The sequence below is a fragment of the Streptococcus sp. ST16 genome (assembly GCF_046098135.1).
GTDB lineage: Bacteria > Bacillota > Bacilli > Lactobacillales > Streptococcaceae > Streptococcus.
On record NZ_JBJUSE010000013.1, the window covers coordinates 1 to 49164 of the forward strand.

The following is a 49164-nucleotide window of genomic DNA, read 5'->3' on the forward strand; positions in this document are numbered from 1 at the left end:
TATCTTCATAACTCAATTTCATAATAAAACACCCCAAAAGTTAGATTTTTTCTGTCTAACTTTTGGGGTGCAGTTCAGAATTCTAGGCTTTTTTGTTTATTGATTATTTCCCAAGGTAGTATTCTTTTACAACGTTCAATTTTTCGTCGAATTCGAATACCAATGGTGGGAAATTAGGGATTTCTACTCCCATGATTTCGTCATCTGACAAGTGTTTGATGTGTTTTACAAGGGCACGGATTGAGTTACCGTGAGCTCCTACGAATACGTTTTTACCATCTTTAAGTGCTGGAGCGATTTTGTCTTCCCAGAATGGAAGGGCACGTTCCAAAGTCACTTTCAAGTTTTCAGCATCTGGAATGACTGAGTCGTCAAGTGAAGCGTAACGACGGTCAGTATGTGCTGAGTATTCGTCATCATGAGGCATTGCAGGAGGCAATACATCGTATGAACGACGCCAGATGTGAACTTGCTCATCACCAAATTGTTCCGCAGCTTCAGCTTTGTTTTTACCAGTCAAACCACCGTAGTGACGTTCGTTCAAGCGCCATGATTTTTCAACTGGAACCCACAATTGGTCAGCAGCTTCAAGAGCCAAGTTTGTTGTTTTGATTGCACGTTTCAACACTGAAGTGTAAGCTTGGTCAAATTCGATACCAGCTTCCTTGATCAATTTACCAGCGTCAATCGCTTGTTGTGTTCCTTTATCAGACAAATCAACATCAGCCCAACCAGTGAAAAGGTTAGCTTTGTTCCATTCAGACTCACCGTGGCGAGCAAAAACCAATTTTACCATTAGATGGATTCTCCTTTTATTTTTCGAGGTTTCCCTCGTTTATCTATTCTATTTTACACAATTTTTCACAAAAAAGCTAGTTAAAATCAACTAAAAAGAGAAGAGCTTATCAGTCTTCTCTTTATCGCACTATCATAATTGTTCTCGATAGAGGATGAAATAGTCCCGTCCAAATAATTGGAAAACTACTACTCTTCAATTACAAATTTTTTCAATGTTCCAAAGTAAAGTGAACCACCAATAATGGTTAGAATTCCACCTACCCATCCTAAAAATGGAATCAAGCCGACTGCACCACCTACAATGAGCAAAACAGAAGGTGCATTCGTAACACGTTCATCATCTTTATAATAAACAATAGCCACAATTCCCAATACTAAAACAGCAATTTTAACCAATGACAAAATAATTGAGAGCCCTGTCAATGTCCCAACCGTTACATCTGCGTCTTCAGTTGCCGCAGCAGCTCCAATAGCCATGATAAACATGATGACTGGCGCTAAAAGCAATACAATTCCTGAAATAAGACCAAAAATAGCGTTAACACGAGCAAGTGTATTTGTTTTCATAATAATCTCCTTAAAATTTTTATAGGTATTATTCTATCATAATTTATCTAAAAATTAAACAATCTTATAAAATTTTATAATAAATATTGATTTTCAAAAAATAATTTTAAGTTCTATAGTCTCTTTATAATTAGTAGAAATATAAAATTATGAGAAAACTGAATAGTTGATTATCTTAATTATCTACACGGACAGGCTAAGAAAAACTTCATTTGAAGAAATGGACTAGTAAATTTTCCCATGATAAAACGCATAATATCAGAGCACTTGAACTCTTGATATTATGCGTTTTTTATGATTTTAGCGACCTTTCTCAGTCTATTCTGATTATTTCGCTTCAAATCCTTCTGCGACTGCATCTGCAAAGTTTTCTTCTACGATGCTTGCACAGTGATCACAGATGACTGCATGGTAGCTGCGTTCTGCTGTTGTTGGGTCGATACGACGGCAACGGTCACAAACTTCACCTGCAGCACGTTTTACTGTAAAGGCTACATCTTCGAAGCTAACGGCACCTTCTGGAGCTGTATCTTCAGCGATGGTCAATTCTGACACGATCAAAAGTTGGGCTACATTGCTATCCACTGCTTCGAGCAGAGTTTTCACCACTTCATTTGGATAAACTGATAGATGTGCTTCGAGTGATTTACCAATAACTTTTGCATTACGTGCTTCTTCCAAGGCTTTTTGAGCTTGTCCACGGAAATCCATGAAGGCTGACCATGTATCCAAGATTTCTTCTTGGTTGGCAAAAGTTTCCGCTTCTGGTAATTCTGACAATTGAACGAAGTCTTCCGCTTCAAACTCTAAATATGACCAGATTTCTTCCGCAGTGTGAGGAAGGATAGGTGTCAAGAGTTTCGTGATTTTGACAAGGATGTCATAGAAAACAGTCTGCATTTGACGGCGTTCGAGTGATTTAGCACCTTCGATGTAGACAACATCTTTGGCAAAATCAAGGTAGAAGGCCGACAAGTCAACGTTGATAAAGTTCACCAAGGCCTTGTAGATTGTCAAAAATTCAAAGTTAGCATAAGCATCACGAATGGTCTTGACAAGCTGGTTAAAGCGGATGGTCATGTACTTATCAACGGAACGAAGCTCATCGTAAGCCACTGCGTCTTGAGCTGGGTTAAAGTCAGATGTGTTAGCAATCAAGAAGCGAAGAGTGTTACGGATCTTACGGTAAGTTTCAGAGACTTGGCTCAAGATATCCATAGAGATACGCACGTCGTTGCTTGAGTCAACACTTGTTACCCAGAGACGCAAGATTTCCGCACCAAATTGTTTTTCAACATCACTTGGAGCAATGGTATTTCCAAGAGATTTAGACATCTTCTCACCTTTACCATCAAGGGCAAAACCTTGTGACAAGATTTGTTTGTAAGGAGCAACGCCATGGTTAGCAACAGATGTGATAAGTGATGAGTTGAACCAACCACGGTACTGGTCAGAACCTTCAAGGTAAAGATCTGCTGGATATTTGAGTTCTGGACGGTTGACAACCACTCCATTCCATGACGAACCTGAGTCAAACCATACGTCCATGATGTCTGTTTCTTTTTTGAACTCGCCATTTGGTGAACCTGGATGGGTGAATCCTTCTGGCAAGAGATCCTTAGCATCACGTTCCCACCAGATGATAGAACCGTGTTCCTCAAAGAGTTGAGCCACGTACTCAATCGTTTCAGCTGTCATGATTGGCGTTCCGTCTTCAGCATAGAAGATAGGAAGGGGAACTCCCCAAGCACGTTGACGAGAGATAACCCAGTCGCCACGGTCACGAATCATATTGTAAAGACGAACTTTACCCCATTCTGAGTGGAACTTCACTTTTTCAATTTCATCCAAGATTTCTTGGCGGAATTTAGATACAGAGGCAAACCATTGTGGTACTGCACGCCAGATGATTGGTTTTTTCGTACGCCAGTCAAATGGGTAAGAGTGGGAGATTTCTTCTTGAGCAAGGAGCAAATCACCTAGTTTTTCGATAACAGTTGGTACAACTTTGTCATAGAATTGACCTTCAAAGTCAGAGCCAGCATTGGCCATCATAATACCGCGTTCGTTAACTGTTACAGCAACTTCAAGACCGTTAGCAACACCGACATTGTAGTCATCTTCACCAAAACCAGGGGCTGTATGGACGATACCAGTACCAGAGTCAGTCGTAACGTGGTCACCAAGGATTACCAACTCATCTACAGCCGTATCCCATGGGTGGACTGTCACAATGTGGTTCAATTCTTGACCACGGTAGGTTGCCAAGACCTGAACATCAGCCCAACCAAATTTCTCAGACAAGCTATTCAACAATTCTGAAGCAACTACAAACTTACGAGATTCACCAGCTGGTTGTACCAATACATAATCAATATCTGCTCCAACTGTCAAACCACGAGATGCTGTGATAGTAAATGGTGTAGTGGTCCATACGACAATATAAGTATCCGTATCTAGAACACCTTTTCCGTCTTTGACGCGGTTAGCATAGTAAAGGGAAGTTGAAAGCAAGTCATGGTACTCAATTTCCGCTTCAGCAAGAGCTGACTCAGATGACCATGACCAGTAAACCGGCTTGGCACCACGGTAGATGTAGCCTTTCTTAGCCATTTCACCAAAGACACGGATTTGAGCTGCTTCATAGTCTGGAGTCAAGGTCACATAAGGATTTTCCCAGTCACCAGAAACACCCAAACGTTTAAAGTCTTCTCGTTGTTTATCTACTTGAGAAAGAGCATACTCACGGCAAAGTTTCAAGTACTCAACCAAGTCTATTTCTTTACGTTTCACGCCTTGTTTTGCCAAGACTTGCTCGATTGGCAAACCATGTGTATCCCAACCAGGAATATAAGGAGCGTAAAATCCTGACATAGACTTAGAACGAACAATAATATCTTTGGAAATCTTGTTCATGGCATGTCCAACGTGGATATTTCCGTTTGCATATGGAGGTCCATCATGCAAGGTGAAATGCGGTTTTCCTTGGTTCAATTCTTGACGACGTTGGTAAAGTTTTGCATCTTCCCATTCCTTTTGCCAAAGTGGCTCTTTGGTAGGAAGTCCTGCACGCATTGGGAAAGCTGTTTTCCCAAGGTTAAGGGTATCTTTGAGTTTCATGGTATCTCCTTTATAAATATTAACAAATTAAAAACCACGACTTCCAAAAAGGACGAAAATCGTGGTACCACCTTTGTTCGAAAAAAGACAGTGTCTCTTTTCCTCTTTTCCCGTAACGTGGGGAACGTCCAGTCTTACTGTTTTCAGACTGGATTCATTGAGAGGATAATCTAACGACTAGGGATTGCAGGGCTCACACCATCTCCCGCTCGCTGAAAATATAGTTGGTTAGATTTTGTTCTCACATTTACTTTTATAGGATAAGAACAGACTCTTTATTTGCATCTTCCTCAGTTGCTGCAGTAGTTTCTACGTCAACTGACTCTTTATGTTGTTCACTTTCATCTGTCTGTTGATTTTGTTGAGCTTCAAACTCAGCCAATTCTTTATTTCCAGCCTCGATACGAGCTTGCAACTCAGCAACCTCTTCTGGTGTGAATTGACGAGTCATATCAATTGGCTCTTCCTCTGGTTGAGAAGGAATAGTTTCACCAAGAACTTCACCCACCACTTCTTTAAAGGCTTCATCGCTTGTTTGAAGATACGTTGCTGTTGGGCGAAGAATGTCTTCCCAATCTGATGACTCAACAATAGCCAATTGACTTTCAATCGTAGACTTGAGGCGTTGATGGAATACACGACTCTTGTTCTTCAACTCTTCTGTCTCAACAGCCACTTTCTTAGCATTATCTGTTGCCTGACGGAGAATTTCATTTGCCTTGTATTTTGCTTCTTCTAGCAAACGCTGAGCGTCTTGTTCAGCTTGTTGAATAATATTGTTCGAACGTTCTTGAGCAGCCTGTTTGACGCGCTCCGCAGTATCTTGAGCAATCAAAACTGACTGACTCAAGGAATCTTTCATCTCATCAAAGTAAGACAAACGTTCTTCCAAACTCTTGATGTGTGTCTCTTTGTCGTGATTACTACGAACCAAATCTTCATAGTCACGAACAACGATATCAAGAAATTCATCTACTTCTTCTGGGTCAAAACCTCTAAATCTTGTACCAAAGGTTTTATCTTTAATTTCTAACGATGTAATTGGCATACTTTTCCTCACTTACTTAATAATAATTGAATGCTTAATTTTATCTTGTCTTTTTTTGTCTGCCCATTGTCTTTGACAACTTTTAGACGACCAAACTTTCTCACACTGATCAAATCCCCAACGGCAACCTGGTAATCAGATTTTTCAACCAGATGATAGTTTACTTGGACAGATTTTTTCTCAATCAGTTGACTGGTTTGATTTCTAGATAATTTCAAGGCACTTGATAAGAGGGCATCCAATCGAAAACTCGAAACTAAAATTTCTCGTTCTCTAAAGTCAATTTTAGATATAATCCTATCGGTAAAAGGACGTTCCTCCAGCGATACAGGAAGTCTGCCAATCTTTCTTATTCCATCCTGAAAAAGAGGAATAAAATCACGATTGACAAAAATCTGTGCTCTCTTTTCATCTACCAAGATATCACCAAATAATTTACGGTCAATTCCTAGCTGGTTGATGATTGTTCCCAATATTTTTCCATGACTCAGTTGTTCAAACTTACTCGGATAGCAAATTTCTAACAAGGTCATTTCAAAGTCTGATATCTCCGGTTCAAAGTAATCTGGATACAGAAGAACACGAACCGACTCCGTCGGAAGAAAATCACCACTACTTTGGCAACCCAGTCCATATGTCCCAGCTAGCACCCTTAAAATCTGTTCTTGATGGGGATTGATAAAAGGAGTAAGCACCGGTACATATGTATCTTCTACCCGCCTTATCCACTCTAATCCCTTATCAATAAAGGGAATATCATCTTGGAAAAAATGCTGATAAATGGATCGATTTACTGTCATAGTAATAGTACTAGTCGTGTTAAGATATTTCCAAGAAACTGGATTAGAATCAGCGCGACCCAAACCGTGAAATCAAGACCAGCAAATTGTAAATTGAGCTTACGAAGTGGCTCAATAACTGGACGAGCAAGTCTGATGACTAAGCGACCTAGTTGACTTTCATAGGCATTTGGAAACCATGAAAGAAGAGCAAATGCAACGAGAATGATGGAGTAAATGCTAACTGCATTTTGAATTAAACGGATTAAGAAAATCATTATCTTGCTCTATTTCGTTTAATATCAAAGCCGAACTCGGCACCTTGTGATTCGTCTGGAAGTTTGATATCCTCAATATTCACAATAACGTTGACAGGCGTCAATAGATACATCGTGCTTGCAACTTTTTTCATATTTCCAGCCAAGACGTGACGGGCTCCGTCCAAGTAATCAAGGCAACGGCGCGCTTGTACTTCTGTCATGTATTGGAAATCAATCAAGATGCTTTCATTTCCAGTTAACAAATCAACAATCTCAGTTGCATCCTCATACTTTCTTGGATAACGAACATCAATCGTCACTTTCTCATCTGAGTGATGGTTTTGCTTTGCCAACTCTTGTTGACGAGCATGGAGGCGAGTAATATTCGCATCTTTTACTGATTCCGGCTGAGCAGATGCTGGTAATCCTTTAGAAGATGAGATAGCTGGGCTAACTGTTTCCTCTTGTTGAGTCTGGTAGTTAGTCGTTTCTTCCCCATCTTCTGTAAAATAATCTATAAATTTATCGAATCTATCTTTTAAAGACATAGCTCTCTCCTATTTAAAAAATGCTGTACCGATTCGAACAAAGGTTGAGCCGAACTGAATCGCTTCTTTAAAATCACGACTCATTCCCATACTTAGCTCTGTCATCGGCATATTAGGGATTTGTTTTTCTCTAATTTCTGCTTGCAGAGCCTGCGTATCCTTGAAAATTTCTTTCAATTCATCACTGTCTGCCTCAAAAGGAGCCATGGTCATTAAACCAACATACTCAATCTGATCTAACTTAGCCAATTCTGGCAAAAGTTCTAGCAATTCTTCTTTTGAAAACCCATGCTTGCTTTCTTCCCCAGAAATATTGACCTGCAAGAAACACTTGATAACATGATCTGTTCTCTTTTGAATTTCCTGTGCTAACTTTAGGGAGTCTAAAGCATGAAAGTAATCCACATATGGGATTACTTCTTTTACTTTCCGTCTCTGTAGTGTTCCTATTAAATGCCAAGTGACTGGGTAATCTTTCAAGGCCTGATATTTTTCTAAAAATTTATCAACTCGATTTTCACCGATATGATGGATGCCAAGCGGAAGCAAGGCTTCCGCTGTTTGTACATCTACATATTTTGTCACTGCGATTACTGAAACAGCATCTAGATTACGGTTGGCTTTTTGACTAGCATCAGCAATTTGCTGAAAAACTAATTCAGTATTTTTTTTCAAATTCATTGATTAACGATTTTTGAAGAATGGAGGTGTATCCAATTCATCCTCATCTTGTGAAACTGGTGTTTCAAAGCGTTCAACTGGTGAAACAACGGGATCTGTTTGGCGAACAATTGACTCACGGCGCAAGTCCCAATCTCCAAAAGCAGATGCTTGGTTGGTTTCAAAGCGACGTGGACTTGATTTAGGCAGTTCTGCTGTCTCTTCCAAGTCGAATTGACGGTCAAATGTGTGTGCTTGTGGAGTTTTAGTTGATGGTCGACCAACTGGTTGGTTGGTAGCAGACCCGACTACTTTTTCTAGTCGTTCTTGACGAACACCTGTCGCTACAACAGTCACACGGATTTCATCCTTCATGCTTTCGTCGATAGATGTTCCAAGCCAGATGTTTACACCTTTGCCAGCTGCTTGATTGACGATTTCTGAAGCTTCTTCTGCTTCAATCAAAGCTAAATCAAGACCACCAGTAACGTTGACAATCACATCTTCGGCGCCATCGATAGTTGTTTCAAGAAGTGGAGAGTAAATTGCTTTACGAGCTGCTTCAACAACGCGCTCTTCACCACTACCAATACCGATACCCATAAGGGCATTCCCTTTGTTTGCCATTACAGTCTTCACGTCAGCAAAGTCAAGGTTAATCAATCCTGGGTTCGTGATCAAGTCAGTAATCCCTTGAACACCTTGGCGAAGAACGTTATCTGCTTCACTAAGAGCTTCAAGAAGCGGTGTTTTCTTGTCAACAATTTCAAGCAAGTTGTTGTTAGAGATAATCAACAAAGTATCAACATGCTCGCGAAGTTCATTGATTCCTTCTACAGCGTACTGACCACGTTTGCTTCCTTCAAATCCGAAAGGACGTGTCACGACACCAACTGTAAGAGCACCAAGATCTTTAGCGATACGTGCAATAACAGGGGCAGCACCTGTACCAGATCCACCACCCATACCAGCAGTGATGAAGACCATGTCTGCACCGCTGATTGCTTCCGTCAAAGCTTCTTCGCTTTCTTCTGCAGCTTTGCGTCCAACTTCTGGACGTCCTCCAGCACCCAAACCACGAGTCAATTTTGGACCAAGTTGGATAACGGTTTCTGCTTTCGTACTGCTAAGGGCTTGTACATCAGTGTTGGCTGCGATAAATTCTACACCAGCAACACCTTCGTCAACCATGCGGTTGATGGCGTTACCACCACCACCACCGACACCAATTACCTTAATAACTGCGCCTTGAGCTGCTGCTGTATCAAATGAAAATGTCATAATTTCTTATCCTCTTTTATTCATCAAACATGCTTCCGATTAAACCACGGAAACGTTCTGTTAGCTTCGGTTTACTTTGAGAACTTGCTTGGAATTCTTCCTTGGGAGCAACCGGAGCTTCCTGTACAGTTTCAACTGGAGTTGTCTGTGTTGGGCTTGGTTGCGCCACAGGATTCAAACGTTGATTTGGAATGCCAAAGTTGATTGGTTTTTGACGAAGGAATTCATCTCCTTTAACTGCTTTTTGAGCAAGAAGATTGACTTCGGTCAATTTACCAGCAAACTCAGATAAACTAATTACGTGAGCAAATGCAGGGTTGCGAATTCCAACCTGATTTGGTACATAGAGTTTTACACGAACACCAAATACTTCTTGAGCTAATTCAACAACACCCGGCAAAATTGCATTTCCACCGATAAGGACGATACCTCCTGGCAAATCTAACAAGTGTCTTCTTTCCAACTCTTGTTTGATTTGGTCAAAGATATGTTTGATGCGTGCTGAGATAATTTCTGCTAAGTAGCTCTCTGTCACTTCAACAGGCTCTACTTCACCAATTACTTCAACTTGGAAAGTTTCGTTACTTGCTAGTGGAACATAAGCTTCACCATAGTTCAGTTTCAAACTTTCTGCAATCTTTTGAGATGTTTTCAAGACTTTAGAAATGTCTTTTGTAACGTAATCTCCACCTTCTTGGTAGATGTTGGTGAATTGCAGTTCTTGGTTTCGGATAGTCGCTACAGTAGTCTGACCTCCACCCATGTCAATGACAGTTGCACCAAATTCACGTTCGCCTTCATTGAGAACTGAGTTTACAATCGCCAAAGGTGAAATAATCACATTATCAACCTGGATACCTACACGTTCGACCGTCTTGCGAAGATTGTGTAGAATCGTACGAGGACCTGTGTAAAGCAGACCACGCATTTCCAAACGGACACCCATCATACCACGAGGATCACGGATTCCTTGGAAACCATCCACGATAAACTCTTCAGGAATGAAGGTAATCACTTCACGATCAGGAGTCATGCTCTTTGTCAAAGCTGATTTAACAACATCTTCAACATCCTGATCTGTGATTTCTTTTGTATCTGATGTTACAGGAATCATTCCTTGTGTTGGTTCGACCTGCAGAAGATTTGCTGGAAGACCAACGTTGACAGACTTGATAGAAATGCCTGCTTTCTCTTCTGCCTGTGTGATCGCGGATTTGATTGCTGAAGCAGCCGCTTCAATATCAACAATAATTCCGTCTTTTACACCTTTACTTTTGGCATTACTAACACCAATTACATTTACTTCGCCATCTCTATGCTCAGCAACTAACACCTTAATGGAGCTAGTTCCGATATCTAAGCCTGTAAAAAAACCATCTCTAGTCATTACATCGCATCCTCTCTATCTTCCAAGTTTCTCACTTCTATTTAATAACTATGTTTGGGCATAGCTATTCAAAGAATATTATAACACAAAAAAACTAATCATGCTTAGTTTTTCGTAAATTTCCTGCATGTTTTTTGAGAAAATAGTAGAGAATTTTTCTTCTGGAAAAAGTTTTTGATGTTCTTGTCAACAATTCGATAATATTTATAACCCATCAAAAAAAGAAGGTCTTTTTAGACCTTCTCTTGAATAAATTCTTCCGATTTTTGCTGTAAAAAAATCTCTAGCAATTTTGCTGTTACGCAAATTGCTATCACGATAACGCTCGAAACAATGAGGTAATTCAAAAGTTGTCCGTGATTTCCAACAAGTGGCGGTCTCATTAAGAAACCATAATCCCCACTGACAACTAAATTAACAACCCATATCAAAGCGTTCAAGGTGAAGGTAATCACCGCTACATTTTTGAAGTTGAGCAGGGAAGCTTCATAGTTTTTAAACAAGTATAAGAGTGCATTTCCCAAAAGTGCCACATGTCCGATAATGAAGGACAGGATGGTCACGTGTGGAAACGGATAAGGATCAAATAGTGGATAAGTCAGAGCCGCTGTTGCCCCAAAGGTTCCTAGAAGGGCAAAGTATTGCTTGTACTTAGAGGTTCCCGGGATCAGGAGCAAGACAAACATGGCTACACGGCAATGATAGAAGGGTAAACTTTCTGACAGGGGCAGATGGTTTCCCCAATACCAGCTATACAGAATAATCAGTTGAACAGATTGAAGAATCTGAATAAATCGTTGGTAAGCCACTTTGTCACGAAAACGATAAGAAGCGTAGAAAGTAAAGGCCAGTATACATAACAAACCAATATACCAGTGGAGTTCAAACTGGGGCGGTTCTGATATCTGCGTGGTAAATAATTGATCCCACAAATTCATATTCTCTTCCTCATTCATCTAGCTAAGTGAAAATAGAGGATCCACTCCCTCCTAGCTTTCTTTATTCTCATTTTTATCAGATTTGATTCAAGAGCATGTCTTAGAATCTTAAGGTGTTCATTTCGCAACCTATTATATCATTTGTATTGCAGAAATGCACTTTACAGACACCCTTTTTTGATTTGTCTACTTCTCTAGCATAAACTAATCGACATATTGGTCTCTTGTCCTTTATAAACCTGCCAAAGAATCTCCATTCGCTCCTTGGTGATGCGTTTTTCAGATAAGGCTGTCAGTTGGTTAATGGCAAAAAATTGAAGCTCAGCAATTTCTTGATTCTCTTGAAATTGTCCATCAAGAAGCTTACATTCAAAGACAAACTTTGCATATTATTTGCTCTGTAGTTGGAAACGATTGGTGTCAAAAACTGCAAGTAACCTTTCAGCTTTTGCTGTAAAACGGTTTCTTCTTCAATTTCCTTAAGAATATTTTCGGTTGGAGAATAGCCGACTTCACCAAAACCACCTGGCAAAGCCCAACTATCCTCTCCTTTTCCTCTAACTAAACAGACTTTTTCATCCCCAACAATCCAAGCACGGACGTCCATCAGAGGAGTTGCATAAGCGGAAGTTGGTTTCAAGACTTCTGCCACTTCTTCTGCATCGAGGTCTGATACCTGATTCAACATTTCAGATAACAGGCTTCGCAAGTCCTCGTAACGCTCGCGGTCAAAAGGATCTTTTGTAAAGGTTAATCCAGTATCTGTAATGGCAATCATTCTTTGAAGATACTTGGCAAAATCACTTGCATTCATTTTCTAAACTTTCGACCAACTTAGCTAAATTCATAGAGTTAGAGCCTTTGATCAAAATTTGGTCATTGGCACCGAGACTTTCCTTGACTTGCTTTACTAGGTCTTCAAATTGGTCCTCGTCGGCTGTTTTTTTGAAGTAATAAACGTGGCCGATTGGGAACATTTGGCTAGCCAGTTGTGCCAATTCGGCAATGTCTTCTCCGTAGAAAATAACTGTATCCAACACATCTGGCGAGAGGCTCAAAATCATCTGGTTATGAAGTTGAACAGACTGGCTACCTAATTCCTTCATATCCGCCAAAACTGCTATTTTCTTGCCTCCTTCGTTGGCTGGGATGGCAGAGAATGTCTCCAAAATCAACTTCATAGCAGTGGGATTGGCATTGTATACGTCAGACAGAATATCTGATCCATTGGCTGCTTTCTTCCACTCGGTGCGGTTACGCGTCAATTCTAGGTTCTGGAAAGCCTGACGAATTTGCTCCTCTGAAACTCCTTCTTGCAGGGCAATATAGGATGCAATCATGGCATTGGTAGCGTTGTACTTGCCAGTTACTGGCAAATCAAGGGTTTGCTCCAAGAAATTGGCCTTGAAGGTCAGACTATCTTTGCGCTCAACCAAGTCGGTAATTTCCAGCTCTGCTCCTTGACCAAAACGAACCACCTTTTTATCAGTTGGCAAATAGTCCTCTACGATAGGGTCTGCTGGTGCCAAGAGCAAGGAACCAGGTGCCATACCATCTGCAATTTGCATTTTTCCTTTAGCAATCTCTGAGCGATCCTTAAAGAAGGCCAAATGAGCTTCTCCAACCAAGGTCACAATGGCTTTCTTTGGGTGTGCCAATTCAGACAAGAGATGGATATCTCCCAAGTGATCCTGCCCCATCTCCAAGACCAACTTTTCTGTCCCTTCAGGCATGTGGAGAACTGTGTAAGGAAGGCCAATCTCGTTATTGTAATTGCCTTGAGTTTTGTAGGTCTTGTAGGTTGTTGACAGTAAATGCGCCAACATATCCTTGGTCGTTGTCTTGCCATTTGAACCCGTAACAGCAAAGACATCAACTGCCGTTTTTTCAAGATAGTAGGCTGCGAGGGTTTGAAAGGCAGTCAAAACGTCGTCTACTAGAATGTAGGGATGATTTGCAACCTCTTTCTCAGACAGGGTTACTGTTGCACCATTTTCAAAAGCTGTTTCGATAAAATCGTGGCCATCACGCGCACCTTTGAGGGGCACAAATAAGTCCCCTGCAGCAATCAAACGACTGTCAAACTCAGCTTTTTCTAACTGAGCATCCGCAAAAAGACTAACATCATTTTTAGCTCCAACAGCTTGGGCGACTTCATGGATTGTTAATTTCATTTCTACTCCTTTAAAAAGGGTTGAAGTCCGAGAACTCTAGTCACCATGCAGTGATAGTTCTGACTTCTACCCCTTCTTTCATTTTATAGCAAATGCGCTTCGTGCTTGTTAAAGCTCTCCTTAGCAAGGTCAACCAAACGCTCGATTAGCTCTGGGTAGCTGATTCCCATATTGTCCCAAAGTAGTGGGTACATAGACCACTGGGTAAAACCTGGCATGGTATTAAGCTCATTTAGGAAAATCTCGCCCTTATCTGTATAGAAGAAATCACAACGAGACAGACCGAGACCACCGATCGCACGGAAGGCAGTTTCTGCATTTTGACGCATGACAGCTACCACATCATCACTGATTCTAGCCGGGATATCCATAGTAATCTTGTTATCAATATATTTGGCATCATAATCATAGAAGGCAACATCCTTGACCACTTCACCTGGCAAAGTACTCTTAACATCGTAGTTGCCCAAGAGACCAATCTCGATTTCACGCGCATTCACCCCTTGCTCTACCAAGACACGACTGTCATATTGGAAGGCAAGCTCTAATGCTTGATGGAGTTCTTCTTGGTTTTCAGACTTAGAAATACCGACACTTGACCCCATGTTTGATGGTTTTGTGAAGACTGGATAAGTTAATTTTTCTTCAACTTCAGCGATTTTAGCAATCACATCATCACCTTCGACGATGGCCACATAAGGAACTTGGGCAATCCCGACAGATTCTAACACACGCTTGGTCGTAATTTTATCCATGGCAAGACTAGATGACAAGATATTGCAACCTACATAAGGCATTTTTAAAACTTCAAGAAATCCTTGAACAGAGCCATCCTCTCCCATTGGGCCATGAAGAACTGGAAAAACCACTGCACCTTCTTCGTAGATGGCACTTGGTGCAACTTTCTTGTCCCAGTCAATAGTCGCATTGGTCATGAGACGATCCTCTTGACCTGGAGTCTGGCTAAATTCTTGCGTTTTGATAAAGTCACCTGACTGGCTGATAAAGAAAGTCTTGACTGTGAAACGGTCGTAGTTGACCGCACGCATGACACTTTCAGCTGACAATACAGACACTTCACGTTCTGCACTGCGTCCGCCGTATAAAAGAATAATCGTTTGTTTCATATTGCTTGTCCTAATTCTAATAGAATACTCGTTCTTTAGTATATCATATTTACTTTTTTTTTAAAACTTGAAGCTAATACTGATCTTCAAAAAACATAAAAAGAGACCGATAAAAACAAAGTCGGCCTCCTTGATTTTTTGTATAGATGAATGGAGTTAGTAAATTGGTCTACACTTACAACTCTGTCCGATTTTCAATGGCTCGTAAGAGTGTGACCTCATCCGCATATTCGATATCTGCTCCCACGGCTAGTCCTCGTGCTAGACGAGTGACTTTGATACCAGCTGGTTTGAGCAAACGAGAGAGATACATAGATGTCGCTTCCCCATCAGCCGTCGCATTGGTTGCCACGATCACCTCTGAAACCTCACTATCCATGAGACGGGTCATGAGACTCTTGAGATTGATATCGTCTGGGCTGATGCCATTCATAGGAGAAATGAGGCCATGCAAGACATGATAGAGTCCGTGGTATTCTTGGATATTTTCCATAGCAGCCACATCGCGACTATCCTCTAGCACCAAGATCGTTGTCTGGTCTCGAGTCGGATCTGTGCAGATAGAGCAGGGATCATCATCTGTCAAGCGACCACAGATGGAACAATAGGTCAATTCCCGCTTGGCAGATAGGAGATTTTTTGCAAATTCATTGACATCGTCATCAGACATTCCAATGGTATAGAAGGCGAGACGAGTAGCCGTTTTGATTCCGATACCTGGAAGCTTCGAATAGCTATCAATTAACTTGGCAATAGGTGTTGGATACAGCATAAGTTCCTTTCTAATTCATTGGATGTTGTTGGTTATAAAGATTGATGATATCACGCGCAATTGAAGGTCCGACACCATTTGTTAGGTTGGTGTTATGAGGAAAGACGACTGCGACCGCGATTTGAGGATTATCGGACGGAGCATAAGCAACTGCGTTGGTATTATTGGCCTTTTGACCGCCATTAACATAACTTTCGGCCGTCCCCGTTTTCCCGCTGATGGAAACGGCTGCGCCATTTGAAAAGGCACGACCAGTTGTCAGAGCGCTCGTTCCATGCGAAACTTGATAGAAACCTTGGTGCAAGAGGGCCATATCCGCTTCTGAGATATTGATCTTGTTCAGTTCCTTAGTGGCTGTTTCTTGAACTAGATTACCTAAGCCACCTTGTTCATTGTTTCCATAAACTCCCTCAACGATGTGAGGAGCCAATCGTACGCCATTGTTTGCAATGGTTGCGACATACTGGGCTAACTGCATAGGTGTGTAGTTATCAAACTGGCCAAAGGCGTTATTAATATAGTTGGCCAAATCAAATTCTTTTGGTGTAAATCCTGTAGATTCATCTGGGAGGTCAATCTCTGTTGAAGCTCCAAGTCCATATTCCCCAAAGGTTGATCGCAACTTGCCCATTGCAGTTTCTAACTGATCAGTTGCGACTATCATATTTGGCTGGTAGGACTGCCCCATGATCCCTAGCGCAGTCTGAACCATGTAGGTATTAGAAGAGTACTCTAGAGCCTCAACTGCTGTGATAGGGAAGGAGCCATAGGACAAGGTATACCATGAATTGATCGGAGCCGAACCTTGGAAAACAATCGGCTGATCTGTCAAAGTTTGGTTTCCTGACAAGACCCCATTTTCCCAACCAGAGCTAAGGGTTGCCGCCTTAACGACAGACCCCGGTACAAAGACATTTGTTATCGTTCCAAGCGAATCTGAACTTAATTCACCGGATTCGACATCATGCTTGACACCTGACATAGCTAGAACTGCACCGGTTTTAGGATTGAGGGCTACAGCGTAGACTCCTTCAGAGTATTTGGCTCCACCGTTACCCAACTCTGAGTTGAAGTAGCTCTTGAGTAGATCATCCACACCATTCTGGAAAGCTAGGTCAACCGTTAACTTGATATTGTTTCCTTTGCTTCCTTCTTCGACATTTTCTACACTTTCCATATTTCCGTGTTTGTCGAGGTGGATTTCTTTGACGGAGCGTTTGCCTTGGAGAACATCTTCATATTGCTTTTCAAGATAGGAAGTTCCCACTCGGTCATTGAGAGAATACCCTTTTTTAAGATAGGCATCGACTTCCTCTGCTGGAAGACCTGATTTTTCACTTGATACACTACCTACAATTGAAGACAAAGAAGTGTCTAGGACTTTTCTATCCCATGAGGTTGAAATACTGATACCTGGTAATTCCTTGGACGCTGATGCAACGAGAGCAACTTGGGTATCATCTAAGGCATCTGTAGAAATAGTACCCGTCGCAAAATTTTCAACAGCATTGAGCTGACTAAACAGATAGATTTCCTTTTTTTGGTCATCTGTATAATTTAGTTGGCTCACGTCAATACTTTCAACCGCATTATTGTAGAGAGTCGCTTCAGATAAGCGGTTCCCATCTGAATCCAGGCGTTTATCGCTTGGCAAGGATTCGACTGTTTTTTTGTAAACGTCCTGGTCCGCCAAGTAGTAGTCTGCAATCTGACGGTCTGTCAAATTAGGGGAGGTTACATTCACATATGTGAGAAGTTTCTTGGCTGTCTCCTTCAATTCTGCTGCTGTCATTTTATTGTTTCGTGTGAAAGACACAACTTGCTTGACAGTGTTTTCTACCAAGGGTTTCCCTGCTGCATCATAAATTTGTCCACGAGCTGAACTGGTTGTTACCCTTGTTTGGCTGGCTGAGGCCAATTTTGTTTCATAGAAATCTTTATTGAGCACCTGCATGTATAACAATCGACCAATAATGGCCATAAACAACAGGATAACAATGGCAAACAGTAAATTAAGCCGAATAGGAATCGAATGACTATTGAATTTTCTCATACAACTAAGACTCTTTTCTAGAAAAATTTCCAATTTTCACCTTTATTTACATATAAAATAATAGAGCAAACAGGTGATGTTCAGTACATTTCATTGTACCATATTTTACGGAGAAACTCTTGGAAAAGTCGAAGCATTTTTTGACTTTCAACTGAAAATGCCTTTTTATTTGGTTATCCTAACTTCTATGATATAATGATAGTAATAGTTAGGAAAGCGTTAACCTTTAAGAATTTGACTCATAAAAAGGAGCCTCATGAACAAGCCAGACATCGCAACCATAATCGACCTCCATTTTGAAGAATTAACCGAGCTCGAGCAAGAAATCGCTCGCTATTTTTTACAACCTGAAACGATCCAAGATGATCTTTCTTCTCAGCAAGTCACCCAGAAATTACACATCTCCCAAGCAGCATTGACCCGCTTTGCCAAAAAGTGTGGTTTTACAGGTTACCGAGAATTCGTCTTTCAATACCAGCATCAGGCTAGTAAACAGGATACTCATTCCCACAAACATAGTCCTTTGACCAAACGTGTTTTGCGAAGCTACAGTATTATGCGAGAACAAACGCAGGATTTGATTGACGAAGAACAACTGGAACGAGTCGCCCAGTTAATCGAAGATGCTGAGCGTGTCTACTTCTTTGGAACAGGCAGTTCCGGTCTTGTCGCTCGTGAAATGAAATTGCGTTTCATGCGTCTGGGTGTGGTCTGTGAAGCCTTAACCGATCAGGACGGCTTTGCATGGACGACCAGCATCATGGATGAAAATTGTCTAGTACTCGGTTTCTCACTTTCTGGTACAACTCCTTCTATTTTAGACAGTCTATTAGACGCAAAAGAGATGGGGGCCAAGACCATCCTCTTTACCAGCGCTCCAAACAAAAATAGTCAGGCCTATACAGAAACCGTTCTTGTTGCCAGCCATAGTCAATCTTCTTACATCCAGCGTATTTCCGCTCAACTCCCTATGCTCTTCCTTATAGATTTGGTTTACGCCTACTTTTTGGAAATCAATCGTGAAAGCAAGGAGAAAATCTTTAATAGCTATTGGGAAAATAAAAAACTCAATGGCTATCGTAGACAAAAACGCGTTAGAAAATCCTAGTTTGGTTGAACCAAACTAGGATTGTTTTGTCTTGAAATGATAATAGGCTCATAGCTAGTCTTTCCAATCTTTCTCCTTGCACTAATGCCTTCTTTATCTGTGTTTTCAGTTTTTCCATAAATTCCCCTTTCCGTTTTTGAATTTTTGACAACAAAAACGAAGTATAGGCTATTTGCTTTTAATTTCTCTTTATCTTTTTTTATTTGTTTTACTTCGACAAACTGAGATTTTTTAAATATCTTTACCTGATTTCAGTTCACCATTTTTCAAAAATGGACTAATCAATTCCATCCACTCTAAAGGTAAATAAGTTGATAAATATCCATGATTGTAACCTTTAGAACCATAAAGAGTACAATCTGGATGCATTTTTTGAAACAATTTTGCTGATTGCTTGACACAGTCCATCTCTTTTTCACCATAGATATATAAAACCTGTGCTTTGCTCTTTGCAATAGAATCTTTCAATCTATATTTCGCCATATATGTTCTATACATTGTCACTAGTGTCTTCATTGGAAGTCTTGGCATATCTTCCATATAATAGTTTTCTATTTCTTTTGGATATGCCATTTTAGGGTATATTTTTTTCATTAGATTAAGCTGCATTTTACTTACCGATTTGCTAAACATAAGTTTTCCAAAGAGTTTTACAATTATTATGCAAATTTTTGCCAATCTAGGCTGAGGTATACAAATACTGCCATCTATTATTGCTTTCTGAGCTATATTATCATCTAATGATAATATAGCTCAGAAAGCAATTTGTCCTCCTAGAGAAACACCACCTAATGCAAATAACTTCCCACCACAATTATCTTTTATATAATCCATTATTATCTGTGCGGAATATTCAGTTGAGATATAATCTCTTTGGTATTCTTCTCCATGTCCATCAAGAGTTGGTAAAATCACATGGTACTCGTCTGATAGCATACGAGCTTGCCTAAGATAATTCCACCAAGAATTACCCCCACCATGTATCAATAATATATGCGGAAAATTTTTATCTCCAAACTCATGAAATTTCATAACTCATACCCCGATAAATTCTAATTTATCAATTTCTCATCCATCTCATTATATCACGTTTTCTTCTTAGCTTGGGTTTAGTATTTGGAAACAAAGTAGAGAGTTTGCGCCATCTTCTAAGGCTATCTTAAAGGGAATCTCCTCTCATATATTCTTCGACGGTAGGAACTCTGCTCCTATCTTTTTTTGTAATTCTTCTTTGTCTTTCCGATACTTTTAGTTTTTCTATCATCAAAAAAAGAATTAAGCCAAACACTTTTCACTCGAATAGTGATTAAGTGTTCTTCTTAATTCTATAATTCCAAACTAGGATTGTTTTATTTTGAAATGATAATAGGCACCCAACATACCTGCTGTATTTTGGTGATGGGCAAATTCTAATCGTGTTTTTTCAGCCAGACTTGGTACCAAAGCATCTTTCAAAGCTTTTCGAATTTTAGGCTTGAGAATAGCCTCTTGTCCCATGATACCGCCACCGAGAATGACTACTTCTGGATTGGCAACGTAGCAAATATTTGCCAGACCTTTCCCAAGGTAATCTACCATACGGTCAATACCAGCCATACAGACCTTGTTTCCTTCTGTGGCTTCCTTAAAGATACGACGGCCATTCCACTGGTCAACTGAATCACCATGAGCTGCTGCTACATACTCTACCAAGGCTGTCGTAGAAGCCAAATCCTGGAAAGCCCCATCCTGCATATGCATATAACCGACTTCACAGGCTGAATTGCTAAATCCATGGAAGACTTTCCCATCCATAATCAAGCAGCCACCGATACCTGTTCCAATGGTCAAGCAAAGTGTCACACTCGCTCCCTTTCCTGAACCAGATATTGCCTCAGCAAGACCTGCACAGTTGACATCATTTTCAATTTCACAAGGAATATTAAAGCTAGTCTCGATTTCCTTTTTGAACTGGGTTCCTGCGTAGTTAGGAATTTGAGGCCCCGCATAGAAGATTTCACCCTTGTCAGGATCCACCATCCCCGCAGAAGAAATGGCAACACCTGCTACTGGACCCTTTTCTAAATAACTAGCTACGATATCTTTTGTCTTTTGTAAGATATGAGGTCCACCCTTATGTGCCTCAGTTGGCATTTCATGCGATTCAACAAGTTGGCCTTCTTGGTCAATCAAACCATATTTGATGTTGGTTCCACCAATATCAATTGCAACGTAGTGTGTCATAAATACCTCCTTATGGATTAGAGGAAGCGCTCCTTGGTTTCACGAATCAATTGAGCAGCTGCTTCTACAACTGGGCGATCTTCTTCGGTTACTGGTGTCAATGGTGAACGAACAGAACCAATATTCAAGCCTTCATTGATTTTCAAGACTTCTTTAATCACACCGTACATATTTCCATGTGCAGCAGTCAATTTGCCAATGATGGCATTGATAGCGTATTGCAATTCACGCGCTGTTTCCAAGTCTTTCTCCGCAATCAGCTCATTGAGTTTCAAGAAGAGTTCTGGCATAGCACCATAAGTACCACCAATACCAGCTTTGGCACCCATGAGACGTCCACCTAGGAACTGTTCATCTGGACCGTTAAAGACGATATGGTCTTCTCCACCAAGGCTCACAAAGGTTTGGATATCTTGAACTGGCATAGAAGAGTTCTTAACACCAATAACACGAGGATTCTTCAACATTTCAGTATAGAGACTTGGAGTCAAAGCAACTCCTGCCAATTGAGGAATGTTATAAATCACATAATCTGTGTTTGGTGCTGCAGCACTAATATCATTCCAGTATTTAGCAACTGAGTACTCAGGCAAACGGAAGTAAATCGGTGGGATTGTTGCAATAGCATCTACTCCCAAACTTTCCGCATGACGAGCAAGTTCCATACTATCCTTTGTATTGTTGCAAGCTACGTGAGCGATGATGGTCAATTTTCCCTTAGCAACTGCCATGACTTCTTCCAAAATCAACTTGCGGTCCTCTACGCTTTGGTAAATACATTCACCAGAAGAACCATTAACATAGAGACCTTGAACACCTTTATCAATAAAGTATTGAACCAAGGCACGCGTACGCTCTGGACTTACTTCTCCTTGATCATCATAACATGCGTAGAAGGCTGGAATGACACCTTCGTATTTTTTCAAATCTGACATAGATTTTCTCCTAAGATTTCTTTTTTTCTGCTGAGAGCAGTTCTATTTTTACAAGTTTAGTATACACCTTGTGAAAATCGCTTTCAATATCTTGTATACACTTAGATTTTAGTTTCTACTTGTATTTTAGAAACTGTAACGATTGAAAGTAGTTTCAGAAACAAGCCATCCTACTGGTATTTGGCGAAGATTTTCTCCATCAAACCTGCTTGGAGAAAGACCAGCAAACCAAAACCAAAGAGGATAAAAGCTGATCCACCCAAAAGGAGAGTGAATGCGGATAGATAAAGAACCATCACAATGAGAAAGAGAATGGCTAACATGAGGAAAAACCATGGAAAGTTAAAACTTGCCAAGATAAGCCCTTTTTGCAGCACTTCTTTCCAAGACAAATCATAGCGGGCAGCGATGGGATAACTAGCCAGCATCACGAGAGTGAGGAAGATGAGAATCCCCAAACAAATAGCTTTCACAATCTGGAAAGGTAAAGCTGTCTGACCCCAGAAAAGATAGAGGTCTAATAGACTTAGCAAAACTATCCCCAACTCTAGCAAACCTAACTGGAAACCCAGTTTCAGATTTTGCTTGAAAGCTCTCAAATAGGTTCTGAAAACAGGTACTCGCCTGCTTCTCTTAACCTCAAACATAGTTTCATAAAGGCTGATTTTAGCCACTCCAATCGTCACGATGGGCAAACAAGAGACGACAAAAAGAAGATTGGCTGTCACGATATCCAAGACCTTCTCACTAAAACGCATGAGAAAATTATCTGTATCAAATGCTGCCTTGATAAAGCTTACTCCTTTTTGTGCCATGTTTGCTCCTCCTGATTCTTTTAATCAATCAAAATTTTAAAGAGATATTTGCGAACCTTCTCTTCCATACCTGCATAGCCATTTGGCTGGTGAGGTTCTCCTGGGAAGAAAATCGCAAAATTATGATAGCCCAACAATAGTGGGTAGTGTTCATGACAATGGACAAAGCCAATGTCGCTCGCTTCATCGAATGCTACCGCTTCGTCTTTGATACGTGAACCGTAGCTCGAATATTCATGTCCTTCTACCAGCAAATGCAAATCTGCATAGTTCTTATGATGCTCAAATTGATCATTTTCAGCTTGATTGAGGACATTTTCCTGAACAACTAGAAAGACCTTGTCCTCGTCAATCTCATACTTACCTAGTTCGAAAGAATCCTTACGGTGCTGATAGAGATAGTCGATAGCCTTGTCTAGATTGGGATGGATTCCCTTGTAAAAGGCGATGTTTTTCAAATCGTCAAAAATCATACTGTTTCCTTCGTTTCTGATAATTACTATTTTTCAGTTCCGAATGTTCCTTTCTCTATTTCCCTGTAATAGTGCGGACGGAAGCAAATTCCTTCGGTATTTCATTCCTAATTTTTGAGCCTTTTGCTCTTTCATCGTCAGTCTCAAAAATTCCGTCTAAGATAAGCGTAAGATGCTTATCTTAGATACCACTAAAAGCGGGAAATAGCCACCATAAAACGAACCTACTCTAACTAGTATCATGAAAAGAGTTCATTCTTAAGTTTATAAGTGTCTGACAAAACTTCACGAAGTAACTGCATACTCTCCATTTTGTAGACACTTATAACTCTGTATTCTCTTATACTCAATGAAAATCGAAGAACAAACTAGGAAGCTAACCTCAGGCAATACTTAAATATGGCATGGTAGCGCAGACGTAGTTTGAATTCGATTTTCGCAGAGCATTATCCTTTAACCGCTCCCATAGTAATACCCTGAGTGAAGGATTTTTGGAAGACAAGGAAGACCGTTACGATTGGCACGGCTGCAAGAGCTGCACCTGCCATGATCAAACCATAGTTGGTTGCCATTTCGGCCTGCATGGTCGCAACCCCGAGTGAGATAGTCAAGTTTTGACGTGAAGTCAACATAACCAACTGCATAAAGTAGTCGTTCCAAGTATTGATGAAGGTAAAGATTGCAAGGGCTGCAAATCCTGGTTTCACGATAGGGAAGGCTACGCTCCAGAATGTACGAATCTCACCACAACCGTCGATTTTAGCTGATTCAAGCAATTCAGTTGGGATGTTTTCGCTGAACTGTTTCATAAGGAATACCCCAAATGGCCATCCGATTAAAGGCAAAATCACTGCCCAAAGTGTATCGTGAATTCCCATGAAGTTGACGATACGTACCAATGGTACAAGGACAACTTGTTTTGGAAGAGCCATGGCAGCGATAAAGACTGCAAAGAGGATGCGTTGACCATAGAAACGTTTTTTAGCCAAGACATAACCTGCTAGAGAAGAGGTTGCACAGACTAGGAACATGGTTACCAGTGAGATAAATACAGAATTCCACATCCACTGCATAGCAGGGTTTTGCACCATGAGTTGTTGGAAGTTCTCCATGGTTGGCATTTTAGGGAACCACTGTGGCGGAATCATAATGGTATCAGGCTGTGATTTGAAGGCCCCTGTCAAGATCCAGTAGAATGGAAAGATGAACAGTACGGTCAACAAGAGCAAGATAATCGTTGAAATAACAGTAAAAGCTGTTAAGGGTTTCTTTTGTGTAGGTTGCATAACTGTCTCCTTTCTTTAGTATTCTACGTCATTTCCGAGGATCTTGAATTGAGCAAAGCTGACAATGGCAATCATCACTGCCAAGAAGACACCGATGGTATTTGCATAGCCGTACTCTGTCAATTGGAAGGCTTTTTCGTAAAGGTAGTACATCAGTGTACTTGTTGAGTAGTTTGGACCACCAGAAGTCAACAACTGAATCAAAGCGAAACACTGGAATGAGTTGATGGTTGTAATGATCGCGATATAAAGAGTTGTTGGGAGAAGGCTAGGCCATTTGATTTTCCAAAAGACTTGAAACTCAGTCGCACCGTCAACACGCGCCGCTTCAACAAGTGAGTTGTCAATATTCCCCATAGCAGCGATATAAAGGATAATCGGTTGACCAACAGATGTTGTCAAAAGGATAATCATAATCGCTAGCAAAGCCCAGTTTTTGTCACCCAGCCAAGAAATGTTTTGGCTGATGACATGGCTTGACTTAAGGACAAAGTTTAGAATCCCTGATAGGGGGTCATAGATCCATTTCCATACAACCGTTACGGCAACACTACCTGTAACTACAGGAAGGAAGAAGACGAAACGATAGAAAGATCGAGCAATAGTATTTTGATGATAGGTCTGAGATGCTACAAAGAGTGAGAAGAGAACCACAATCGGAACTGAACCAATAACCAGGATCACGGTATTGATCAAAGACTTCATAAAGACAGGGTCTTTAAACATGCGAATGTAGTTGTCCAAGCCCACAAACTCAAATTTAGTCATGGAGTAGTTAAAGAAACTTGTAATGAACCCCATAATCATAGGAGCCAAGACAAAGATCACAAAGAAGAATAACACTGGTGCTAGGAAAGCGTAGGAAATCACTGTTTCCCGCATACGAATTTTATTGACTTTCACAGTCGGCACCTCTCTTTCAAATAGAATAGTTTTTGATTTTCTTGAACTGTTTTAAAACCAAAATGAAATTTTTTAAGATTCGCTTATGTAAGAACTTCATTTTAATTTCGTGACAGTTCCTACCATTTCAAACAAAAGTCCCCCTTTTCTTACACCATAGTGCACAGGGAAAAGGGGGGAATCAATCTGACTTAGTGCTTATTGTTTTGTAGCTTTTTTGATTGTTTCGTTAGCTTTTTCAGTGAAGGCTTTCAAAGCATCCGCTGGTTTTTCGTCACCATTAGATACAGATTGCAACATTGGGAACCAAAGTGTTCTCATTTCAGCAAATCCATCGATAGTGTTGTAGTATGGTGAGTAGTATTTAGTCCAGCTGCTGATTGTTTCCATACGTTTGTCTTCATAAAGTTTGCCAAATGAAGTACGAACTGGGAAGGCACCTGTACGAACAACGTCTTTAGGACCCCATTCTTTGTCATCAGCGATGAATTGAACGAATTTCTTAGCAGCTGCGATTTTCTTATCGTCTTTGTTGTTAAATACTGCAAATCCGTTTACAAGGTATTCAAGAGATGGTTTACCAGAGTCTGATGGGAATGGTACTTCTACCACGTCTACCTTACTTGCTTCCAAGAGTTTCGCTTGGATACCGTTTTGAGCTGGAGCCCAAAGGATTGTGTATGAAGTTTGACCGTTCGCAAAGTTTTGGATGTCTGCTCCACCGTCAAATTGTGAACCGTTGTTCAATAGACCATCCTTGATCCAGCTAGCAGCTTTTTCAAGACCTTTAACGAATTTAGGATCGTCAGTTGTATATTTGGTTACGTCTTTGTCTGTTACAGAACCGCCATAAAGGTTTGCAATGAAGGCACGTGTTCCTTGGTCTCCCCCTTGACCAGAACTGAACAATGAACCTGGAGTGTAGCCTTTATCTTTAAGCGCTTTCAAAACTTTTTCAAAGTCATCAGTTGTCCAACCTTCTTTAACAAGGTTTGCTACTCCAGCATCTTCCAACATCTTCTTGTTCATGGCCATGTAGAATGGAGCTGAACTGATTGGATACATGTAAGCTTTGTCTCCAGCCTTACTTGCTTGTACGATGTTTTCGTTGTTCACATCTTTGACGAATTCGTCTGTGAAGAGGTCGTTCAACTCAGCCAATTTACCATTTTTACCGTATTGGATGATACGTCCTGGTGCGTCAAAGAGTACGTCTGGCGCTGTTCCTGCTTCGATGGCTGTTGTGATCTTTTCAGGACCTGACTTGAAGTCGATGGTTTCCAATTTCACTTTTACATCTGGATTTGCTTTTTCAAAAGCTTCGATGATTGATTTTTCATAAGTTCCAACACCGTCACCTGTTTTTTCTTGAGTGAAAACTGGAAATGCCCACCAAGTGATTTCTGTTTTTCCGCTATCGCTACCAGAATTTGCAGCATCTTTACTTCCACCAGAGTTACCACAAGCAGCAAGGCCAAGAATCGCAGCACCCGCAAGTACTGTACAAGCTAGTTTTCTAAATTTCATTTGTATTCTCCTAATTGATAAGCGTATCCATATTGGATAATGAGTTCTTTCTATTTGTATACGTTTTCATTTTGTTCGACGCATCGACCACTCTCCTCTGTTTTGAGATTGTGTTATTTAAGACCGGCAACAAAGCGTTCCGTAATCTCTTTTGGTCTAGTAATAGCACCACCGACAACGATACCTCGCACCCCATATTCAAGGATTTGCTTAGCTTGTTCTGGTGTATGAATTTTCCCTTCAGCGATGACATCCACCCCTGCTTCACACAGTTTTTTGATCAGTTCAAAGTCTGGACCATCTACTTTGGGACTATAAGAGGTGTAGCCTGATAGAGTTGTTCCAACAAAATCAATCCCTGCTTCAACTGCTGCGATTCCCTCTTCAAACGTACTGGTATCAGCCATTAAGAGTTGATGCGGATATTTTTCTTTGACTTGTCGGATAAAGTCTTGGATTCCCAAACCATCGTAACGTTCACGTTTGGTACAATCCAGAGCAATGACCTCAATGTCTAGTTCAGCCAATTCATCAACTTCTCTCATCGTAGCTGTAATGAAGGGCTCCTGTGGCGGATAGTCACGTTTGATGATTCCGATAATTGGGAGTTTCGTAACCTCCTTGATCTCCTTGATATCGCGAACACTGTTTGCTCGGATACCGACTGCTCCACCTTGCTCAGCCGCTTTGACTAGCAAGGGAATGACTCCTCCCGCTTCTGTATAAAGCGGTTCGTGAGGAAGTGCCTGGCAAGAGACAATGATTCCATCTTTGATTTGTTCAATCAAGGCTTCTTTGCTGATCTGTGGCATCCTCTTTCCTCCCTTTCTTGTTCTTATGGGCCTATTATATATTATTTGTTAAGCGCTTTCAATAGCTTGTGGTAGAATAGATTTCAGTTTCAAAAGTATTTTATAGAACAGCCGTTCCTGAAAGTAGTTTCAGGTCTCTTATGATTTCGAATCAACCTGAATGTCATCAAAAAAGATAGCAGGCTTGAAAACCTGCTATCTCTTCTGAGACTTGCTATAATAGCTTTTGCTTATTATTCTTTTCTCTTCTTTCCAAATACAAAGAGTGATAAAAGTACGCCTGCAAGTCCAAGGGAAAGCAGTGAACTTGTTTCCTTGCTTCCCGTATTTGGAAGTTCATCTTGTTTAGCTGCTGGAGCTTGATAGGTCACATCTTGTCCTAGAGATAGTTTATTGTCTGCAGCTGCCAATACTAGATTGGTTTCTCCCTTGTACTCTGGCACTTCATGGATTGCTGCCTCAGCGCCATTGACACCACCCTTATACTCTGGCAGGTCATTTGAAGCTGCCAAGACAAAGTTAGCACCTCCGCTATATTCAGGAAGCTCGTTTGAGGCTGCTTGAACTGCATTGACACCACCCTTGAACTCTGGAAGTTCATGGACTGCCGCTTCAACAGCGTTGACCCCACCTGTAAATTCCGGTTTTTCTACCGTTGGAGCCGGTTCTTCACCTACCGTTGCCAATGGACCAGTGTACTCTGGTATCTCTGCCACAGCGGCTTCTTCTGCATTAACGCCTCCTGTGAATTCCGGTTTTTCTACCGTTGGAGCTGGCTCTTCTCCTACTGTTGCTAATGAGCCTGTGTACTCTGGTATCTCTGCCACAGCAGCTTCTCCTGCATTAACGCCTCCTGTAAACTCTGGAACCTCATGAATAGCAGCTTCACTGCCATTAATACCATCGCTTAGTTTAGAGCCAGCTAAAGATACTGGTAAATTATGCATACTTTCAATTGCACCCTCAGATAGACCAGTAATTCTTTGACCCATATCTTCTGGATCCACTGTAAATAAGAGAGTTTTTGTATCGTACTGGGTCATGAAGGTTGCTGTTTTACCATTTGCCAACTGAAGGGTCGGAGCCTTGTTCACCAATACTTCCGAATCGAACTCCATGGCAATGATACCTGGCCATTTTTGGATAGCATATTTTACTTTTGCTTCTTTAGGAGAAATTCTTTCCTTAGTCAAGAAATCCCAGTTAAATTTCTTAAAGGAAAGTGTGTACGGAACTCCTCCAGGAGCATGGTGTTCATATAAAAGTCCAAATTCATCTGGCCCAATTTGTTGGAGAGAGTTATAAGCATATTCACCTTCTTGAATCAAATGATGGTGCAACCAAGTTAACTGGCCATCTTCTTCAACACGAGCCACTCGAATATAACCATTTTTACGACCTGGACCGTTTGCATTCGCCAAGAGAATATACTCTTTACCATTTTGAACCGTATGAGTCGCAGCCATTTGAACATAAACATCTGGCACATCGTAGCGTTCAACGTTATTGTCCCAAGTTAGACCACCATCATGACTGGTTGCAACCTGTAGATCACCTGTCAAACCACGCATAAATAGTTTGAGATCCCCATTGTTCAACTGAACAACAGAAGCCTCTGTATTTTGAGCATAATAATTGTTCATGGTGCTTGAATCAACCACTGTACCATCATAAAGTGTACGATTGTCGTTGACACCACCGCCCATATGCCAAGTCTTACCATGGTCGTCTGAGTAGATGATTCGAGAAGATTGAGAACCATTGAGGTGATTAGCCCGGTTGGTCGTATAGACAGGAACGACGATTCGACCTTTATGCGGTCCAGTACGAAGGGTTATCCCCACTCCAGGACCTACTCCTAGGAATTTCATCCAATCGGCTTTGACCATCGGAGTAATATCTTGAGGAGCTGACCAAGTCTTCCCGTCATCATCACTATAGGACATCCATAGATAACTATCCTTGGCAATTCTAAATGGAGAAGTTTTGTTTGTGGTGAAGTAGATATTGCCTAGTAGCTGGTCACCCTTGTATAGATCACCCTTGTCGCTATAGGCCGGTTTAACAGGATCTACAACAACGCGGTAATCTGTTGCCTTTCCATCTGGAGTGTAGACTATGCCATTTTCTCGAATAGTATAAGTTCCCTCTTCTCCTTCTCGATAGAGGATTTGATAAGTTTTACCATTAATTTCTTTGTAAGCTTCTTCTTTTTGCGAAGACATTCCAAAGATCCCTTTTCCTTCTGGGAACATGTCATAAATGGCAAAGATGCGTTTGGTTTCAGGATCTTGAGTCAAGGTCATATCGATATTCACTGGTGAACCGATTGATGGGTCAGAAGCTCTTGGATTGTCACGTAAGTTGGTAATGGTTACTCGATCTCCCCAAGTTTTACCATTATCTTCACTGCGTCTAATGACCATACCGATATCACCCCAGTCACTCGAATGGAGACGGCGTTCATCTGCACCTGCAATCAGCGTTCCTTTATCAGTCTTGAGAAGAGCTGGAATACGATAACTCTTGATGCCATCTTTGTTTGGTTGGTTATGCATTCCCCCTTTAAAGACATCTTCTTTCTCTGAGATTTTCGCGCCCTCAGGAAGTTTCTTTTCTAAATCACCTCTTTCAAATAGTTGACTCCGTGTTTGAACTTCATCTGGGCTTAAAGCACGATCGTAAACGGTTAAGTTTCGGACTTGTAGATTTGATGCCCAAACTGTTTTATTGCCCCGTTTGGTTGCTCCAAGTTGAGCTTGATTAACATCTGGCATATCTTTGATAAAGTTACCAGATTTGAGACTTGTTCGAGATAAGACACCGTTCACATAGAGACGAACTCGACCATGAGGTAACTCTGCTGTCGGTTGTTCGACAGTAAAGGTCACGGAATTCCATTGTCCAGGGCGAACTTTCAAAGGAGCATCTGTATACTTATCATAGAACTGCTCCCCGTTAGCGCCTCGCCCTTCAATCAAGGCAGTATTATTAAGAACAGACATCGTAAAGTACTCATTTTCTTTTTTATCACTTGATACTGAAAATAGGTTGTAAAATGATGGAGCGTTTGCGTCTGGCTTAAACTCCATATGAACTGTAGCATTCTGAAGTGTCTTTAATTTTTCTAATTCTCCGGAAAGGTCAACTCTTTGACCATTTGCTGCATTGGTTTCAACATCTTCTTTTTCAAGGACAGGATTGGCATTTTTTAAATCTCTTGAGTAATAGTCACGAGGAATAGCTCCCTGATCCTCTGATTCCTCTTCCTTATTTGCTTCTTCTGCAGGGGTTTCCGTAGAGGATGGGGTTTCTGATTCTGCACTCTCATTTTTTTTCAAATGATCTTGGTCCACCTCAACGCCATTGTCTTGAGCTGCTGCCAATTTACCAGCCAAATCCTTATCCAAATGTTCAAGATCACCAGAAGACACTTCTTTTGGTAACTCTGATAATCCTTGCCCTTGACCAGATTCGACTGTTTCTGTACTAGCACCTGCTGCATTGGCTTGCTCTTGAGCTAAGACTGGATTTACTCCAAATACTACTGTACCAATCACTACTGATGCTGCTCCGATTGCAAATTTTCGAATTCCGTATCGCTGTTTCCGATGTAAAGAGTTGTAATTCATGTTTGTCCTTCCATTTTTCATAAAAATAAAGCGCTTTCTTTTTTCTTTAAAAATTTTTATTGTCTCTTCAAGAGACAAGTTTTACAAGAAAGTATCCAACTCAATGAGAGCTCCCAATCCTCTCCCATTTTCTGCTAAGCCATTCTTTAAGCGCCCAGCAGCATTTTTCCTCCTTTCACAAGTGATTTTTCCTTTATTATACAATAAAGTCTTATATTTATATCTATGTTCTCACAGAATAGATTTTACTTTTAAGAATATTTTAATATTTTAAATTTTCTAAAAGTACTTTCAGGTTTTGGATATAAAAAGAGAGCTTCTGGGCTCTCTCATACATTATTTTACGTACTTAAAAGAAATCTCACTGCCACATAACCAGTTATATACCTGGTCATTGACAAAAACATTCATGGCTTCGTGAGCATACTCAGGCATGATGCGGTAGGACTTGTCACAGGTCAGACGATTGTAAATCGCAAACTGGGTAATGGGATAGCAAACATCGTCGTCCAAGCCCGTAATCATCTTGACCTCTCCTTTGATACGATGGGCAAGATTTTTCACATCGATATAGGCAAGAGTCGCCATGATTTCCTCCTCTGTTTCATGGAAGGGATCGTGGAACTTGAAATAACGGAAAAGTTCGTCATAGGCCTCACTGGTATTGCCAATCTCAAGCACTCGTCTAAAGTCAGATAAGAAGGGATAGATGGCAACTGTTCGTTGAATCCGAGGATTGAGTGCTGCTGCAACTAGGGCTAAAGCCCCTCCTTGTGAGGCACCATAGCTAGAAAGTCTTTCCTCATCTACCTGTGGCATACTAGCAACAATTTCGATCAACTGGTAAATATCCAGATAGACATCCTTATAAAAGAGCTGGTCTCGACCTTCAACAGCACCACGGATAATGTGGCCCTTGACCGTATTTCCTAGTGGAGAACGCAGGCCATCCTGCGAATAGCCCGACTGGCCTCGAACGTCCATAGAAACAACACCGTAACCAGCCACAGTATAGGCTAGCATGTCAGCCCAATCCCAACCACGCCCCATATAGCCATGGAAGTGAAAGATTAGCGGAACCTTCTCTTCAGTCTTTGGAAGGACGATGCGTGCATAGACCTTGCCTTTATTGCTTCCCTCAAAGGTTAGCTCATAGCACTTGACCTGAGGAATATGGAAATCTCTTTCCTCTAGCTGATAGGCAGGAAGAGAGGAAACTTTTTTGACCTCTTCATCCCAAAAAGCATCAAAGTCTTCTGGAACCTCATCTCGCCCTCTATAAGTCTTGATTTCTTCTAGCAAAGCTGGATCTTTCATAGCATGCTCCTTTTGATTTGTAATCGCTATCATAACTCTAGCATATCTAGAAAAGCAATGCAAGAAAGAATGGGAAACAGAAAGTGAATTTAGATTCTCTTTCCTCAAACCTATCGTCTGAAAGTAGTTTTAAAATCTTAAACTTCTAATCTTCCGTTTTACATATGATCCTTCACAGCAACTGCTACCATTTTGGCTTTGGCACGGACTTTAGTAGCCACTGTCATCTCCATAGCAATAATTGCTTTTCTTTCCCCTAATTCCTCCAGAGTAGAAGTAACCACAATTTCATCTTCAATTGGACTAGGACTAAGGTAATCAATCTCCAAGCGAGCTGTAATAAAACGTCCTATCACAGTTGATTCCGTCAGTTCCAACCCTTTTTGATGATGGGCAAACCAAGCTGCTGAGGCCGTGCCATGGCAATCAAAAATAGTCGCTATCATTCCTCCAAAGACATTTGATGGAACTCCACCAGTATAAGCATTTTCAAGCTTTATCCGACTAATACAACTATTCCCATCTATACTTGGATAGGTTTTTAAATGTAAGCCTAAATCATTCTTGGGACCACATCCCCAACAATGCTGAAATCGTTCTCCATACCTATCTTGGATAGCAATCGTTCTTGTTTCTAACATTCTTTTCACTCCTCTTTACTCAGATGGAGCAATTATATCAAGCTTCAGTCAAAGAGTAAATAGGCTTGGAGACTAATATCTTTTTATCACTCGACTAAGTTTGATTTATAGCCGACCATTTTATAAAAATAAAAAGAGCGTTTCCGCTCTTTGTGTATCAATAGGTGCTAGCTCCTTTCTCTAGTTTGACGGTTTGGAATTTCTTTTGGTAGGTCACTTTAATCGTCATATGAGAGTCCTCGTTTCATTTTGATGACTCTAGTATAAGACCCAAACCTAAAAGCTAGCTTATAAATTTCTTAGAAAAGGCTTAATCCAGATGTTCTCTCTTCTCTAGGTGGAGAGCAATCATGCGCCATTCTGGATCCTCTTTCCAACCTTCTATCGAACTAATGTAGCTGGCAACCTTCCTGGCTTCTTCCAAAATCGGAAAGTCTTCGATAATATCAGCCACTTGGAACTCTGGTAGGCCTGACTGTCTGGTTCCAAAAATCTCACCAGATCCGCGCATTTTCAAATCCTCCTCAGCAAGGACAAATCCATTGGTGGTTTCTGTCATGATGCGCATGCGGTCTTTCCCTGACTCGGTCTTAGGATTGGCAACGAGAACCGCATATGACTGCTTGTCCCCCCGACCGACACGACCTCTAAGCTGGTGAAGCTGGCTGAGACCGAACCGATCGGCATCCATGATGATCATGACGGTCGCATTGGGAACATTGACCCCAACCTCGATAACCGTTGTCGAAACCAGAATATCTGTTTTTCTATCTTTGAAATCCTGCATGATCTGGTCTTTTTCATCACTCTTCATCTTACCATGTAGAAGAGCCACTTCGGCCTTACCTGCAAAATAAGCTGTCAACTCCTCAGATAAGGCAATGGCATTTTTCAGATCAAGAGCTTCTGATTCTTCAATCAAGGGAGAGATGACGTAGGCTTGAGAACCTTTTTGAATTTCTCCTTCTAACCAAGTCAGCACCTGAGGTAGTTGCTCATGCTTAATCCAGCGAGTCACAATAGGTTTCCGACCCGCAGGCATCTGGTCGATAATGGAAACATCCATATCGCCAAAGGCTGTGATGGCCAAGGTTCGTGGAATGGGAGTCGCCGTCATCATGAGGACGTCTGGGTTGTCGCCTTTTTCACGTAAAATCCGCCTTTGTCCTACACCAAATCGGTGCTGTTCATCAATGATAATCAATCCAAGACGAGCATAATCAACCCCATCTTGTATCAGAGCGTGGGTTCCAATAATCAAATCAGCCTCACCCTTGGCAATGGTCTTCAAAACTTCTCTCTTTTCTGCAGCTTTCAAGGAACCTGTCAAGAGAACCAGTTTCAAGTCTGGAAAAAGGTTCTGTAAACTCTCAAAGTGTTGCTCTGCTAGGATTTCTGTTGGCACCATGAGAGCAGCCTGGTAGCCAGCCGTCACTGCCGCAAACATGGCCAAGCCAGCGACCACTGTCTTTCCGCTCCCCACATCTCCTTGCAGGAGACGATTCATGTGGTGGTCGGACTTCATGTCGGTCAAAATTTCCCGCAAACTTTTTTCCTGAGCTTGTGTCAGGGCAAAAGGCAGATTTTCTTTAACGGCTGTCACTTTTTCCTGGGACCAATTCAGAACCAGACCGCTTCCATGAATTCTATTTTCAGACTTGAGCGTCTGCAACTGCATTTGGAAGTAAAAGAGTTCTTCAAACTTGATACGACGAAGGGCCTGCTTGTATTCTGCCAAATCCTTAGGGAAATGCATAGCGCGAACAGCCTGGCAACGGGACATGAGTTTGTATTTATCAAGTAAAGACTGGGGAAGATTTTCCTCAATCAAGAGGTCCAACCCCTGATCAAAGGCTGTCTTGATAACCTTGACCAAACTGGCCTGACTGATTCCCTGAGCCAGACGATAGACAGGCTGGAGGTCATCTTCCACCTGAGTCAGGACCTTCATCCCTGTCAGGCTGGCCTTGGCACGGTCCCACTTCCCAAAAACAGCAAGGGTTGCTCCCAACTCTATCTTGTCTGCTAGATAGGGCTGGTTAAAGAAATTCACCGCAAAAACGACCTCTCCCTGCTTAAGGCTAAAACGTAGGCGATTGCGCTTGAAACCATAATACTGGACACTGGCAGGTGTCACGACTTGACCAGACAGGACCGCCTTTTCGCCATCTTCCAGCTCCAGCACCCGCTTGGTCTTGAAATCTTCATATCGGAAAGGAAAGTAGAGCAAGAGGTCTTGCAAGTTTTCAATTCCTAGTTTGGCGTACTTCTCTGCTGACTTTGGCCCCACACCAGGCAAGACATGCAAGGGTTGATGTAGATTCATGCTCCCACTCCTTTCTTTTTAATAATATTCTCGAGGAATGCGATCGCTGAGGAGGCAAACCACCTCATAATTAATGGTTCCGCGGTAGGTCGCTACCTGAGTTGCTGTGATTTCCTTGTCACCGTTGGAGCCAATCAAGGTTACTTTTGTTCCTAGCGGATAAATCTTAGGCAGGCGAATGGTGATTTGGTCCATAGAAACCCGTCCGACGATTGGGCAAGCTTGTCCATCTACTAAAACAGAGAAATTCTGCATGTCTCGTGTCCAACCATCCGCATAGCCGATTGGCACGGTCGCGATGACTTGCTCGCTATCCGCCTGATAGGTGGCTCCATAGCCCATGCAAGCTCCAGCTGGCACTGTCTTGACATGGACCAGAGCAGACTCCAAACTCAAGGCTGGTGTCAAGTCATAAGGCAAGTCTAAGACATCTCCACTTGGATTGAGACCATACATGGAATCTCCCATACGGACCGCATTGAAAATAGTTTCAGCATGCCAGAGGGTCGTTGCCGAGTTACTAGCATGAACCAGTTCTGGCACTTCCTTCATACTTGCCAAAATAGTCTTAAAGCGTTCTAACTGGGCATTAAAATATGTATCTGATTCCTCATCTGCAGTAGCAAAGTGGGTAAAAATCCCCTCAACACGCGCACCATGTTGCTTGAGCAAGTCTTGAGCCAGATCAGCTTCACTGGCCTCTCTAAAACCAATCCGTCCCATTCCTGAGTCAATCTTGAGGTGAACAGTCAAGCCAGTTAAATCTGCTTCCTTGTCTAACAGCGCTTGAATCCACTCCAACCCTGCCACTGTCAAGGTGATGTCGTATTCTTTAGCTAGGGAAACAGCTTCTAGCTCAGAAACTCCTAAGATGAGGATTTTCTTGTTTATACCTGCTTGACGCAACTCGATAGCTTCATCGATATTGGAAACGCAAAATCCATCAACAACATACTGGATCGCCGTTGCAACAGCTACCGCCCCATGTCCATAAGCATTAGCCTTGACTACTGCAAATTTGAGTGTACCATTAGGGATATGACTTCCCATTTGTTGTATATTTTTTCGAATAGCTCCCAGATGAACTAGAGCCTTGGTTGGTCTATGTGGACTAGCTTTCATGATTTTCCTCCAAAATGACACTGGCTGTCACAAACTGATCTGTATGGCTGATTGACAGCCAAATCTTTCCTGAAAATGGTGCCTGACTAAAATAGGGAGCCCCTCTTTCATTGTTCAAGACTTCCAAATCCTGAAAGGTCAGTTTGCCTATACCAGTTCCCAGAGCCTTGGAAAAGGCTTCCTTAGCCGACCAGCGACCTGCCAAGTATTCGATTTGTCTGCGCCCTTTGAGACTGGTAAAGCGCTCCATTTCCTTAGCGGTCAGCACGCGATTGGCAAATCCTTTATGTCGTGTAACTGCGCCTTCTATCGAAGCCAATTCTTCGATGTCAATTCCATGTCCAACTATCATACTCACAAAAGGAGTTGAGATTCCCCCAACTCCATCCTTTTCACTTATTTTGTTAAGGTAGTATAAATTTCTTCTACCAAGGCTACTGTATTTTCCCAACCTAGACAAGGGTCAGTAATAGAGCAACCAAAGACCTCTGGTTGATTTTGGCGACCATCTGCTAGGTAAGATTCAATCATAAAGCCTCGAACCGTCTTTTTAATCTTTTCATTCCAGTCACGATTCAGCAAGGATTGGCGAACAATGCGGATTTGTTCCATATACTGCTTGCCCGAATTGTCATGATTGGTATCGATAATGATAAAGGGATTTTCAAGTCCCATGGTCTCATAGCGATTAATAGCATTTAAGAGGGGTTCATAGTAGAAATTGGGTTCATTTTTGCCGTATTCGTTCATGGCACCACGAAGGATAACGTGGGCCAAGGGATTTCCTGAAGTTTCCACTTCTTGACCATGGTAAAGGAAGGTTTGCTTGTTTTGAGCTGCATAGATAGCATTAAACATGACCCCAAGGTTCCCAGATGTTGGATTTTTCATCCCAACTGGAGCATCAATCCCAGAGGCTACAAAGCGGTGTTCCTGGTCTTCCACTGAACGAGCCCCTACAGCATGGTAGCTGACCAAATCATCGACCAAAACGAGATTTGACGGGTAGAGCATCTCATCAGCTGTCGTCAAACCCGTCTCCGTAATCACACGGTAGTGCAGTTGACGAACAGCTTGTATGCCATTAATCAAGCTTGGAGCTTTAGAAGTATCGGGCTGATGAACCAGACCCTTATAGCCATCTCCATTGGTACGAGGTTTAGCTGTATAAACACGCATGACGATAAAGATTTTATCCGCAACTTTTTTCTGCAAGTCTGCTAAGCGGCGAGCATATTCGAGTACTGCTTCTTCATTGTCCGAAGAGCAAGGCCCCATCACCAAAAGGATTCGGTCGTCCTCACCCGAAATGATAGCTGCCAACTCTCTATCACGGACTTCTTTCTTTCGCAAGGCTTCAGGTGACAGCTGAGTTGCAGCCTTGATTGCTTCAATATCTATTTCTTGACCTTTTTCGATAAATGCCATCTTATTCTCCTAGCGTTTGGTAAATTTCGCGAACAAGTGCTTCAGTATTATCCCAGCCTAGGCACGGATCTGTAATGGACTTACCAAAAACTTCTGGCTCATTTTGACGTCCATCTTCCAGATAGGACTCAATCATAAAACCACGAACGTATTTTTTGATTTTCTCATTCCAGTCACGGTTGATTAAGGTCTGGCGAACGATACGGATTTGATCCATGTACTGCTTGCCTGAATTGTCATGATTGGTATCGATGATGATAAAGGGATTTTCCAAGCCCATCTTTTCATACTGATCAATGGTATCCATCAAATTGTCATAGTAGTAGTTAGGAATATTTTTCCCGTATTCATTCAAGGCACCGCGAAGAATTGCGTGGGACAATGGATTCCCCGTTGTTTCCACCTCTTTACCAAGAAAGAGGAAACTCTGTTTATTTTGCGCTGCATAAATCCCGTTAAACATAACATTGAGATTTCCAGATGTTGGATTTTTAAATCCTGTTGAGAAATCTGCTCCGCTCGCTACAAAACGGTGCTGTTGATCCTCTACAGAACGAGCTCCAACAGCCATATAAGAAATCAAATCATCCACCAGCGGAAGATTTTCAGGATAAAGCATCTCATCCGCTGTTGTCATGCCAGTCTCAGAAATAACGCGGTAATGTAAATGACGAACAGCCTTGATTCCATTGATCAAGCTAGGTGCTTCTTTAGCATTTGGTTGATGAATCAAGCCCTTATAGCCGTCTCCATTGGTACGAGGTTTAGCTGTATAGACACGCATGACCATAAAAATACGGTCTTTGACCTCTTCTTGCAAAGCAGATAGACGCTTGGCATACTCGAGAACCGCCTCTTCATTATCAGATGAACATGGTCCAATCACCAAGAGAATACGCTGGTCTTCCCCACGGATGATGGCTTCCAATTCCTGATCACGTTGGTTTTTTCTCGCAAGAGCCGATCCCTCTAATTTAGACAAGGCGCGAACTTCTTCAATGTTAATTTTAGGACTTTTAGCTTTAAATACCATGATTCATCTCCTTATAAAGCAAACGGACACCAAGCAAAAAATGATTTTTACCAGGTATCCGCCTGTATCTTATCTCATATTATTGTCTCTTACCATGACAATTCTTGAATTTCTTACCTGATCCACATGGGCATTGGTCGTTTCGTCCGATTTGGCTCAAGTCCAAATCTTCTGGAAGACTTGCCTGCTGCGCTGCAATATTACGAGTCGCAGTTGTACTGATATTGTGTTCAGTTTGCGGACGTTCTTGTTCATGGATTTGTGCTTTCATCATCAAGCGGGTCACATCGAATTCAATCGATCCAATCATGTCGTTAAACATGCGGAAACCTTCTGCTTGGTATTCTACAACAGGGTTGTTTTGCGCATAACCACGAAGGCCAACAGCGTTTCGCAACTGGTCAAGAGCATCGATGTGATCTGTCCATTTGTTGTCTACAACACGTAGAATCAAGACTTTTTGGAACTCTTTCACTGCATCTTCGTCACGAAGCTTAGCAACTTGGCTGTCATAGACTTTCAAGGCACGTTGGAAAAGTTCATCTTTGACGGCTTGATCTGACAGACCTACAAGATCTGAACGGCTGATTGAATCTTCTGGAAGCAAGTTATACTTAGCAAAGTTCAAGATTGCTTCCAATTTTTCATCTTCCTTAGAACGAGCATGCGCATCCACGATTCGGCCAATTGTACGACGGATCATAGCATGGATTTCAGGTGCCAAGTCACGATCTGCAGTAATGACATCATAGCGTTGCGCATAGATAATCTCACGTTGTTCACGCATAACATCATCGTATTGAAGGACTTGTTTACGAGTGTCGTAGTTATTTCCTTCGACACGTTTTTGAGCTGCTTCAACCTGACGCGTTAACATGCGAGATTCGATGGCTTCATCAGACATGTTAAGACGTTCAAAGACACCCTTCAACCGTTCTGAACCGAAACGTTTCATCAAATCATCTTCAAGAGACAAGTAGAATTGTGACTCACCTGGGTCTCCTTGACGACCTGAACGTCCACGAAGCTGATTATCAATACGGCGGCTTTCATGGCGTTCTGTACCAATGACACAAAGTCCACCCAATTCACGAACCCCTTCACCAAGCTTAATGTCGGTACCACGACCGGCCATGTTGGTTGCGATCGTAACAGCGCCACGCTGACCAGCATTCATGATGATTTGCGCTTCTCTGTAGTGGTTTTTCGCATTCAAGACTTCGTGAGGAACACCCGCCTCTACCAGTTTCTTAGAAAGGAAATCACTCGTTTCAACTGCAACTGTACCTACCAAGACCGGTTGACCTTTTTGGTGACGAGCTTTTACATCTTCAACTACAGCCTTAAATTTCGCATCAAGACTGGCATAGAGAAGGTCTGAATGGTCGATACGTTGGATTGGACGGTTGGTTGGGATTGGGATAACTCGGATGTTGTAAATTTCACGGAATTCTTCTTCTTCTGTTTTACCAGTACCTGTCATACCTGCCAATTTCTTATACATACGGAAGAGGTTTTGGTAGGTGATAGAAGCTGAAGTCTTGGTCTCATCTTGGATTGGCACACCCTCTTTTGCTTCAATCGCTTGGTGCAAACCGTCAGAGTAACGACGACCTTCCATGGTACGACCTGTAAATTGGTCGACGATCAAGATTTCTTGCTCTTCACTAACCACATAGTCGATATCGAGAATCATGATATAGTTGGCACGGAGGGCATTGTCGATAAAGTGGGTAAGAGCTACGTTTTCGACATCATAGAGATTTTCCAGTTTGAAATAGCTCTCAGCCTTGTCAATCCCAGAATCAGACAAACCAATCGTCTTAGACTGAATGTCAATAATATAGTCATCTTTATCCAAAGACTTCACAAAATGATCCGCCATGTGGTAGAGTTGGCTAGTCTCAACTGCATTGGCACCTGAAACGATCAAAGGAGTACGAGCTTCATCGATCAAGATTGAGTCAACCTCATCGACCAAGGCATAGTTAAGCGGACGCTGTACCATGTTTTCTGCACGAACGACCATATTGTCACGAAGGTAGTCGAAACCAATCTCTGAGTTAGTTGAATAGGTAATATCGCAAAGGTAAGCTTCTTTTTTCTCCATTGGAGATTTAGCTGCCAAGTTGATCCCTACTGACAGACCGAGCCATGAGTACAACTCACCCATCTCAGTCGCGTCACGTTCTGTTAGGTATTCATTGACTGTAACTACGTGGACACCCTGACCAGCCAAGGCATTCAAGTAAACTGGCATGGTCGCTGTCAAAGTTTTCCCTTCACCAGTACGCATCTCTGGAACGTCACCATGGTGAAGAACAATCCCACCCATGACCTGAACTTTATAAGGGAAAAGTCCAAGGACACGTTTTGCTGCTTCACGGACTACCGCAAAAGCCTCATATAACAGCGAATCAAGTGATTCCCCCTTATTGTAGCGGTCTTTAAATTCGTCAGTTTTTGCTTTTAGTTCTTCGTCCGACATTGCGGCCATTTGGCTCTCATAGTTAAGAACCTTATCAGCCATCTTTTCTAGACGACGAAGTTCTCCTTTATCATTTTCGATAATTGTTTTTAAAATATTAGCCATGATTTTCCTTACTTTAGATTCTGAATATTTTAGAATGTTCTTTTCATTTTAGCATATTTACTATTATTTTTCAAGAAAGAATCCTTGTTTTACAAGGGGAAAAAAGGGTTAGAAACTGGTCTAGTCCATCATTATTTTATGTTTAATTTCCTAAAAACACTGGCAATATACCAAAAGAGCAAAAGAAATTAATCCAGAAGGCCATGCAAAATAGCACTCCAAAAATAAAAAGGCTGATTTTTTTAATTAATACGGAGTATAGGATGGATAAAACTCCAAAAACCACAAAGAGTTTTTTCATAACGAAATAATATACTGAAACTCCTCCTATTTGCAAATCCCAGGGAAGGAAAAACACCACAAGCCACAGCAAGCAAATCATAAGAATATAGGTCTTGTAGTGTCTATCAAGGAACTGCTTTGCCTTTGGCATCAGATACCTCCTCTAAAACTTAGCTATTGAGTGATGAACTTTTTTTCTTGACCCGTCTCAGTTTGGACATTCTCTTTAGACAGTCATAAACTTTCCAGTCATTCACAAGGGACAAGAAGATTAAGAGTAACCAAATGCCCCACCTTGTTAAATCCGTAGGATTTATCAAAATATAATTAAACAGTAAAACTGAAAATCCTGTAAAAGCTAGACTAAACAAAGCCCACAGAGGAAGGTAAATCATGTAAAAATAATAGAAAAAAGTGAAGTATTTGCTATCACTATCTGCCTTCTCAATCCAATGGAAAAAATAAAAGTAAGGTGACAAAACCAATAGCTGTAATAATCTTTCCATCACGACTTCCTCCAAGACTGTTTTTATTATATTATATCAAAAAGATCTGGAAACTGCATTCCAGATCTTGCTTGTTTATTTTCGTTTTCTTGCGATCAAGTGAATCGGTGTTCCCTCAAAGACAAAAGCCTTGCGGATTTGATTCTCCAAGAAACGCAGGTAAGAGAAGTGCATGAGTTCTTCTTCATTGACAAAGATGACAAAGGTTGGTGGTTTGGTTGCCACTTGAGTCGCATAGAAGATTTTGAGGCGTTTTCCTTTGTCTGTCGGTGTTGGATTGATAGCAATGGCATCCATAATGACATCGTTCAAGACCGCTGATGGGATACGGGTGTTTTGACTTTCACTAATTTGCTTGATCATCTCAGGCAGTTTGTGGAGACGTTTCTTGGTCAGAGCAGAGACAAAGACAATCGGAGCATAAGGCAGGTATTGGAACTGCTCACGGATATCTTCTTCCCATCTCTTCATGGTGTGGTTGTCTTTCTCAAGGGTATCCCACTTATTGACCACGATAATCATCCCTTTACCTGCTTCGTGTGCAAAACCTGCGATACGCTTGTCGTATTCACGAATACCTTCTTCGGCATTGAGGACCATCAAGACCACATCTGAACGGTCAATGGCACGCATGGCACGCATGACTGAGTATTTTTCTGTATTTTCGTAGACTTTACCAGACTTACGCATACCTGCTGTATCAATCATAGTAAACTCTTGTCCATCCGTATCTGTAAAGTGGGTATCAATGGCATCGCGCGTTGTTCCAGCTACTGGACTGGCAATCACGCGGTCTTCTCCCAAAATAGCGTTGATTAAACTTGACTTTCCAACGTTAGGACGGCCAATCAAGCTGAATTTGATCACGTCTGGATTTTCTTCTTCAACTTCATTTGGTAGATTTTCCACAATGGCATCCAGCACATCCCCTGTCCCGATACCGTGGACAGACGAGATTGGCAGAGGTTCACCCAAGCCCAGAGCATAGAAATCATAGATATCATTTCGCATCTCAGGATTATCAACCTTGTTAACCGCGAGGATAACAGGTTTATGGGTTTTATAGAGTTTGCGAGCTACGTACTCATCTGCATCTGTGATTCCTTCTTTCCCAGACACCACAAAGACGATGACATCAGCTTCTTCCATAGCGATTTCTGCTTGGTGCTTGATTTGCTCCATGAAGGGAGCGTCGACGTCGTCAATCCCTCCAGTATCAATCATACTAAAGGAACGATTGAGCCACTCACCCGTTGCATAGATACGGTCACGTGTCACACCCTCGACATCTTCTACGATTGAAATTCGCTCACCAGCGATCCGATTAAATAGGGTCGATTTCCCAACATTGGGACGTCCCACAATGGCAATAGTTGGTAAGGCCATGTTTTCTCACTTTCTACAATAACTTTTTCTGTTCTAGATTTTTTCGAGTTGAACTAGGTTCGGCTTGACCAAACTGCTCTGCTAAACGCTGACTCCAAGAGGTCGTCGCACGCGCACCAGCATAGTCTGCCTGAACTTTGTCATAGTCCAAAATCGCTTCAACTGGCTGTTCTTGGTATTCTTCTTCAAAAACTACTTGGTTCAAAGGCAGTCTTGGTTTGACATCATGTTGTTGATTTGGCACACCAAGGGCAATCCCAAAAACAGGGTAGGTATAGTCAGGCAGGTTAAAGAGCTCTGCCACTTCTTCTGACTTGTAACGGACTAAACCGATGATCACACCACCATATCCCAGGCTCTCTGCTGCAAGCAAGGTGTTTTGACCAGCAAGCGCCGCATCCACAGAGGTAATGAGGAGACCTTCTACCCCTTGAGGTTGGAAAGTGTCCGTATGAAGACTTGCTCCCTTTTCAGCTCGGTTCAAGTCACCGACAAAGAGCAAAAAGGTTGCTGACTGGCGAATGGCTTCCTGAGGAACCAGTTCATAAAGAGCATCTTTCTTCTCTTGACTGCGCACAAGAATCACAGAGTAGGATTGGAAATTTTTCCAAGATGACGCCATTTGTCCAGCAGTCAAAATCTCGTCCAAGTCTGCTTGAGGAATCTCTTGCTCCTTAAAACGACGAACTGAAGTATGAGCTTTCATCAGTTTAATGGTTTCTGTCATCGGCGATTTTCTCCTTCTAGTCTCGTTTCCTCAGCTAAATAACGGATTCGTTCCATGACCCGTCTAGCTTCCCAAGTCTCGTCATTTCCATTCTTTCCTTTGGCAAAATGTTTTTCCAAATCTTGGAAATTAAAGTTGGAAGTAAAGAAGGTTGGCAAATCTTCCTGCATGCGGTACTGAAGAATGACTTGGAGAATCTCATCACGTACCCAAGGGGTCGACTGTTCTGCACCAATATCATCTAAGACCAGAACTTCAGCTAACTTGATGTCATCCACCAAGGTCTTCACAGAACCTTCACCGATGGCATTTTTCACATCAATGACAAAACTTGGATAGTGGAGAATAGTCGTTGAAGCCCCACGTTTTTCAGATAGGTCGTGAGCCAGAGCCGCCATCATGAAACTCTTACCGACACCAAAATCTCCGTAAAGATAGAGGCCTTTTCGGATACTTGGGTAAAGGTCAACAAAGGCATAGAGTCTCTCAAAAATCGGCAAGCGTCCTAGATCATCCAGGTCAATCTGAGCTAATTTCGCTTTCTTGAGACTTGCTGGTAGGTTGATCAATTTGAGACGATTCTTGATTGCCGCCTCTTTTTCAGCCGCGATTAGTTCCGGTGTTTCTTCATAAGAAACGTCCGCATAACCGTGATTCATGACCAAGATAGGCTTGTAACCACGCGCTATATAGTCCGCATCCCCACGAAGAAACTTGTCCCGTTCTGTGATATATTGGTTGAACTTGGAGATGCTACGATTTAACTCCTCTGGGCTGAGGGATTCTTTCTGGATAAAAGCCGCTACATCGGGGTCCTTCATGATCTGCTGGACCAAGTCCTGATACTGAAAACGACTTGTCTGACGTTTGATTACATCACCAACACTTTCCATCTAGTCTCCTCCTTCTTCTAATCGGGCTAACATTTCTTGTTTTTTTCGTTCTAGTTCCAGACGAGTTTCCTCACTGGTTTGATTTTTATATTCTGGATTACTCCACTTGGGAACATTTGTCTTAGTCGAGCTAGTTTTCGATTTCTGGTCTTCTTGCCCTTTTTTCTGACGCTCTCGAATCCGAAGCACAGCTTCTTCTGCTGTTCGAATTTTTTGGTAAGCATAGTCATTGGCAACCTTCATGGCATATTTCTCATTGACATTTGCCGAATCAACCTTGTTAAAGGTTAGAAGCAAGATGATATTGATGACTTCGTCCAATAAGCCTAAAGACGCCATCTGGTGAAGGAGTTCTCTTTCACTTTGGGTGATGTTTCCCTTACGTGTTTGCTTGATTTCGGCTAAAAATTCTAGGGGAGTTTTATTTTGGGCTTCCCTGATAATGGTCATTTCTTTGGGGCTAAAGTCAGAAGATGCTGGCTTTTGCGCAATCTTTTCACGCATGCGTTTGACTGAAATAACCTGAGCCACCGCTGTCGCTTTGGCTAATTGATAGGTTTCAAACCAAGTCCATTTTTTTTCATCTGCGATGGCAAACAATTCCAAAACATCTGCCTGCTCATTTTCAAAACGCAAGCCATCTCGAGCCATCAGACGCTGGAAATGTTCCAAGTCAAAATCATTTTTTAACTTGCTTTTAGACTCGATTGGTGTCACTTCTTCAGTCAGGGTTGGAAAGACTTGACTCAAAGAAACCGAGAGTGCTTCTCCCTCACTTGGAGCCTGCTTCATAGAAGCAAGTGCAGTATCCCCAATCTTTCGCTCCAATAGTCTGCTATAGACAGAATGACTTAGAAATTCCTGACTGGAGAGGGGAGGATGAAGCTGTAATTCATAGGTTTCTCCCTTTTGATAAAGGGTCAACAAGTCTACAGCAGATAAGATTTTAAAGGACTGGAGGAGCGTATTCATCCCGAAGTTTAAATGATTAAGAATGTTAGCAAAAAGGTGTTCCTTCTGCCCACCATCCCAAAAGGTAATGGCATATAGATAGAGGCTCAGTGCCTCCTGACCGATAATCGGGAGGTAGCACTGCACCAGAGAAGAGGTATCTTGTGACACCCGATTATTCTTTAGAAAAGAAAAACGGTCATTTGGCTTCATTTACTTTTCCTTTTTCTTTTTTGAGGACTGGGTGATCTGCTGGAGCAGACTCTCCAACTCACTCACATCCTTAAAGCTACGATAAACACTGGCAAAACGAACATAGGTAATCTCATCAAGCTCTGCCAATTCTTCCATGACTAAAGATCCAATATATTCACTTTGGATCTCATTCTCACTGCGACTACGGAGTTTTTGCTCAATACGATTGACCACCATGTTGATTTCATCACTTGACACAGGACGCTTCTGGGCTGAACGGATAATCCCATTAAAGATTTTATCTCTTGAAAATTGTTCTCGCGTACCGTCTTTTTTGACGACAACTAGCGTTCTTTCTTCTACTCGTTCATAGGTTGTAAAACGATGCTGACACTCGTCGCACTCACGTCTTCGACGGATGGTATTTCCTTCTTCGGCTTGTCGACTATCAACAACACTAGACTTGGTAGCCCCACATTTTGGACAACGCATGCATTTCCCTCCTTGTCGTTTTCTTTTCATTATACCATTTTTTGAGCAATTCCCAAAACAATTCTTATTTTTACTTGACAAGTTTTTTGTTTTATTGTATTATTTAATTAGAACAACAAAGAAAAAGAAAGGAGACTATGATGTCCTGGTCATTTGATAATACAAAACCCATTTATTTACAGATTATGGAAAAAATTAAACTACAGATTGTTTCCCATGAACTGGAACCCAACCAACAGCTCCCAACCGTGAGAGATTTGGCGAGCGAGGCTGGGGTCAATCCCAATACCATCCAGCGCGCCTTATCGGATCTCGAACGTGAAGGTTTCGTTTATAGCAAGCGAACAACTGGTCGTTTTGTCACCGAGGATTTGGACCTCATCGTTCAGTCCCGCAAACAACTTTCCGAAGAGCAACTGCAACACTTCGTCTCTTGCATGCTTCAATTTGGCTACAAAAAAGAAGAACTGCCAAATGTATTAAGCGACTATATTAAAGGAGTTTAAGACTATGACACTACTAGCACTTGAAAATGTATCAAAATCATATGGAGCAACTGCGGCACTTGACAATATCTCACTAGAGATCTCAGCTGGAAAGATTGTCGGGCTCCTCGGACCAAACGGATCCGGAAAAACAACCCTGATCAAACTGATCAATGGCCTCCTTCAGCCAGATAAAGGACGTGTTCTCATTAACGGACAGGATCCAAGTCCTGCTACCAAGGCGATCGTCTCTTATCTACCAGACACAACTTATCTCAATGAGCAAATGAAGGTTAAAGAAGCCCTTACTTACTTTAAAACCTTCTATCAGGATTTCAATCTTGAACGCGCCCAACATCTGCTTGCAGACCTTGGCATTGATGAAAATAGTCGCTTAAAGAAATTATCAAAAGGAAACAAGGAAAAGGTCCAACTAATCCTCGTTATGAGCCGTGAAGCCCGCCTCTACGTTCTGGACGAACCAATCGGAGGCGTGGATCCAGCTGCCCGTGATTATATCCTCAATACCATCATCAATAACTACTCACCAACCTCTACGGTGCTGATTTCAACCCACTTGATTTCAGATATTGAGCCAATCTTGGATGAGATCATCTTCCTCAAAGACGGAAAAGTCGTCCGCCAAGGAAATGTTGATGATATTCGTTACGAGTCAGGTGAATCAATTGACCAGCTCTTCCGCCAGGAATTTAAAGCCTAAGCAAAGGAGATTATTATGTTTTGGAATCTAGTTCGTTATGAATTTAAGAATGTCAATAAATGGTATTTAGCGCTCTATGGAGCTGTGCTTGCAATTTCAGTTTTGATTGGAGCTTTTCTTGGTAGCCTTAGCCAGAGTTACAATTCTAACAATGCTGTTTATTTCATCTTCTTTTTGGTACTAGTCTTTGGAGGACTCAGCGTCACTCTTTGGATTGCAACAATCTTTTTAATCATCCGAAGATTCAAGGGGAGTGTTTATGACCGCCAAGGGTATTTGACCCTGACCTTACCTGTCTCTGAGCACCAAATCATCATCGCAAAACTTTTAGGTGGTCTTGTCTGGTCCATCTTAAGCTATATCGTCTTTATCTTGAGTGTATTGATTATCTTCTTCTTAACACCAATAGAAAAAGACTTCACTGTCCTCTATAACTTCATTTCCCCTTACCTCAGCTACGGCTGGCTGTATGCCCTATCACTATTTGTCGGTTCGATTACATGGATTTTATCCATTTACCTCTCCATCTCAATCGGACAACTCTTTAATGAGTATCGAACAGCTATGGGGATTCTAGCCTATATCGTCATTGCCATCGTCATTGGTTATGTTTCTCTCTTTTTCCGAATTGAAAATGACTTTAACATGATGATTGGTACAGAAATTCTGCGCGATCTCTTTTTATCGGCTATCTACTATCTCGGTACCTACTATATTTTGAAAAACAAGGTTAATTTGCAATAAAAAATGCCCAGCTAGAAAGTGTACTGACCCCAAAAAGTTAGACAAATAATTTAAGTGAAGGATTTAGTTCTGTATTGCACAGGACTAAGTCCTTTT

Annotated in this window: 43 protein-coding genes and 2 pseudogenes; 4 read left to right on the forward strand and 41 right to left on the reverse strand. The window is 41.7% G+C overall.

All coding sequences use genetic code 11. The features are described 5' to 3' along the window. Positions 1 to 103: 103 nt before the first annotated feature. From ACIY14_RS07880 to pbp2b, 16 genes and pseudogenes are all read right to left on the reverse strand, one after another. The gene (locus tag ACIY14_RS07880; protein ID WP_000240120.1) at positions 104 to 796 is read right to left on the reverse strand and encodes a phosphoglycerate mutase; all 693 of its coding nucleotides are present in this window, start codon (positions 794 to 796) and stop codon (positions 104 to 106) included. Between the two features lie 188 nt (positions 797 to 984). Beyond that, positions 985 to 1365, reverse strand: a complete 381-nt coding sequence (locus ACIY14_RS07885; RefSeq protein WP_009730427.1) for a hypothetical protein — start codon at positions 1363 to 1365, stop codon at positions 985 to 987. 327 nt (positions 1366 to 1692) lie between these two features. Beyond that, complete coding sequence (gene ileS / locus ACIY14_RS07890; RefSeq protein ID WP_409002180.1) at positions 1693 to 4485, reverse strand: isoleucine--tRNA ligase; 2793 nt, start codon at positions 4483 to 4485, stop codon at positions 1693 to 1695. 253 nt (positions 4486 to 4738) lie between these two features. Next, positions 4739 to 5533, reverse strand: a complete 795-nt coding sequence (locus ACIY14_RS07895) for a DivIVA domain-containing protein (protein ID WP_409002181.1) — start codon at positions 5531 to 5533, stop codon at positions 4739 to 4741. Positions 5534 to 5541: 8 nt separating this feature from the next. After that, on the reverse strand, positions 5542 to 6333 hold the full coding sequence (locus ACIY14_RS07900; protein ID WP_409002182.1) for an RNA-binding protein: 792 nt from the start codon (positions 6331 to 6333) through the stop codon (positions 5542 to 5544). Further along, positions 6330 to 6590 (reverse strand): YggT family protein, encoded by a 261-nt coding sequence (locus ACIY14_RS07905; protein ID WP_000576502.1) that lies wholly within the window; start codon positions 6588 to 6590, stop codon positions 6330 to 6332. Before ACIY14_RS07905 ends, ACIY14_RS07900 begins: the two co-directional genes overlap by 4 nt. Continuing rightward, positions 6590 to 7120: a cell division protein SepF gene (locus tag ACIY14_RS07910; protein ID WP_000053369.1), complete on the reverse strand. Its 531-nt coding sequence runs from the start codon at positions 7118 to 7120 to the stop codon at positions 6590 to 6592. The genes ACIY14_RS07905 and ACIY14_RS07910 overlap by 1 nt, the downstream gene beginning before the upstream one ends. Before the next feature lie 9 nt (positions 7121 to 7129). Continuing rightward, positions 7130 to 7801: a YggS family pyridoxal phosphate-dependent enzyme gene (locus ACIY14_RS07915; protein WP_001049621.1), complete on the reverse strand. Its 672-nt coding sequence runs from the start codon at positions 7799 to 7801 to the stop codon at positions 7130 to 7132. Positions 7802 to 7804: 3 nt separating this feature from the next. Next, on the reverse strand, positions 7805 to 9061 hold the full coding sequence (gene ftsZ / locus ACIY14_RS07920) for a cell division protein FtsZ (RefSeq protein WP_409002183.1): 1257 nt from the start codon (positions 9059 to 9061) through the stop codon (positions 7805 to 7807). Between the two features lie 16 nt (positions 9062 to 9077). Further along, positions 9078 to 10448, reverse strand: coding sequence for a cell division protein FtsA (gene ftsA / locus ACIY14_RS07925; protein ID WP_000196340.1), 1371 nt, complete (start codon positions 10446 to 10448; stop codon positions 9078 to 9080). A 233-nt stretch (positions 10449 to 10681) separates the two neighbouring features. Further along, positions 10682 to 11386, reverse strand: coding sequence for a TIGR02206 family membrane protein (locus ACIY14_RS07930; RefSeq protein ID WP_409002184.1), 705 nt, complete (start codon positions 11384 to 11386; stop codon positions 10682 to 10684). Positions 11387 to 11590: 204 nt separating this feature from the next. Then, a pseudogene (locus ACIY14_RS07935) lies at positions 11591 to 12200 on the reverse strand (NUDIX hydrolase). After that, positions 12187 to 13560 (reverse strand): UDP-N-acetylmuramoyl-tripeptide--D-alanyl-D-alanine ligase, encoded by a 1374-nt coding sequence (gene murF / locus ACIY14_RS07940; RefSeq protein ID WP_409002185.1) that lies wholly within the window; start codon positions 13558 to 13560, stop codon positions 12187 to 12189. The pseudogene ACIY14_RS07935 and the gene murF overlap by 14 nt, the downstream one beginning before the upstream one ends. Positions 13561 to 13643: 83 nt before the next feature. Beyond that, positions 13644 to 14687: a D-alanine--D-alanine ligase gene (locus ACIY14_RS07945; RefSeq protein ID WP_409002186.1), complete on the reverse strand. Its 1044-nt coding sequence runs from the start codon at positions 14685 to 14687 to the stop codon at positions 13644 to 13646. 175 nt (positions 14688 to 14862) lie between these two features. Further along, entirely contained in the window at positions 14863 to 15459 is a 597-nt protein-coding gene (recR, locus tag ACIY14_RS07950; RefSeq protein WP_000966754.1) for a recombination mediator RecR, read from the reverse strand. 10 nt (positions 15460 to 15469) lie between these two features. After that, entirely contained in the window at positions 15470 to 17512 is a 2043-nt protein-coding gene (gene pbp2b / locus ACIY14_RS07955; protein WP_409002187.1) for a penicillin-binding protein PBP2B, read from the reverse strand. 256 nt (positions 17513 to 17768) lie between these two features. Here pbp2b and ACIY14_RS07960 point away from each other — a divergent pair, with 256 nt between their 5' ends. Beyond that, positions 17769 to 18620 carry a MurR/RpiR family transcriptional regulator gene (locus tag ACIY14_RS07960; protein ID WP_409002188.1) on the forward strand — a complete coding sequence of 284 codons (852 nt, stop codon included), beginning with the start codon at positions 17769 to 17771 and terminating at the stop codon, positions 18618 to 18620. Between the two features lie 231 nt (positions 18621 to 18851). Here ACIY14_RS07960 and ACIY14_RS07965 read toward each other — a convergent pair. The 25 genes and pseudogenes from ACIY14_RS07965 to nrdR all read right to left on the reverse strand — a co-directional run bounded on the left by ACIY14_RS07965 (position 18852) and on the right by nrdR (position 47118). Then, positions 18852 to 19652 (reverse strand): annotated as a pseudogene (locus tag ACIY14_RS07965) (alpha/beta fold hydrolase). A 306-nt stretch (positions 19653 to 19958) separates the two neighbouring features. Beyond that, on the reverse strand, positions 19959 to 20843 hold the full coding sequence (locus ACIY14_RS07970) for an ROK family protein (RefSeq protein ID WP_409002189.1): 885 nt from the start codon (positions 20841 to 20843) through the stop codon (positions 19959 to 19961). Between the two features lie 17 nt (positions 20844 to 20860). Next, positions 20861 to 21778: a dihydrodipicolinate synthase family protein gene (locus tag ACIY14_RS07975; RefSeq protein WP_001281481.1), complete on the reverse strand. Its 918-nt coding sequence runs from the start codon at positions 21776 to 21778 to the stop codon at positions 20861 to 20863. Positions 21779 to 21948: 170 nt separating this feature from the next. Further along, positions 21949 to 22593: a YesL family protein gene (locus ACIY14_RS07980; protein ID WP_409002190.1), complete on the reverse strand. Its 645-nt coding sequence runs from the start codon at positions 22591 to 22593 to the stop codon at positions 21949 to 21951. A gap of 20 nt (positions 22594 to 22613) precedes the next feature. Beyond that, positions 22614 to 23066, reverse strand: a complete 453-nt coding sequence (locus ACIY14_RS07985) for a YhcH/YjgK/YiaL family protein (protein ID WP_409002191.1) — start codon at positions 23064 to 23066, stop codon at positions 22614 to 22616. Positions 23067 to 23512: 446 nt separating this feature from the next. Beyond that, complete coding sequence (locus ACIY14_RS07990; RefSeq protein WP_001183243.1) at positions 23513 to 24352, reverse strand: carbohydrate ABC transporter permease; 840 nt, start codon at positions 24350 to 24352, stop codon at positions 23513 to 23515. Positions 24353 to 24367: 15 nt separating this feature from the next. Beyond that, complete coding sequence (locus tag ACIY14_RS07995) at positions 24368 to 25234, reverse strand: carbohydrate ABC transporter permease (protein WP_409002204.1); 867 nt, start codon at positions 25232 to 25234, stop codon at positions 24368 to 24370. A 219-nt stretch (positions 25235 to 25453) separates the two neighbouring features. Then, positions 25454 to 26782 carry an ABC transporter substrate-binding protein gene (locus ACIY14_RS08000; protein ID WP_247946258.1) on the reverse strand — a complete coding sequence of 443 codons (1329 nt, stop codon included), beginning with the start codon at positions 26780 to 26782 and terminating at the stop codon, positions 25454 to 25456. Positions 26783 to 26895: 113 nt separating this feature from the next. Beyond that, entirely contained in the window at positions 26896 to 27594 is a 699-nt protein-coding gene (locus tag ACIY14_RS08005; RefSeq protein WP_045616793.1) for an N-acetylmannosamine-6-phosphate 2-epimerase, read from the reverse strand. A 233-nt stretch (positions 27595 to 27827) separates the two neighbouring features. Then, entirely contained in the window at positions 27828 to 31226 is a 3399-nt protein-coding gene (locus tag ACIY14_RS08010; protein WP_409002192.1) for an SIALI-17 repeat-containing surface protein, read from the reverse strand. 336 nt (positions 31227 to 31562) lie between these two features. Then, the gene (locus ACIY14_RS08015) at positions 31563 to 32543 is read right to left on the reverse strand and encodes an acetylxylan esterase (protein WP_409002205.1); all 981 of its coding nucleotides are present in this window, start codon (positions 32541 to 32543) and stop codon (positions 31563 to 31565) included. A gap of 158 nt (positions 32544 to 32701) precedes the next feature. After that, positions 32702 to 33184 (reverse strand): thioesterase family protein, encoded by a 483-nt coding sequence (locus tag ACIY14_RS08020; protein ID WP_000894826.1) that lies wholly within the window; start codon positions 33182 to 33184, stop codon positions 32702 to 32704. Between the two features lie 310 nt (positions 33185 to 33494). After that, the gene (gene recG, locus ACIY14_RS08025; protein ID WP_409002193.1) at positions 33495 to 35510 is read right to left on the reverse strand and encodes an ATP-dependent DNA helicase RecG; all 2016 of its coding nucleotides are present in this window, start codon (positions 35508 to 35510) and stop codon (positions 33495 to 33497) included. An 18-nt stretch (positions 35511 to 35528) separates the two neighbouring features. Further along, positions 35529 to 36632, reverse strand: a complete 1104-nt coding sequence (alr, locus tag ACIY14_RS08030; protein WP_409002194.1) for an alanine racemase — start codon at positions 36630 to 36632, stop codon at positions 35529 to 35531. Next, entirely contained in the window at positions 36622 to 36984 is a 363-nt protein-coding gene (gene acpS, locus ACIY14_RS08035) for a holo-ACP synthase (protein WP_409002195.1), read from the reverse strand. Before acpS ends, alr begins: the two co-directional genes overlap by 11 nt. A 44-nt stretch (positions 36985 to 37028) precedes the next feature. Then, the gene (locus ACIY14_RS08040) at positions 37029 to 38060 is read right to left on the reverse strand and encodes a 3-deoxy-7-phosphoheptulonate synthase (protein WP_409002196.1); all 1032 of its coding nucleotides are present in this window, start codon (positions 38058 to 38060) and stop codon (positions 37029 to 37031) included. 1 nt (position 38061) lies between these two features. Then, on the reverse strand, positions 38062 to 39093 hold the full coding sequence (locus ACIY14_RS08045; protein WP_409002197.1) for a 3-deoxy-7-phosphoheptulonate synthase: 1032 nt from the start codon (positions 39091 to 39093) through the stop codon (positions 38062 to 38064). 79 nt (positions 39094 to 39172) lie between these two features. Continuing rightward, on the reverse strand, positions 39173 to 41686 hold the full coding sequence (gene secA / locus ACIY14_RS08050; RefSeq protein ID WP_409002198.1) for a preprotein translocase subunit SecA: 2514 nt from the start codon (positions 41684 to 41686) through the stop codon (positions 39173 to 39175). A 142-nt stretch (positions 41687 to 41828) separates the two neighbouring features. After that, complete coding sequence (locus ACIY14_RS08055) at positions 41829 to 42119, reverse strand: hypothetical protein (protein ID WP_409002199.1); 291 nt, start codon at positions 42117 to 42119, stop codon at positions 41829 to 41831. 19 nt (positions 42120 to 42138) lie between these two features. Beyond that, on the reverse strand, positions 42139 to 42474 hold the full coding sequence (locus tag ACIY14_RS08060) for a hypothetical protein (RefSeq protein WP_409002200.1): 336 nt from the start codon (positions 42472 to 42474) through the stop codon (positions 42139 to 42141). Between the two features lie 75 nt (positions 42475 to 42549). Further along, positions 42550 to 43860, reverse strand: a complete 1311-nt coding sequence (gene der / locus ACIY14_RS08065) for a ribosome biogenesis GTPase Der (protein ID WP_409002201.1) — start codon at positions 43858 to 43860, stop codon at positions 42550 to 42552. A 13-nt stretch (positions 43861 to 43873) separates the two neighbouring features. Continuing rightward, positions 43874 to 44587 carry an NADPH-dependent oxidoreductase gene (locus ACIY14_RS08070; protein ID WP_409002202.1) on the reverse strand — a complete coding sequence of 238 codons (714 nt, stop codon included), beginning with the start codon at positions 44585 to 44587 and terminating at the stop codon, positions 43874 to 43876. Next, on the reverse strand, positions 44584 to 45480 hold the full coding sequence (dnaI, locus tag ACIY14_RS08075; RefSeq protein WP_000446484.1) for a primosomal protein DnaI: 897 nt from the start codon (positions 45478 to 45480) through the stop codon (positions 44584 to 44586). The genes ACIY14_RS08070 and dnaI overlap by 4 nt, the downstream gene beginning before the upstream one ends. Then, positions 45481 to 46644: a DnaD domain protein gene (locus ACIY14_RS08080; protein ID WP_409002203.1), complete on the reverse strand. Its 1164-nt coding sequence runs from the start codon at positions 46642 to 46644 to the stop codon at positions 45481 to 45483. Further along, positions 46645 to 47118, reverse strand: coding sequence for a transcriptional regulator NrdR (gene nrdR, locus ACIY14_RS08085; RefSeq protein WP_001203678.1), 474 nt, complete (start codon positions 47116 to 47118; stop codon positions 46645 to 46647). A gap of 140 nt (positions 47119 to 47258) precedes the next feature. On the opposite strand from nrdR, the gene ACIY14_RS08090 reads away from it, so the two are divergent. From ACIY14_RS08090 to ACIY14_RS08100, 3 genes are read left to right on the forward strand one after another with little or no spacing between them, the layout of a single operon-like run. Then, positions 47259 to 47624 (forward strand): GntR family transcriptional regulator, encoded by a 366-nt coding sequence (locus ACIY14_RS08090; protein ID WP_049537140.1) that lies wholly within the window; start codon positions 47259 to 47261, stop codon positions 47622 to 47624. Positions 47625 to 47628: 4 nt separating this feature from the next. Continuing rightward, positions 47629 to 48324, forward strand: a complete 696-nt coding sequence (locus ACIY14_RS08095; protein WP_000173183.1) for an ABC transporter ATP-binding protein — start codon at positions 47629 to 47631, stop codon at positions 48322 to 48324. A gap of 15 nt (positions 48325 to 48339) precedes the next feature. Then, entirely contained in the window at positions 48340 to 49068 is a 729-nt protein-coding gene (locus tag ACIY14_RS08100) for an ABC transporter permease (protein WP_000498776.1), read from the forward strand. Positions 49069 to 49164: the final 96 nt, after the last annotated feature.

Bases quoted from the DNA above. Each gene is read 5' to 3' on its own strand.
- ACIY14_RS07915 (WP_001049621.1), bottom strand. From the start codon at position 7,801: ATGAATTTGAAAAAAAATACTGAATTAGTTTTTCAGCAAATTGCTGAT.
- ACIY14_RS08100 (WP_000498776.1), top strand. From the start codon at position 48,340: ATGTTTTGGAATCTAGTTCGTTATGAATTTAAGAATGTCAATAAATGG.
- ACIY14_RS08005 (WP_045616793.1), bottom strand. From the start codon at position 27,594: ATGCCACAGATCAGCAAAGAAGCCTTGATTGAACAAATCAAAGATGGA.
- ACIY14_RS07945 (WP_409002186.1), bottom strand. From the start codon at position 14,687: ATGAAACAAACGATTATTCTTTTATACGGCGGACGCAGTGCAGAACGT.
- ACIY14_RS08015 (WP_409002205.1), bottom strand. From the start codon at position 32,543: ATGAAAGATCCAGCTTTGCTAGAAGAAATCAAGACTTATAGAGGGCGA.
- nrdR (WP_001203678.1), bottom strand. From the start codon at position 47,118: ATGCGTTGTCCAAAATGTGGGGCTACCAAGTCTAGTGTTGTTGATAGT.
- ACIY14_RS08080 (WP_409002203.1), bottom strand. From the start codon at position 46,644: ATGAAGCCAAATGACCGTTTTTCTTTTCTAAAGAATAATCGGGTGTCA.
- ACIY14_RS07990 (WP_001183243.1), bottom strand. From the start codon at position 24,352: ATGCAACCTACACAAAAGAAACCCTTAACAGCTTTTACTGTTATTTCA.
- secA (WP_409002198.1), bottom strand. From the start codon at position 41,686: ATGGCTAATATTTTAAAAACAATTATCGAAAATGATAAAGGAGAACTT.
- ACIY14_RS07885 (WP_009730427.1), bottom strand. From the start codon at position 1,365: ATGAAAACAAATACACTTGCTCGTGTTAACGCTATTTTTGGTCTTATT.
- ACIY14_RS08040 (WP_409002196.1), bottom strand. From the start codon at position 38,060: ATGGCATTTATCGAAAAAGGTCAAGAAATAGATATTGAAGCAATCAAG.
- recG (WP_409002193.1), bottom strand. From the start codon at position 35,510: ATGAATCTACATCAACCCTTGCATGTCTTGCCTGGTGTGGGGCCAAAG.
- recR (WP_000966754.1), bottom strand. From the start codon at position 15,459: ATGCTGTATCCAACACCTATTGCCAAGTTAATTGATAGCTATTCGAAG.
- ACIY14_RS08055 (WP_409002199.1), bottom strand. From the start codon at position 42,119: ATGCCAAAGGCAAAGCAGTTCCTTGATAGACACTACAAGACCTATATT.
- alr (WP_409002194.1), bottom strand. From the start codon at position 36,632: ATGAAAGCTAGTCCACATAGACCAACCAAGGCTCTAGTTCATCTGGGA.
- murF (WP_409002185.1), bottom strand. From the start codon at position 13,560: ATGAAATTAACAATCCATGAAGTCGCCCAAGCTGTTGGAGCTAAAAAT.
- acpS (WP_409002195.1), bottom strand. From the start codon at position 36,984: ATGATAGTTGGACATGGAATTGACATCGAAGAATTGGCTTCGATAGAA.
- ACIY14_RS07995 (WP_409002204.1), bottom strand. From the start codon at position 25,234: ATGCGGGAAACAGTGATTTCCTACGCTTTCCTAGCACCAGTGTTATTC.
- ACIY14_RS07895 (WP_409002181.1), bottom strand. From the start codon at position 5,533: ATGCCAATTACATCGTTAGAAATTAAAGATAAAACCTTTGGTACAAGA.
- ACIY14_RS08000 (WP_247946258.1), bottom strand. From the start codon at position 26,782: ATGAAATTTAGAAAACTAGCTTGTACAGTACTTGCGGGTGCTGCGATT.
- ACIY14_RS07985 (WP_409002191.1), bottom strand. From the start codon at position 23,066: ATGATTTTTGACGATTTGAAAAACATCGCCTTTTACAAGGGAATCCAT.
- der (WP_409002201.1), bottom strand. From the start codon at position 43,860: ATGGCCTTACCAACTATTGCCATTGTGGGACGTCCCAATGTTGGGAAA.
- ACIY14_RS07880 (WP_000240120.1), bottom strand. From the start codon at position 796: ATGGTAAAATTGGTTTTTGCTCGCCACGGTGAGTCTGAATGGAACAAA.
- dnaI (WP_000446484.1), bottom strand. From the start codon at position 45,480: ATGGAAAGTGTTGGTGATGTAATCAAACGTCAGACAAGTCGTTTTCAG.
- ACIY14_RS08090 (WP_049537140.1), top strand. From the start codon at position 47,259: ATGTCCTGGTCATTTGATAATACAAAACCCATTTATTTACAGATTATG.
- ACIY14_RS07975 (WP_001281481.1), bottom strand. From the start codon at position 21,778: ATGTCAGATTTGAAAAAATACGAAGGTGTCATTCCAGCCTTCTACGCA.
- ACIY14_RS07900 (WP_409002182.1), bottom strand. From the start codon at position 6,333: ATGACAGTAAATCGATCCATTTATCAGCATTTTTTCCAAGATGATATT.
- pbp2b (WP_409002187.1), bottom strand. From the start codon at position 17,512: ATGAGAAAATTCAATAGTCATTCGATTCCTATTCGGCTTAATTTACTG.
- ACIY14_RS07930 (WP_409002184.1), bottom strand. From the start codon at position 11,386: ATGAATTTGTGGGATCAATTATTTACCACGCAGATATCAGAACCGCCC.
- ACIY14_RS08070 (WP_409002202.1), bottom strand. From the start codon at position 44,587: ATGACAGAAACCATTAAACTGATGAAAGCTCATACTTCAGTTCGTCGT.
- ACIY14_RS07980 (WP_409002190.1), bottom strand. From the start codon at position 22,593: ATGGCACAAAAAGGAGTAAGCTTTATCAAGGCAGCATTTGATACAGAT.
- ileS (WP_409002180.1), bottom strand. From the start codon at position 4,485: ATGAAACTCAAAGATACCCTTAACCTTGGGAAAACAGCTTTCCCAATG.
- ftsZ (WP_409002183.1), bottom strand. From the start codon at position 9,061: ATGACATTTTCATTTGATACAGCAGCAGCTCAAGGCGCAGTTATTAAG.
- ACIY14_RS08045 (WP_409002197.1), bottom strand. From the start codon at position 39,093: ATGGTATTTAAAGCTAAAAGTCCTAAAATTAACATTGAAGAAGTTCGC.
- ACIY14_RS07905 (WP_000576502.1), bottom strand. From the start codon at position 6,590: ATGATTTTCTTAATCCGTTTAATTCAAAATGCAGTTAGCATTTACTCC.
- ACIY14_RS08095 (WP_000173183.1), top strand. From the start codon at position 47,629: ATGACACTACTAGCACTTGAAAATGTATCAAAATCATATGGAGCAACT.
- ftsA (WP_000196340.1), bottom strand. From the start codon at position 10,448: ATGACTAGAGATGGTTTTTTTACAGGCTTAGATATCGGAACTAGCTCC.
- ACIY14_RS08020 (WP_000894826.1), bottom strand. From the start codon at position 33,184: ATGTTAGAAACAAGAACGATTGCTATCCAAGATAGGTATGGAGAACGA.
- ACIY14_RS07960 (WP_409002188.1), top strand. From the start codon at position 17,769: ATGAACAAGCCAGACATCGCAACCATAATCGACCTCCATTTTGAAGAA.
- ACIY14_RS07910 (WP_000053369.1), bottom strand. From the start codon at position 7,120: ATGTCTTTAAAAGATAGATTCGATAAATTTATAGATTATTTTACAGAA.
- ACIY14_RS08060 (WP_409002200.1), bottom strand. From the start codon at position 42,474: ATGGAAAGATTATTACAGCTATTGGTTTTGTCACCTTACTTTTATTTT.
- ACIY14_RS07970 (WP_409002189.1), bottom strand. From the start codon at position 20,843: ATGACACACTACGTTGCAATTGATATTGGTGGAACCAACATCAAATAT.
- ACIY14_RS08010 (WP_409002192.1), bottom strand. From the start codon at position 31,226: ATGAATTACAACTCTTTACATCGGAAACAGCGATACGGAATTCGAAAA.